We start from the raw sequence: 57,671 nt of genomic DNA, 5'->3' as shown, positions 1-57,671 counted from the left end.
TCTTGTGGCTACCAGGAATGCAACCAAATCCCCCGTCACCAGGATGAACATCGTTTAGTTCGTAGGCGACAACAGTCAAGCCGTTGTACATCCTACCATTCTGGAATAGATAATATTGGCAAGGATCGAAGGGAGTTCCACCACCATGCAAATTAGCCCCAATCGGACCTAAACCTTGACGAATGATGTGAACGTAGTCATGATCTAGGCGAAATTGTTCTCCTAGTAAATCAAACAGATAGGGAGTAATTTGGGGATTGTCGATTAGATCTCGGAAAGCGTGACCCCAGGGTAGCAGTTCATTGAAGCGCAAAAATGGTGCTTCTGGTTCCTCTTGCTGCTGAATCTGCTGATCCAATAGTGCTTGAATGGCTGTAATCTGGTCTTGGTTGAGCGCATTCTCTATAATCAAGAATCCTTGTAAGTCAAAAAGGTAACGTTCCAACTCGGTCATGATAATTGTGGCTTGCTGAAAATTTGCAATTTGCAACCATTGATTTATAAGGCTTTAGAACCTACTCTCCGGGCACAATAATAATTGTAGGGTGCGTGACGCAGCGATAAATATTGTACGTAGTCACAAGACTTGTGGCGTCACGCACCATTCTTTAAATGTGACACTAATGATTTTAAACCTAGATATTTTTAGTTTTTGGGCAAAATCTACGCAATCTTGCCTGGGTTGTTGATGTAATTATATAGTTTATAACGGACAATCACGCTTTTTGGCGTTGTTCGATGATCTTCCGGGGCGTAAGGCTTTGCGCCCCGAACGACAATCTTCCTCACAACGCCTTGAACCACTTACTCACAACTGAGTTCACAACCGTGTTAATGGTTTGTTTAATTTGATGCTTGCGATTCCATTTCTGGAAAGCGATTTCGTAGTCTTCACCTTGAGTTTGAAAGGTATTCCAAATATCCAGCCCAATTCCCAAGCCGGAAAATAGTAAAATATAAAGCGACCAACCAAGACCGCCACCACCAATTAAATCGACCAGTACCAAAAAAGTATTCATAATGGCATAATTGCCAAAACGCTTCTTAAATTTGCTTCGGCGGTAGATATCAAAAGCTTTTCGCTGTTGCACTTCACTCTGTTGTGCTAGCCAGTCATTTTCAGCAAGTTTTAAAGATTCTGAGGAGATTTGTAACTCAGAGGCAATTTCTAACAGTTGTTGATAAGAAAATTCTCTGTCTGCGTTGTCACTTTGACGAGCGATCGCCATCTGGAGAATTTTCTGTACATCATCTTGGCTATAAGAACGGATGTTTTGAGGTTCAGATGCCGACATAATTTTTCTCTTATATATATATTACTGTTAATCACAACTTGTCAACCGCTCAACGATCAATCTTACCCAGCCACACCCTTACGCTTCCATTAACTCTACCCTAACAAATCTTGATACTGCTTTGTCGCCCCACCTCCCCCTCCCCCCCCATCCGGGTTGTTAAGACTCTCAAAACATCTAGCGATGACCTAGAACCCACAAAGGATAATAACCAAAGACAAAACAGTCAATAGGACATAACCCGATGCTGGAAGATAATGGATCGATTCGCACCCTATCAGTTGATATTGGCGGTAGTGGTGTCAAAGCTATGGTATTGGATATCACAGGCCATCCCGTAACGGAAAGGGCGCGTTTAGATACACCCCAACCCGCTACACCGGAGGTCGTAATTAATGCCATTGTAGTTTTAGCAGCCGCTCAAGGTGAGTTTCATCGTGTTTCGGTAGGTTTTCCTGGTGTGGTGCGTTGTGGAGTCACAGAAACAGCAGCCAACTTACATCGAGATTGGATTGGATTCGACTTAGAAACAACATTGTCAAAGCATTTGCAGAAGCCTGTACGGGTAATTAATGATGCAGACATGCAAGGTTTTGGGGCAGTTGCGGGTAAAGGTGTGGAATTGGTGATTACCTTGGGTACAGGGTTTGGTTCGGCTTTATTTGTCGATGGTAAACTAGTGCCGAATATGGAAATGGGTCATCATCAGTTTCGCAAAGGAGAGACTTACGAAGAACAACTGGGACGGGCGACTTTAGAAGAAATTGGTGATAAAAAATGGAATAAGCGGTTAAAAAAGGCGATCGTATCTTTACAAGATTTGTTCAATTACGATTACCTTTATATCGGTGGTGGTGAAGCCGTCAGGGTAAATCTCCTGCTACCGTTAAACGTCAAACTCATTCCTAATATCACTGGTTTATTGGGTGGTATTGCTTTGTGGCGAAATTAGCACTAAGCCAAGAATCTAGGCAAGAAATCTCACTGGAAGCTATAGTAATCACTTGCTTGTTCGGCCAATCTACCACAACTTACCTATTTACGTCTTATATCCAAAGGTAGAGAATAATGGTTAACAATTCAGGAAACCGAAGAGGGGTTTATTCCCAAAAGGTTTCCACTCCAAAATTACTTGCCTATTTATCTGGGAGCAACCGAGGTCAGATGTTACAACCTTGCAATCAAGTCAAAGAATGGGAAAAACGACGTAATGAAGCAAGCAGCTATTATAAGCAGGGAAAATTTCAAGAATATCTCAATTTTGCCAGCCAAAATTTACAGTTAGCTAGAGAAATTCCAGATCGAGCCAGAGAAGGTTATACATTGAACGATATCGGTTTAGCTCACCTTGGTTGCTCCCAACCTCTAAAAGCATTAGAATGTTTTCATCAAGCGCTTTTAGTTGCTCAAGAATTGGGTAAATCCCAAGCAGAAGCAGCTGCACTCAGCAATCTCGGTTCTACCTACAGTCGCCTAGGAAAATTTTCCCAAGCGTTGCTGTATTTTAACAAAGCACTGCAAATCTTCAGGAAATTGCAAGACACTCAAGGCGAGGTTTCTACACTCAATGATGTCGCACTGATTTATACTAGGTTAGGAGAACCAAAACGAGCGCTGTTGCTACAACACCAAATTTTGGACATGCGGCGATTACTAGGAGATTTATCTGGTGAAGCAACAACCCTAAATGGCATTGGTTTTGCCTATAGCACCTTAGGTAAATATCACAAAGCCCTAGAATTTCTGCAAGCAGCACTACCAATTCAAAGGGCTTTCAAGAATTTAGTTGGCGAAGCAACCACCTTAAACAACATCGCCTCAGTCAAAACGGACTTAGGACAACCAAAACAAGCGCTATTGCTTTACTCTCAAGTTCTGTTGACACGTCGCGCATTAAACGATCACGCCGGCGAAGCAACTACCCTGAACAATATTGGTTTCACCTACAGTACCCTGGGTAATCATCGACAAGCACTGAACTCTTACAAACAAGCAGTGGCGATTTATCGAAAACTGGGCGATTGTGTGGAAGAAATTTCCACTTTGTTAAATATGGGGTGTCTTTACGCTACAACGAAACGCAAAAAAATGGCGTTATCCTGCTACCAACAAGCCCAAGAATTAGCTCAACAAATCGAATGTCAGCCCCTTCTGGAAAAGGTACAGCATTTTATCAATTCTCTGTAGTTTGTCCATAGTTCGTAGTAGCGCTTCAGCGCTTAATGATTTAGTTAATTGCTCTAAAGCGCTACTACAAACGCGATTTCATATTTCTATAATCCCAAACTCAGAATACCGAGAATTTTACCAATCTGGTTCAAAAAATATTCGTTCAAATCAACTTCTATAGTTTGCTCTTCCAAGCGCATAAATTTCCAACTACTTCCAGTGGTGACAGCGCCCAATATTTGAGGAAATTCGTTTCCTTTTTGCTTGTTAAAAATTTGGGCTGCTATCATTTCTGCCATACACTGTCCCAAACCAGCCTCAATATTCTCGTTTTTCGCCTCCACTATGGCGATAACTGGCGACATTATGGTTAACTGTTCTGGCGAACGACTGATCAGATAGTCACAAAAGCCATTGAGACCTTTTTCTACGTCAACAGTAAAATCTTTGCCAGAAAATAAGCTCACTTTGTCAGGATGTAGTCGCTTCAATTCCAGCAAAATTGGTGTAATAATCATCTCAGAACGGGATTTTTCAGAGTTAATCGCTAAGGCTATTGGTGTATTGAATCGGAGGGTTTCTGCTAGTAAATTGCTATAAATAATCTCGGGTATATCGGCAAATGTACCTACTGTTTCTCTAATGGTGATGCCAAAGCTAACTCTAACTCCCTCAATATCAAACTGACTGTAAGACATTTCCCAATCCCCTTATTGACAAGAGTTTTACTTAAATTTTAGTGCAATAGTCAGGTTTCAAAATAGGAACCAGAAGCGACTGGGGAATAGAGATTTTGATGCTCTAGTTGTGGGCGCGATCGCCTCTGGGGTGATAGTCTGAGCGTAGGCTTCTTTGCATTCCTGACTTTCAACATATCTAAATACCTCTTGGGGTAGAAATTCCACAGAGTCACGTTCCCATTCGGCGCTGACATCGGGGAAAAATACCTCGATGAATTCTCTTAAGACGTTGGTGAGTAGTTCTTTGAATAGGCGATCGCGTAGCGTATTCCTGGTCAATCATTGAGTGATTATACCAGATTGGACGACAAAATGAGCAACAGATATGGAAATGCAAGCGGTTGATAACTTAAATGAGTTGACTTTGTATAGTTGATTGTGATATATTGAATTGTACCAAAATAGGTACGCTCTCTATATAATATCAAATCTAATGATTGTATACGGTATCTAAAAAGCTACAGAAATGTACTTTTATTTATCAGTGTGCATTTTAACTAGATTTGATTTAAATGACAGATAAACGAGTTCCTGCAGACTTCTATAAAAACGAAAATGGTACTGAGCCAGTCCGTGATTGGTTGAAGGATTTAGAGCGAGAGGATCGATATCTAATTGGTGCTGATATCAAAACAGTAGAGTTTGGCTGGCCTATTGGAATGCCGACTTGTCGCCCTATGGGTGGTGGGTTATTTGAAGTTCGTACAAGTCTACCACAAGGTAGAATAGCCCGTGTTCTTTTCTGCATTTATGAAGGCAGAATGGTTTTGCTCCACGGATTTATCAAAAAAACTCAGAAAACTCCAAAAAAAGAGTTGAACTTAGCCTTGGATCGAAAACAAATTTTGGAGAGTAAAGGATGAGCAACAATCCATATATCGGCTCTTCTCTCGATGCCCTTCTAGAAGAAGACGGTATACTTGATGAAGTTAACTTAATTGCTATTAAGAGAGTTATCGCTTGGCAGATTAAACAGGCTATGGACCAAAAGAATCTCACCAAGAAGGCTATGGCAGAAGAAATGAAGACAAGCAGATCATCTCTCGATAGGCTTCTAGATCCGGATAATGTATCCGTAACATTAGATACGATAGATCGAGCTGCTAGAGCGGTTGGTAAGCGAATCCATTTTGAATTATTGGACGCGAGTTAATTTGGGCAATACCATAGAGTGACACTCCTAAACCCTAGGAAAATTGTAGGTTGGGTTGAGGCTCACCGCAAACCCAACAAACCCGCCTGATCATATAGTCACAAAAGCCATTGAGACCTTTTTCTACGTCAACAGTAAAATCTTTGCCAGAAAATAAGCTCACTTTCTCAGGATATAGTCGCTTCAATTCCAGCAAAATTGGTGTAATAATCATCTCAGAACGGGATTTTTCAGAGTTAATTGCTAAGGCTATTGGTGTATTGAATCGGAGGGTTTCTCCTAGGAAATCGCTATAAATAATCTCGGGTATATCGGCAAATGTACCTACTGTTTCTCTAATGGTGATGCCAAAGCTAACTCTAACTCCCTCAATATCAAACTGACTGTAAGACATTTCCCAATCCCCTCATTGGCAAGAGTTTTACATAAATTTTAGTGCAATAGTCAGGTTTCAAAATAGAGACCAGAAGCGACTGGGGAATAGAGAAATTCCACAGACTCCTGTTCCCAGTCGGCGCTGACAAAGATATTTAAAATTCAAATACTTAATATTAAATGTAATTAGTACTACTTTCGATTGGTAGTGACATCACTATAATAAAAAATGTATTAAAAATAAAAAACTTTTCAATTTACTGAAATAAAAATGTCTGAGCCTGCTGCAAAGCAAATTTTCATAGGTGTTACAGTTGCTGTTTTGAGTGCTGTAATTCTCGCAGCGATAGGTCTAAATCATAAAGATTCAAGACAACCAACTCCAGTACCAACTCCAGTACCAACTCCAAAACCAACTCCAGAACCAACTCCAGAACCAACTCCAGAACCAACTCCAGAACCAACTCCAGAACCAACTCCAGAACCATCTAAGGTTACAGGGATTTATGGCGGATCTTTATTCAACAAAACCGTTGGACAAAATGGCAATATGCGTCTTGTGCTTAACCAGGACACATCAAATAAAATTACTGGAACTGTCAATATAACTGGAATTCTTACTGGTTCTGGTCCCCTAGAAGGTAATGTAGATGGCGACAGGATAGGTTTTACATCTCTTGAGCCATCAACTGGAATACTAATCACTTGGGCAGGAATTATTCAAGGTTCTGAAATTAGAGGAAATTACACTGTTTCAGTACCTGCGCCTCTAAAGGCACGAGGCTTGATAGATCAAGAGGGAATTTGGGCAGTTTCAAAATAGATATCACAATTAGTAAATTTATATAAAGAATAAAAATCTATGAACAAACGCTCAGATGCCATTTGGGCAATCGTCCAGCATAGTGGTGGTGGTGGCTTTGCAACAGCAGTTCCAACTCCTGGTGGTGAAATTCACAAGCATATTGCTCTGTCAGCTAATGAGCTGGCTATGTGTATTAGGATAGCTACAATTTATTCGAGTAAAACATATTCCAAAGATGAAATACTAACTATGCTTACTGATGGTGGAATTACTCTTGCTGGAGGTAGTGCGCTTGCGTATGGTGCTACTAAAGTAGGGCATGGATTAATTAACGAATTTCTGAATATAGGTGGACCACCAGCTTGGGCAGTTAAAGGACTATTAGCAGGATCATTGACGGCAAGTGTTGGTTTCGCGTTTATGAGTTACTGTGAACTGAGATGGGGTAGTGAATAGAGTGGAAATTTCCACAAGGCTTGTTAAGAGGATGTTTAAAAATCAGCGATCGCACTGCGGCAATACCATAGACTAGAATTGAAATAACCTTAATACCAAACTTTTACAGAAGCCAAGATTATGACTGCCCAGCAAGTCGGCTACCCAGATCAGCCTCAACCATTATCGCTACTAAAACCTCTTACTTCACAGCAAGTTGAGCAAATTATTCAACTACTGGATGAATGGATGGCAGATGAGTCCGGGTATGACGAAACAACCTGGGCTGAACTCACAGCATCCCTTGATCAAGGTTGACGATAAAAGTTGGATTAATCAAAGCCTGAAACGACCTATTTTTGTAAATGCATACCATGCTTAATTTGTACAGTGCGTAAGTCCTAGAAAATATCATTTCTTCAAAAACCGCTGACGCATCCGCACCACAAAATTATTCACTTCAGGTATCCTCAGCCACGAAGCAATCACGCCAAACACAGCAATCCCCACCAACCCAGCAACAGACAACTCCACCAGCAAAATCAATAAACCATGCTTACCTAACACCTGCTGACAACCAACCAAAGTTGCATAACTGGCTACCCCAGCCACCACGCTACCACCAGTTAAACCGATAATTGGTAAACTCCACTCCCGCCAAGGTATACCGTTAATTTTGCGATCTAATAACCATAACAGCATTATTATTGAACTACAATTTACACCCACCGTTGCTAACACCAAACCGGGGGCGCCAAAAGGTTGGACGAAAAACCAATCTAATACCGCGTTAAGGATAATATTAAATGTACTGATGCGAAATGGTGTTTGTCCGTCCCCTAAAGCATAAAATACCCGCACCAAAACATCACGTCCTAAATAGGCAAACATCCCAATTCCATAAGCAATTAATAGGGATGAAACTAACTCTGTAGCTTCTTTTTTGAAAGCACCACGCTCATAAATTACCTGGACAATGGGGACAGATAACACCACCATCAGCGCCCCTAAAGGTAGCATGGTAAAGGCAGTAAGTAATAATCCCTGACGAATGCGGATTTTTAATTCTTGCCAATTGTCGGGTTCAGCAAGTTTGGCAAACATTGGTAATAGGGGCAATAAAATAATATTGGAAATAATCCCTAAAGGAGTTTGCACAAGTAAATTAGCATAATTAAAACCAGCAGCAGCACCAGGGATGGGACTGGCAAAATACAGGTCTGTGGCAACGTTAATTGGCATCATTCCCGATGAAATGGTCGCCGGAGTCATGATTTTAATTACTTCTTGAACGCCGGGAGATTTAAAATCAAACCGCAGACGTAAAGAACCTAATCCTAATCGCCACTGGACAATTTGTTGCACTAACCACTGCAAAATTGCCCCGGCTAAAGTGCCCCAAGCTAACATCATCCCGCCGATGTAAGCAAATTCGGGTTTAATAATGTCTTGACCGTGTTGCAGTGTCAAAATACCAACGGCTGCAACAACGGTAATACTAGATAATAAGGGACTAATCGAAAGTAACCAATATTGATTAGCGGCGTTAAGGGTACCAAAGCCAATGCCAATTAACCCGGAAAATAAAGCCATTGGGGCCATGATGCGGATTTGTTGGATAGCGATCGCTCTGGTTGTATCTTGTAACCCATGACCCACTATATCGACAATCACATCCGCAAAGACAATTTGCGCCGCTGTCACCACCAACAGCACACCAGCCACCAGGGTTGTCACCGTTTCCACCAGGGGTGCGGCTTCTTCTTGCTTGCGTTTGGCTAAAACGCTGACAATGGCACTGTGTAACGGTCCATTGACACCGCCTAGTAAGATTAATAAAAATCCAGGGATAATATAGGCGTAACTATAGGCAGTAGCAGCAGCGCCAACACCAAAAGCGGCAGCAATGGCTTGCTGCCGTATTAAACCAAATACTTTACTAATTAAGGTAGCAGCGGCAACAATGCCAGCAATACCAGCGAAGGAACGGGAGGGTTTTTGGTCTTTGTTTGTCACGAATAATACCCGACGACTCTTGCACAGTGCATATCTGAGAACATTTAACCTGAAATCTGGCAATCTGTCAGGTGAATTTCTGATCAATTATTCATTAGTCATTTGACTAATAAGTAATAACTGTTTATTTACACCCCAAACTATCTCGCGTAGCAACACCTGTCACAGGATTAATACCATCGGCTCTTTTGCACAATAATGAAACTTGATAGCGGTCAATCAAAGCATCGCTAAAGTCAGCGCCAGTGATATCAGCATCATAAAAGCGGCTGCGGATCAAAGTCGCTTCTGTAAAAATCGCATTTTTCAGATTGGCACCATCGAAAGTTACCCGATCAACCAAAGCACCCGTGAGGTTTGCACCTTCTAAATTCGCTTTTAATAAAACACCTTTGGTGAAAATTGCGTTAGTCAAATTCGCTGCTTGAAAATTTGCCAAGCGCATTTCTGCTGCTACGAAAGTTGCACCAGCCAAATTTTCGTGGGAAAAATCGCGGTTTTCTAAATTGATATTGTTGTAGTTAATCACCTTACCCAGGGCAAAAGCTGGTTTAGGATTAAAAATTATCCATAAACCAGCCAAAATCAAAATCAAAATTAAACCCAAAACACGGATAAAAAACTTTTTCATAACTTAGTCCTTTGTCATTAGTCCGTTGTCATTAGTCCTTTGTCATTTAACTAATGACTAATGACTAATGACTAATGACTATTTCCAATCCTTACCAATTCTGATGGTCAGGTCAGATTCCAAATCGCCAGTTGCGGAAACCTCGATTTGACCCAAGCCTAAGACTTTTTGCAAGTCAATTCCTGGGTTGCGGTTGCCTTTTTGGACGATGATCTGAGTTTGGCGTTGGGTATCAGGCCAATCCGACACCGCGTAAACGTTGGTGAAGCCTTTCTGTTTGAGATATTGGATAACTTTTTCAGTTAATTGAGGTTGATTGGAAGCATTTTGAATAGCGATTTTGAGATTAGAAACTGGTCGGACATCTGCCTTAAGACCAGGTACATTCACCCCAACATAATCATTCAATAGGCTTTGTTGTCCGGTCATATTCAGCCAATAGCTATTGGGGTCTTGGCTAAAACGGCTGAAGACACCAGGCAAAATGGACATTTGGAAATTATCCCGCTCTAGGTTGACGGAAAAATTCACCAAGGCCATCATTTCTTCTATTTTGAGGTTGGTATCAAAGTATTTCCGCATAATGCGAATTAATTGAGGCAACCGGGGTAAGACAGTGGGACTATTGAGGCGTTGGAGTAACGCTGTCATTAGGACTTGCTGTCGCTGCACCCTTGGCAAATCACCGAGACCTGCTTCACGGTAACGCGCAAATTGTTCTGCTTGTTCGCCGTTGAGAGTTTGCCAACCACTGACTAAGTTCGACATCCGACCGGAGTTGTCTTTATATTCGATTGATTTAGGAACAAAAACTTCAACTCCACCCAATTGATCTACCAATTCGCGTAAGCCACTGGTAGAGATGCGGATATAGCGGTCAATTGGCGCATTATTTAAAGTCCGGCTGACTACTCGTGCTGCTAAGACAGGACCACCTTCAGCATTGGCATCAGAGACTTTAGTTAATCCTTTTTCTGGGATAGCAATCATTGTATCCCGAGGAATCGAAAGTACCCTCATGGTTTTGTCATTGGGGTCGAGCCTGGTCATAAGCATGGTGTCGCTTTTACCGGCAAAACTTTCTGGTGAGCCATCAACAGTACCCCTAACTGGTTCAATCCCCATAATTAAAATATTCATGGGTTTTGATAGTTGGTATTGGGAGATTTTACCCCATACCTCTCCTGGGAGGGGCATTTTTTGCTGATCTTTACCAGCGATTCCTAAATCTTCATCTGTTTGATCCAGATTACTCCATAGGGGAGTCCAGAGCGCCAAAATCGATACTAGTAGTCCGGATAAAATTACCCCTAAAACCACTGTTAGTATCCACAATAGCCATCGAGGCATGGTCAAGCCCAACCTTTCGTAAAGCTGGTTAGGGATTTCACCTACAGATTCGACGACACCACGGGAAACATTTGCTTGCTGTTTTGGACTAACTTCGGTATCCGCAACTGGTACTTGTTGAGGTGTTACCTGATTTTCAGTCCGTTGAAATTGTTGTACTCTCACCTCATCTAAATCTAAATCTAAATCTAAACCTGGTACTTGCTGCGGCGTTAACTGATTATCCGACCATTGAATTTGTTTAATCACAATTATCTCCCCACTCAACCACTCCCTAAGAGTATGTTAATCCAAGCTACAAATATTGCCAGTGTCAAGGTCACTGTACACTTGTAATGTTCGTCAGTATTGGTGTATGACAAAATGACTAGTTCATTGTTCCCCGTAATCCTTGCTGGTGGTAAAGGTGAGCGTTTTTGGCCTTTGAGTCGCTCTGGACGACCCAAGCAATTTTTAAGCCTTGATGGTAGCTCTAAAAGCTTGCTACAAGCAACCGCAGATCGATTGTTAGAACTTGCCGGTGGTTGGGATTCTTTATTTGTCATCACATCTCAACAGATAGCTCAAGGAGTGCAACAACAATTGCCACAATTGCCGTCACAAAATTTATTAATCGAGTCAGAGGGAAGGGACACTGCTGCAGCCGTTGCTTGGACAAGTTTAGAAATTCAAAAGCGTTACGGTGAAGATGCAATTATTGGCTTTTTTCCCGCTGATCACTGGATTGCTGACCAAAAAGTCTTTGCTCACACATTAAGTGCTGCGACCCAGTTAGCGGCAAACACAGAAGCGATTGTCACATTGGGGATCAAGCCTAGTTTCCCATCAACAGGTTATGGCTATATCGAACAAGGTGAAAAAATTGGCAGCTTCAATGAGTTGCCAGCTTATCACGTCAACCGCTTTACTGAAAAGCCAGACCGGGAAACGGCAGAAACTTTTTTATCTACGGGACGGTTTAGCTGGAATAGTGGCATGTTCGTTTTTCGGGCGGGGGTAGTTCTGAAAGAACTGTATACCCACGCGCCAGAGATTATCGAACCTTTAGCAGAGCATGGTCCTGATATTTATCCCCAATTACCTAAAAAAAGTATAGACTATGCGCTGATGGAAAAGACTAATTTAGCATATGTCTTACCAGTGGCATTTGGTTGGGATGATTTAGGAGATTGGAATGCGATCGAGCGGTTACTGAAAACACCAGAGAATCCTAATGTAGAACTCGCTACCCACGTGGGACTAGATACCCAAGGGGCGATCGTTTATGCCTCCAATCCTGAAGATGTAATTGTTACCATAGGTTTAGAGGATGTGGTGATTGTGCGCGATCGCAATGTCACCCTAGTTGTGAATAAAGACCGTACCCAGGAAATTAAGCAAATACTCAAAATTCTCAAAGATGATCCCCGATTTATTGACTTACTGTAAAAGTTAAAACCCTTGACAGAGGCTTAACACCCACTTTTTAAATTATAACTTGACTGTCAGTCTGTGCGGGAATGGGAATGGGGCATTGGGCATGGGGCATTGGGCATTGGGCATGGGGCATTAAGAAATATATTTGTCTACTTTACCGACCTTCCCCCCACTCCCCCAGTCCCCAGCGATGCACTGAGCTTGTCGAAGTGTCCCCAGTCCCCAGTCCCCAGCGATGCACTGAGCTTGTCGAAGTGTCCCCAGTCCCCAGTCCCCAGCGATGCACTGAGCTTGTCGAAGTGTCCCCATTCACCATTCACCATTCACCATTCCCCACTCTCCAGTCCCTAACCACAATGTTCCTCACCCAAACGGTTCCCCGTCAACGAGAAATTATCGAGGTAGTCCTTCGCAATGGCTGGGACTATATGCGAAGGCTACTCACTGGTGGCAAAACTGATGAACCCCAATTACCGACCCCTGCGGTGTTAAAAAATATTTTGGTAGATTTGGGGCCAGTTTATGTTAAACTGGGGCAGCTACTTTCCACACGTCCCGATTTATTGAACGCGAGCTACATTGAGGAACTCTCAACGCTGCAAGATGAAGTCCCCCCAGTTGCTTGGTCAGAAATTGAAGTAGTCATCCGCAAACAAATCAAAGGGACTCTAGAACAAACCTTCACCACAATTAATCCCGTACCGGTAGCAGCGGGGTCAATTGCTCAAACCCATCGAGCTACATTAGTAGACGGTCAGGAAGTCGCTCTCAAGGTACAACGTCCGGGAATTGATATCACAATTGCCCAGGATATTGCTTTAATTCAAGGGATTGCTGATTTAGTGGCGCGTACTGAATTTGGGCAAACCTACGAAATCAAATCCATCGCCGCAGAATTTACTAAAGCCTTAGAAGCAGAATTAGATTTTACACTGGAAGCTAGTTTTGCCGACCAGTTGCGGCGTAACTTATCCCACAGTCGCTGGTTTGATCCAGCACAAATAGTGGTAGCCGAAGTTTACTGGAACTTGACCACAGAAAAATTACTGGTGATGGAGTGGCTGGACGGGGTGCCCATTCTGTCGGCAAATTTGAGCAGTGGTGAGAATAGTAAAGATCCTGTTGCAGAACGCAAAGCAATCACTACACTGCTATTTCGGGCGTTTTTTCAACAACTATACATAGATGGGTTTTTTCATGCTGATCCCCATCCAGGGAATTTATTTTATCTTCATGATGGCCGGGTTGCCCTGTTAGACTGTGGCATGGTGGGAAGACTTGATCCGCGCACACAGCAGATATTAACAGAAATGTTGTTGGCGATTGTTGATTTAGATGCGGGGAGATGCGCTCAGTTAACTTTGCAACTAGCAGATTCTGCTCAACCAGTAATTTTGGCTAAGTTGGAAAGTGATTATGACCGAATGCTGCGGAAGTATTACAATGCTAGCTTGAATGACATCAATTTCAGTCAAATTATTTATGAATTTTTGCAAATTGCCCGGAACAATAAAATTCGCTTGCCGAGTAACATGGGCTTATATGCTAAAACCTTGGCAAACTTAGAAGGGGTAGCGCGGACATTTAACCCAGAAGTCAATCTTTTTGATGAAATCAAACCATTAATTACCGACTTGTTTCGGCGTCAGTTATTAGGAGATAATCCAGTGCGATCGCTCTTAAGAACAGCGCTAGATATCAAAAATCTCTCGTTACAATCTCCCCGCCAAATTGAACTATTATTAAACCGCGTGACCTCAGAAACCTTACAATGGAATTTATCACTGCGGGGTTTAGATGGTATGCGGCGCACTATGGACGATGCTGCCAATCGACTATCTTTTAGCATTTTGGTCGGTTCATTAATTATGGGTGCAGCAATTATTTCTACCAAAGCCCAGACTTCTCAGCTATCTTTTTTAAGCAGTGTCCTATTTGCAGTAGCAAGTTTATTGGGCTTATGGTTAATTATTAGTATTTTGCGGTCTGGGCGTTTACGGTAAATAGGTAATTATTTGTCATTTGTCATTTGTCATTTGTCATTTGTCATTTGTCATTTGTCATTTGTCATTTGTCATTTGTCATTTGTCATTTGTCATTTGTCATTTGTCATTTGTCATTTGTCATTTGTTATTTGTTATTTGTTAAAATCTGGGGTACATTTGCGTAAAATATATATAGGGCTAATATTTGATTTTTGAAATAGATGTAGGGTGGGCAATGCCTAGCCTACTATGAGTTTAAAATGAAGTATATGATTAAAAAAATCATCAAACTGCTGCTGAAAATCAGTTCTTCAATATTATGAACCGTAGATAGATATGATGTATCTGTGTAGCCTGCTGCAATTCGCTCCGCGTCTAGCTCTGTGTTTATCTGTGGTTTAAATTGAAAATTCTATGTCAATTATAGTCGCCAAAAACCTAAGTAAATTTTACCCAATTGCAATCAAAGAACCGGGAATTAAAGGGACAATCACCCACTTTTTTCGCCGCAAATATCGTTCAATTAAAGCAGTTGAGAATGTTTCTTTTGAAATTAGCCCTGGTGAAATCGTAGGATTTTTGGGACCGAATGGTGCTGGAAAAACTACCACACTCAAAATGCTGACCGGGTTGATTCATCCTTCTAGCGGTGAAGTGAGAGTGGCTGGACAAGTACCGTTTAATCGCCAAGAGGAATTTTTGCAAAAAATCACCTTGGTAATGGGACAAAAACAGCAGCTAATCTGGGACTTACCAGCACTAGATTCGTTGAAAATTAACGCCGCTGTCTACAACATCTCACAAAAAGATTTCCAGCGGCGCGTGGGAGAATTAACCCAGATGCTGGCGCTAGAAGGAAAACTCACCCAACCAGTGCGGAAACTGTCTTTGGGGGAGCGGATGAAGGCGGAACTTTTAGCAGCGCTTTTGCATCGTCCCCAAGTATTATTTTTGGATGAACCAACCCTAGGGCTGGATGTTAATGCTCAGGCTGGGGTACGGGATTTTTTGCGCGATTACAATCAGCGTTATCAGGCGACAGTGTTATTAACTAGCCATTACATGGCTGATATTACAGCCTTGTGTCAACGGGTACTGTTAATTCACCAGGGAAAGCTCATGTATGACGGTAGCTTAGATGGACTACTGGAACGCTTCGCCCCTTATCGAGAAATTCATGTGGAATTAGCCCAACCTATACCCACAGAACAACTCACGTCCTACGGTGATGTAGAAGTAGAAGGGCGGACAGTGCGTTTTTTGGTGCCGCAAGAAGCGCTTACCCGTACAGTATCGCAAATTTTGGCAAATTTGGAGGTAATTGATTTAACAGTGACCGAACCGCCCGTAGAAGAGGTGATTGGAAGAGTTTTTCAGGCGGGAGTCGTGTAGAGAGTATGATACAAATACGTTGGTAGGGGCACGGCAACGTTGGTAGGGGCACGGCAATGCCGTGCCCCTACTGGCTTCTATATGTATCAGAGTTTTGGTGAAATGGTATTAGGAGTGTGTAGGGGCGGGTTTAACGAGTAAATCTGTGGATAGACCACGCTTTTGGGGTGCAAGGCCTTGGGGCGCAAGGCCTTGCGCCCCTACGAAGATCTGTGGTTCAAATGAAAAACGCTGTATCAAGGAGAACTGCTTTGGGAAACTGCGGGACTGCGAATAATTATGTTACCTTTATCACCTTCTTGAATGGCGATGACCGCTGGGCGATCGCTCGGTGTGGAATTTGCAGGTAACGCCGCAAACAAATAAATCCAGCCGCCACGTTCGAGAAGTAAGCGCCAAATTCTCGGCTGTTTGGGGTTACTTGTATCAGTATCTTCCCTGCCGCGCAGGTCTTCAAATAAACCTCTGTCTCCAATTATTTTGTAGCCTTTTAACGAGGGATTGGTGAATACATCGTCAAGTTTGCGCCCCACTGCAAACTTCTCTTCTGGCGAAATTAAAGCTATCACCGGTAAAGTGGAATTTTGCCCAGCATCTCGGCGAGCATCGATAATTCCTTGGGAGTTTGCTAACCAAAATATGACAATTAATACCCAGGAGACAATGACGATCTCATTGATTAAGGAACGGAGAAATTCTACAAGGCGCAGTTGGGAAGAACTATATGTAGCCAGAGAATGTAGCAATTTAGCTATTCTCGATTGCTTGCGTTGCGTCGCTGGGATGATGCGATGGGATAGCAAATGGTTGAGAGTAACAACTACTATTTCGCTGATGATTCTAATTAACCATAATGTGATATTTATAGCAGTGGCAGCCAACAAAAAGGCGATCGCAGTTTTGCAAATTGCCCACCCATCCCCAAAAAATATTTGCAGGGGAACCATGAAAAAGGACTCTGTGGGTAAGTCGAGGTGAGAAATTTCTAGTTGAAAAAAGTAGAAGTATGACCAGCGATAAATCCAGCCGCCAAAGAAAAGCGCGGCACCTAATAAACCAACTACACTGGTAAATTTGCCTAAGATATTAGGGTCTGCGGAAGGATTGGGGTTTGGGTTCATTGCATTTTAGAGTTTGGAGTTGGGATTTTGGATTAACCGCAGAAGTAGGGGCGCAAGGCCTTGCGCCCCTACGAAGATCTGTGGTTCAAAGAAGTGACAATTGCCATATTAATTAAATTAATCAAATCATTTGCGTTATTTTACGGAAATTTGGGAGATACTGTTGAAGTTAAAATAACATGAATAAAATAAAACACTGTTCCAACTATGAAAGCCTTGTTCAAGTTAATAGTTGTGGGACTGTTGACAACAGCAGCCGGACTGGTAGGAAACAACTTATCTGCAATTGGCAAAGAAATCAAGACGGGAAATTTTTTGTTAGCACAGACACCAGTCAAAACACAGACAGTCCCAGTGGCTTTGCCAGAATTAGCTGATATATTTCTCAAGGGGGGAGAGTCAAGCAGTGGGCGGGTAATTGGTATTGATGTCAAAGGGCAAAAATTATCAATTCAGCGTCAAGGTAGCTCTACTACCTACATCATCCGCTTGAGTAAAATTGAAAAGGTAGTATTCAGAAATGTGGCTAAAGCTTATAGAACTGACGGGCGTCAGATTATTCGCGGCGATCGCCAGCGTCTTACAGTTAAACCGGATAATTGGAACGGTATTCCCTTGGATACTTTTAATATCATAAATCCACAACAGGGTCAAGCACAAGTGAAGCTTGGTCCACCTGTTGTTACCTCAGCGAAACTGTCAGGTATTTTGTCAGTGGCGAAAGACCGGCAATATGTGGTGGAGCAAATCCAGTTTAATCCGCAGAAAAAAACAATGACGATTCAGGCTACACCTTATTAATTAACAATGCAATTGAATTGCGAGTCGATGCAATTGAATTGTGAGTCGATGCAATTGAATTGTGAGTCGATGCAATTGAATTGCGAGTCGATGCAATTGAATTGCGAGTCGATGCAATTGAATTGCGAGTCGATGCAATTGAATTGCGAGTCGATGCAATTGAATTGCGAGTCGATGCAATTGAATTGCGAGTCATAACAAAAATTATACGTAGGGTGGGCACTGCCCACCACATCCGGGTTTTGCTTGGCATTGCCTAGTCTACAGCTATGTGCGGAGGCGGAGCCTCCGAGTTGGCATTCCCAGTCTGAGACTGGGAACGAGGGATAATGAGGCACAGGAGGCACTGGGAACGAGGCAACCGCCTCTGATTCCACGATACTGTAATTATCAGTTATACCGTTTCACTTTAAGTATGATACAAATACGTTGGTAAGGGCACGGCATTGCCGTGCCCCTACTGGCTTCTATATGTATCAGAGTTTTGGTGAAATCCTATTAGCCTCAGATTTATCTAGCTTGTTGATTCAACCAAGTTGCTAAATCTGCCACAACAGAAAAATCTAATAACGATTCTCCTAGATTCTCTAATTGTTCAATAGATAATCCTTGAACTCGCTCGATTAATGATGCATCAATCTCACTAAGACGACGATGGAGTAGACGTATAACTAAACGTTGTTCTCCTTCCTGTTTAGCTCTTTCACGGTCTTGCTGATAAAGTGGTTCTAATCGCATAATTAACTCCCTATCATCTAGGCTCGAATGATATACACTTACGGGGCACGGCATCCAAAATTTTTTCTTCTAATGACAATTTTATTCGTGCCGTGCCCCTACGACAATTTTCTGAACTGTATACTGTAATTATCAGTTAGCCTCAGATTTATCTAGCTTGTTGATTCAACCAAGTTGCTAAATCTGCCACAACAGAAAAATCTAATAACGATTCTCCTAGATTCTCTAATTGTTCAATAGATAATCCTTGAACTCGCTCGATTAATGATGCATCAATCTCACTAAGACGACGATGGAGTAGACGTATAACTAAACGTTGTTCTCCTTCCTGTTTAGCTCTTTCACGGTCTTGCTGATAAAGTGGTTCTAATCGCATAATTAACTCCCTATCATCTAGGCTCGAATGATATACACTTACGGGGCACGGCATCCAAAATTTTTTCTTCTAATGACAATTTTATTCGTGCCGTGCCCCTACGACAATTTTCTGAACTGTATACTGTAATTATCAGTTAGCCTCAGATTTATCTAGCTTGTTGATTCAACCAAGTTTCTAAATCTGCCACAACAGAAAAATCTAATAACGCCTCTCCTAGATTCTCTAATTGTTCAATAGATAATCCTTGAACTCGCTCGATTAATGATGCATCAATCTCACTAAGACGACGATGGAGTAGACGTATAACTAAACGTTGTTCTCCTTCCTGTTGTCCTTCTTGCTTACCTTCTTGTCTACCTTCTTGTCTACCTTCTTGTCTACCTTCTTGTTTGCCTTCCTGTTTAGCTCTTTCACGGTCTTGCTGATAAAGTGGTTCTAATCGCATAATTAACTCCCTATCATCTTCTTCTAAATCTTGATTGACTCTTAAATTCTGGCGCAGGTTGTAAACTAATTCTAGCGTCGCTTTCTGAAATGGATGATTTGTTGGTAACGCTTTTAACTCATTAATTGCCTGTTCTTGTACCCTACCTCTACCCAGGATTCTCAACCACAGTGTGTCTGGGGTTGGCGGTAGCTGATGGATGGCTACAATCGCTGCACGTAAATAGTCTGCCATGAAATGTACTCCAGGCTTTTGTTCATCAACAAAAGCGCGAAATCCTGACAGCAGTGTCGCGGATGCTGTTGGGGTGAGAATCCATAATTTGGGAATGGATGATTCTTGAATGGGGGTTTTATTTCGATTCGCCTCCCGTTGTAATGCACCTCTAAGTTCTAATAATTTTAAAAGACAGTTGCAGATTTCATCAGGCGATGCTGCATTGCGGAATGGCTCAAAGATAGCAGGACTGGTTGCTAGTTTTCCTAATAAGCCTAATGTTTCTAAATTGGTGGTTTGTTGTGTGGCTGGAGAAAAGAAAACATCAATTTCTCGCACTTCTCCAGCTACACGATTTGGTGCTTGAACCTGTCCATATGGTTTGAGCAATTCCTCTAAATAATCTTTGGCAAATTGGTCATGAATAAAGCGGGTCATTCAATTTTATCGATAGCAATTAATAATATTTTATCAAACATAATTGCGAGTCGATGCAATTGAATTGCGAGTCATAACAAGAACGAGGGATAATGAGGCATAGCAAATTAATATTTAGCACATAGCACTTTTATGCAGAAAATTCTTACTAGTATATTGACTTTGGGTATTTACCTAACTCCCCTAACAGTGACACTCATCCCTCCACCCAGTTGGGGACAAACTCAAAACCCCCAAGCACAAGCAGCCCAAAAATTGCTAGACCAGGCGATACAAAAGCCAGGAAGTGAAGGTTATATCGGTAATCAAGCAACTCTTACAAGATTCAAAACTGAAGCGTTGCGCTTTGGCTTGCTGCACTTAGCTACTCATGGTTGTTTTCAAAATGAAGACTGTAAGAAATTGAATTTGAAAAAGAATACTTTGTTATTTGCTGATACCCAATTTAATATTGCTGATGCGGCACTTTTGGGTTTACAAGGCACAAATTTGCTGACTCTCAGCGCCTGTCAAACTGCGAAAGAAATTTATAATAAAGGTGTGGGAATTGCAGGTGTTGCTTATATATTTGAACGTGCTGGCGCTAAAGCAATTATGGCGAGTTTGTGGTCTGTTGATGATACAGCAACTCAAAGGCTGATGACTGATTTTTATCAAAATCTCCAGCAGGGTATGAGCAAAGGGGAAGCATTACGCCAAGCTAAACTCAAGCAAATTGAGCGTCATCCTTTTTATTGGTCGCCATTTGTCATAATTGGCGATGCGGAGTGAATTTTGTTTGTATTGAAGTATTGTAGTATTGTAGGGTGCGTTAGAACGGAGTTCGTAACGCACCAAACCCTTGATAATGGTGCGTTACGCTATCGCTAATACCATTTCACCAAAACTCTGATACATATAGAAGCCAGCAATGCCGTGCCCCTACCAACGTATTTGTATCATACTTACAGCTATTTTCAGGTAAATAGACCACATTTGCCGTAGGGGCACAGCACTGCTGTGCCCTGAGAGTGTGGTTCAACTACGTGAAAACTGCTGTAAAGCTCAAAAAACTTGATACAGCACTTTCCTGAATCATGAAGTACAGTAGCAGCAGTTAGCAAACCAATTTCGCAGATGCATAGGATTGATTAGATTTAAAGCAATTGCAATCAATACATCTACCATTTGAGTAGTTTTTGGAGAAAATGTTTTGATAAAAGCTTTAAGCTGTGACCACCAATGTTCAATGGGATTAAAATCTGGTGAATAAGAAGATAGATTGATGACACTGGCACCAACAGATTCAATTATGGGCGTAATTTCATCGATCTTATGGGCAAATAGGTTATCCATTATGACAACTGCACCTTTCCATAATTGAGGCACTAACAACTTTTCTATAAACACGCGAAAAGCATTACTATCCATTGAACCATCTAGTGTCATCACAGCCAATACTTTATCCATACTGATTGCGCCGATAATAGTGACTTTTTTACCTCGATAAAATGGTTTTACATCATATACTCTACTTCCTTTTTCACTACGAGCTTTTGGACGCATTAACCCAAGCAGTAAGCCTGCTTCATCCAAAAAAACCAGATTTTTCGGCTCTATATCTCTGACTTTCTCTCTGTATTCACACCTGAGCAATTGAACTCTATCGGTAGCTGCCTGACTGCTGCGAACCGTTTTTTTTACGAGTTAGATTTAATTTTTGCAATTCTCTACACATCATGCTGGAACTCACTAGTTGCCCCTCAGTTAAGAGCCAATATTCACAATATTCAGAGAGAGTTGCATCTGGATACTTTTTTACCAATGCAACAAGTTGAGCCGCAGAATCTGCTAATACCGCTTTTTTTCTTGTCCCTTGCTTACCAGGATTAACATGTCCTTTCTCTTTATACTGTCTCAACATTTTTTGTACAAAAGCTTTACCAACACCAAAGTTTACAGCTAACTTTCTAACTGAAATATTTCCTAACTGATAAGCATTGACTATTTTTTCTCTCAGATCGACGGAATATGGTTTCATAATAATAATTTATCTATCTTACATATTGTACTTCACATTGCTGGAAAGTGCTGTAATGGTGCGTTACGCTATCGCTAACGCACCCTACGACTACTATTGAAAACCTTTCCCACCCTTCTTCTGTCCCTTCGGTTTAGATTTATTAACGTCGGCTACAGCTTCTTGAAATAAATTATGCAGATGTATCGGGACACTGGCAATTTCTGGTAAATCTGGCTGTATTGGTTTGTGGTATTCTTGCAATAGTGCATCTAAGTCATTTGCCAGGCGAAACTCTGGACGCTGCAGAAATATTTGCAATAGGTTTTCTAAGGTTGTCGGATACTGTTGCGCTAATCGCTGCCAAATAAAGGCGTTAATACTTTGGTCTTCGAGATAGTAACTAATTAGTTTTTCCGACCCTGCTACACTTTGCCAGTCTTCTGCTGATAATATTGATTTTATCTTAGTATATGTTGGTAAAAACATCTGTCCCCAATGGGGATGAGAAATAACCGTTACCTGTTCGGCTTTTTTGAGTTCCGCAGGTAAATCCACTTTTGGTGTTACCATTTTGCTGTTAAATATCTCAGCAACAACTTTGGCGTCAGCACCTGCTTCTTTTGCGGCTGCAGTGATTTCCTCTTGTTCAATACCCGCTGCGGCTGCTACTTCAGCTAAGGATTTGGAAGTATCAATTCCGAGTGTTGCTAAACGTTGTTGCGTCAATAGTTCTTGAAATTCTGCTATCTTTTTATTCAGTTGGTATCCTGGTAGTGTGATTTCATCGCTGCCAAAAAAGTCAACAAATTGGTGATGATATTCCGCTACAGATTGCCAAGCTTGTTCTAGCAAATCTGGTGCATCGCTGTAAAGATGATGTTTATAGTTTTCTTTGAAATTACCAATAGCCACCGCTAGTTTTGGTTTACCCAATTTACCCATGATTGTGTATTGTCCAGACAACATCCAGTAGCTATCGGTAAAGGGAGAGATGCGGGTGAGTAAGATTTCTCCAACTTTTAACCGAGATATTTCCTGTAATGTTTGGGAATTGTTTGGTTTGACGATGTAGTGTTTGGCTGTCAGCCAATTCATTAACTCCACACCATCTGGTAAAATTTTAGTAATCGCAAATAGTCCAGTAAAAGTACGTTGCCAGTTGCTGATCAAGTGGCGATCGCTCGGTTGTAAATCTGCATGACTGGCGATAAATAATTCTAGTGGTGACTTTTCGCCTACTTTACCTTCAACAATAAAGCAGTCAACGATAAAATCCTGCTGTCTATTATCGCCGCTACTACGTCGCATTTGTTGTGCTGCATAGGTTTCCAGCGCTTGTGCTAGTTCACCTTCAGCATCAAGCACAAAATCGATTAAGGCTTGTTTGAGTGTGTGCGATCGCTCTAGTATTGTATCCACAAGTCTATCCCTTTTATTCGTCAGTTGTCAGTTGTCATTTGTCATTGGTAAGGGTTTTTGGTATATTTATGTTTCGCTATCCAGGATTAATACGTAGAGTAGGCAGTGCCCAAGCTACTACAAATACTGAGAATTTTTCCCAAATCAAAGGGGATTGCCATAGTTTTGTTCATCATTTCCGCCTACAGATTTAGGATAAACCTGCCAAGATAATTAAAGCATCTAGCAATAGCTAGAGTTAAATCTAGTAATCTGTCAAGATAAAAATGATGGACTGTAGTGCGGGCATCTTGCCCGCGTGAGCGAGACGCTCACACTCTGTCAAGATAAAAATGATGGACTGTAGTGCGGGCATCTTGCCCGCGTGAGCGAGACGCTCACACTCTGTCAAGATAAAAATGATGGACTGTAGTGCGGGCATCTTGCCCGCGTGAGCGAGACGCTCACACTCTGTCAAGATAAAAATGATGGACTGTAGTGCGGGCATCTTGCCCGCGTGAGCGAGACGCTCACACTACCAAAAATCCCTCAAAACAAAATTGACAGACTACTAGTTCAACCTAAAAAACTAAAATGCTTGTAGTAGCGCTTCAGCGCATAAGCGGAATATCCCCAGATGGGCTATCAGATTACCGAATTTATTTACATGCATAACTATAAAGTTATATATGTAAATATTTATTTGCATCTGCTGGGATGTTAATGCCAATCTTCTGGCGTCGTAAACTACTAACCACTAACTGAACTTTATCATGGTATAAATATCAGGTCAGGTTGACTATTTATGTATTTTTACGTAATTTTGACAAATCCTAAGTCAAGATTTGGCTGATGGATTAAATCTATTGTCCACAAGCTAGCATTGCCAAATAGCAGCTTGATGGCTGAAAACTTACGGCGTCTAGCCTAGACAGATCTCACACACAGTTAAAAAGAAATTCTACTTAGGTAAGTTAAGTCAGTATTTTATGGTAGATTCAATTTTGTAGATTCTGCAAAGATATCGGTTTTTACGGTCGCATAAAAATTTTATAAATTTTTAAAGATTTAAAATCAGTGAAACTTTTGCCGCATTTTGTGCTTGTTAATGTTAATAGTTGGACATGGTGATTTACTTAAGTAGCTAATACTAGTAAATCACAGGAAGATTTTTATATTCCTATGGAATATTCAGTATATCTACTGTTTTAAAAGAAATATATAAAAGCAGAAAGTAGGTATCAGAAGTTAAATATCTAGTGAACATAGTCTAGGTAAATTATTAAGAGGAGATTAAAATTGGCAAAACATTTTAAATTTCAAGATAAAACTATCAAGCAATGGGGAATAACCCCTAACCAAAAATACTGCAATTCAGTATTAGTAACTAAGAACAGCAAGTCTTAACAGAGTTATATCCTTGAAGTTGATATAGGGCAAAAAGCAAAGCAATGAATATATCCATTCTGGTCTTTGGGAGCAATCAATTTCTCTCAACACTTCCAGATCAGATCCGTTATGCAACCGCTTTTAACGTAGAGATTATCACCAACGTTGATCAGGCAAAATTGGGTATTAAAAATACGCCACCCGATATAATAATTGTGCAGGCTAGCCTCGATGGCAGTATGGAATTGTGCCAATGGTTGAAAGATCAGGCCAATCTATCGTGGATATATTGCATTCTTTTAGAAGATCGTTCTCAGCAACTGACTGAGAGACGTAAACAGGGGTGGGATTGGGATTTGGAGATGACTTCCACTGCATTAAAGCAAGGGGCTGATGCGTATATTTGGCAGTTTCCTGAGATACAAACAGACTCGACTTTGGCAGAGATGACGCCCAACCATCGCCTCATCTTAGCGCAATTGACAGTTGGTTTGCGGAAAGCGCAAAAATACCATGATCTGATGAGAAGAAATGATTTGTTATCAACTCTCGCGTTGGCTGATTCATTAACAGAAATGAATAATCGTCGTGCTTTGGAATGGGACTTACCTAGACAAATTCAAAAAGCCCGTGATCAGCTATGTCCCTTAAGTTTGATTATTTTAGATATCGATCATTTTAAGAAAGTGAATGATACTTACGGACATTTAGTTGGCGATCGCCTCTTGCAATTGCTTTGTATGCGAGTGAAGCACAATTTGCGTTATCAAGATACAGCCTTTCGCTATGGAGGTGAGGAATTTGTCATCATTCTAGGTAATACAACTAGTGAGGAAGCCCTGATTGTAGCCCGTCGTCTGAATCGTGTAGTCAGCGATGAACCATTTGTTATCAACAACCAACATACTATTAATGTCACAATTAGTCTAGGCACTTCCTGTCTGCGAACACATGATGATCCAAATGGATACAGTTTGCTAAATCGAGCCGATCAATGCTTATTGGAAGCTAAAGGAACTGGACGTAATCAGGTTGTTAGTTCAGACCACTTACCAAACCTCTTACATCTCAAAGCTGCATCTTCTTGAAATTGGGGATTGGGAATTGGGAATTGGGGATTGGGGACTGGGGATTGCACTTCTGGTGCGGACGCTACGCGAACGGCTCCGCTCTGTTACCAGGGATTGGGGATTGGGGATTGCACTTCTGGTGCGGACGCTACGCGAACGGCTCCGCTCTGTTACCAGGGATTGGGGATTGGGGATTGGATTAATTTACTCATTACTCATTACTCATTACTCATTACTCCTTACTCCTTACTATTGGGGATTAGGGATTGGGAGTCTAAACTTCAAACTGCTAACTCCCAATTGCATTCTGACAATCTGTCACCGAGGCGCGTTGTTGCATAGCTTTAACTAAAGCTTCATAACTAGACCGATTTTCTTCCAGTAGGGTTTTGGCTTGGAGGGTATGAAAGCGCTGTTTCTGCTGACAAATTGATTCAGAAAAGCCCAAATTTGTCAATACCCCTAATAGCTTACTTTGATCATCAGTACCACCTTCAGTATTTTGAAAGATGAGATTTTCTGCAGCAATACCCGCCATCCAAATAGTGCAATAGCGATCCAGCATTTGGGTGCTAATTTTACCCGTCTGTAATTGATCTGCTAATTCTTGATCATTTAAGGTAACGCCACCTTGTCCTGGTTGACCCTGCTTCCAGGCTTCCCAGGCGCTGAGGGTGTAGCTAGTGACGGGAATACCCAACAGATAAGCTACGAGGAAATGACCTGCTTCGTGGTGAACGATGCGATCGCGATGTTCTTTGGAAAAACCAGCAATCCAATCTAAAAATATAGTTCCACCCTGACCTTGCAAGCGGAAACTGTCGAAGGTCGCAATTCCTAAGATGGTGAAGGTAGCCAGTGCTGGTACTGTGGGCGACAGGTGGATTAACGGACCTAGTAGGGTGGACAGGGTAATGAGAAATATGGAGATTGCAGTTAAATTTAGGGCAGTCTGGCTCATTGAGAGTTTTCTGAGTGCAGCTTAATCTTTCTTCATTATGACTTAAGGTAGTTCCAATTTGTAGGGTGCGTCAGAAAACCAGACAACTACTCCCGAACCGCTGGAAGATTACCGTTCGTGGAGCGTCCCGTAGGGAAATAATTTTTAGCTCACGCAAAGGCGCAAAGGCGCAAAGGCGCATTTATTTTCATTCTGACGCACCCTACGCCTGCAAAACTTATGCGATGAACCACTACATTACTCAAACACCACAGTCCTATTCCCATAAACCAGGACGCGATTTTGTAAGTGCGATCGCACGGCTCTGGCTAAGACAACACGCTCCAAATCTTTACCTTTTCTAATCAAATCCTCGACTTCATCGCGGTGACTCACCCGCACTACATCTTGTTCAATAATTGGACCTGCATCTAAATTTGCAGTCGCATAATGAGCCGTGGCGCCAATAATTTTCACTCCACGTTCAAAGGCTCTGTGATAGGGATTTGCGCCGACAAAAGCCGGTAAAAATGAATGATGGATATTAATAATTTGCGGAAATTGAGTAATAAAATCCGCAGTGACAATTTGCATATATTTTGCCAATACAACCAAATCAATCTTGTATTGTCGGAGTAATTCTAGTTGCTTGACTTCCTGTTCTGGTTTATTATCTTTAGATATAGGAATATAGTGATAGTCAATACCAAATTGCTCTGCCACTCCCTTTAAATCAGGATGGTTGCTGATAATTAGGGGAATCTCAGCCACAAATTCTTTAGCGCGTTGACGCCAAATCAAATCAAATAGACAATGGTCTTGCCGACTTACCCAAATAGCAAGACGTGGTACAGTATTAGAAAAGTGTAATTCCCACTTAGCAGCTAAAGGTTCGGCAATGGCATTAAAGGCTGGTGCAATCAAATCTCGCGGCAAATTAAAGCCATTTAACTGCCATTCAATCCGGGTGAGAAATAACCCAGCAGCGAAGTCTGTATGCTGATCGGCATGAATAATATTACCACCATTAGCATAGATAAAATTAGCAATCTTTGCCACTAGCCCCCGTTGGTCGGGACAAGAAATGAGCAATGTTGCTGTGGGATTTGCCATAGAAATATCCAAAGATTGTGGAATTGCTTATTTGCTTTTTTTGGGAGTTGGTTGCACAGGACTGGGCGTAGATTTATTCTGACTATTATCTACAGGTTGTTTCCATTCTGATATCTCCCGATTGACGGCATTTTCAAAATCTGTAGATACTAATAGGATATCTATTTTACCATCAGGTTTAATATTTGGGTCAGCTTTAACATATAAAAAACGACGGTTAAAATCAGGCTTACCCAAAATCAACTGATGACTTTGCTGATTCTTCAGACTGATATTTATGGTAGCCTGGGGTTGATCCAAGCCAAATTCTGCTTGCTGATTGGCTGGCGTGGAAATAGTGCGATCGCTTTTTCCCTTAACCAACAAATCCATCAAATAAGAAACAATAGCATCATTTGCAGGCTCTGATATTGGCGATTTTAGCAACCACTTAGGATTATCCGACTGACGATTACGTTCTAGACTCAGATTAATCTTTTGGGTTCTAATTGTCAAAGATTGCACATCATCTGCAGCAAAAGAGAAAATTTGCTGTTTTTTATCCTTAGCTTCTTCTCGCTGAGTCGCACCTTGAATTTCATAAAAATAAACAAAACCACCCAAACCCAGCGCTAGCAATATCAATATTAAAGTAGTACGCGGAAGTTTCATTTTTTTTTCATTTGTTATTTGTCATTTGTTATTTGTCATTGGTCATTTGTCATTGGTCATTTGTCATTGGTCATTGGTCATTTGTCATTTGTCATTTGTCATTAATAAAGAATGAGGAAGCATAACTCCTAACTCCTCACTCCTCACTTTATCTCCTTTGCCACCAGATAACAGCAGCGGCTAGGAACCCAATTAGGGGTAAAAATAGTAAAGATGACCATCCTAAAAGACTGGCTTGCATCGGTGTCAGGTTGATGCGGCGGTTTTTTGCTTCTTTGGGGCGAATTGAAAGGGGTTGCTGATCCTGTTGACTTAGCCAACTGACTGAGTTGAGGAATACATCTCCATTGAGTTGTTGTTGAAACAAGCCATCGGTGGCAAAATTTGAATTACCTAATACGACTAACCTTGATTCACTGGAAGTCGGATTAGCTTGAGTTGTCGGGGATGGTGATGCTGTAGCAGTGGGGCTAGCTTGACTTGTCGGGGATGGTGATGCTGTGGTCGGGGATGGTGATGCTGTAGCAGTGGGGCTAGCTTGACTTGTCGGGGATGGTGATGCTGTAGCAGTGGGGCTAGCTTGACTTGTCGGGGATGGTGATGCTGTAGCAGTGGGGCTAGCTTGACTTGTCGGGGATGGTGATGCTGTAGGAGTGGGGCTAGCTTGACTTGTCGGGGATGGTGATGCTGTGGGAGTGGGGCTAGAATTGACTGCTGATGTAGCTTCTCGTTTTCTTTCTAAAGCAACGCCTAAAGTCAAAGGGCCTTTGAGGTCTTTGTCCGCATTAAATTCTAATTTTTCGCTTTCCAGGTCGCTTTCAGCCCAGCTGTTGGGATAGGCTTTGGTTTGCAGTAGGGGAGTAGCTTTCACACCAGGGACTACCGTAATTTGCACAGGTCGGGCTAACCGATAAAAAGAAATCCCGTTACCGAAATCTTTGGTAATCGGATGTTTTCCGTATTCTGTCACCAAGGGAACGGCTGGACCTAGACCGACATCAGAGGAAATATCAACAGCTAAACGATTATCTAAACGCACACCCCATTCTTGTAGCAAGCCGTCGAGTTTGGGGTTAGTATTTGGATCAATCATCAGCAGCAAGTTACCGCCACGATTGAGATATTCTTGTAAGGCTTTGATTTCTTGGTCAAATAATTCTCGTTTTGGACCTGCTACGATCACCACGGACGCATCATCAGGAACTTTTGATTTTTCAGCTAAATTCAACGCTGATGTGGTGAAATTTTTGTCAGTTAATCCCTGAACTGCTTGAGACATTCCATCTTCAGGGGCTGAAAGTTGGTGTTCGCCGTGACCTTGAAGGAAGTAAACTTTAACTGTTTTACCACTAGTAATTTGTTGTAGGCGATTTGTTAATCTAATTTCTGACAATCGCTCATTTTCATTGACTACTTGGACTAACTGCTTTTTATCTTGGGATTCCAAGTAAATTTCGCCATAATCTTTGACGCCAAATTTCTCTGCTAGTGTTGGTCTAGCTTGGGGGTCAATGTACTCAAACTTAAACTTGGAACCTTGGCGGTGGTAATTTTCTAACAATTCCCGGTCTTGGGGATTTTGAGTGACATCAAACACCCACACCTTTACTGGCTGTGACAAGCTACGCACCAATTCCCGCGATTGAGGCGCAAGAGTAAACAACTGCGTCTCTGTTAAGTCTGCCCGGAAATGGTAGCGACTTCCCAAAAAGTTAATCAACCCCAAAATTGCTAATACTGCTAAAGTTGCTAATAGGGCATTAGTACCAACTTGGGTAGAACGATTTCGCCACCATTTAGTTTGCTGACTTTGCCATATTACCCACAACCCGCTGATCACAATTCCCGGAATCAAGAATGCTAATGGGATTGGCGCCCATTGACCAGCAACTAACCCAGAAGTTAAGCCAGCAACAAATAGGAATGGACCTAGTAAAAACAGATATTTCCAAGGTTGTTTTTTAGGGATGCTCTTCATGTTATTTGTCATTTGTCATTGGTCATTTGTCGTTGGTCATTTGTCATTGGTCATTTGTCATAACTAACAACTGACAACTGACAACTGACAACTGACAACTAACTACTGTCTTTGAAAGCGCAGTGTGTCAATTGATTGGGATGTGAGAAAGATGCCTAAAAAAATGTAACTGGCAAATAAAAGCAAGGCGTTGGTATCAAAAATGCCTTGAATTAGGGTGTTGAAATGTTTGAGTAAGGAGATATAACCCAAGGCTTCTCCTATCGGTCCGGGGATAGTTTTGGCAATGAAATCAATGAATAATAGCAATAAAATGACTCCGAAGCTGAGGACAGCCGAGAGGATGGTGCTGTCTGTTAAAGAGGAAATAAACATTCCTATAGATAAAATTGCGGCTGCTAGTAAGATTAATCCTAAATGACCCAGTAAGAGGATTGTGGGTGACATTGGTGGATTGGAACTACTAATGACGATCGCCTCAAATCCTAGTAATGGTACAACCAGTGTTGTAAAAAAAGTTATCACCCCTAATAGTTTACCTACAGCTACCGCCCAGTTAGTGACGGGGGATGTCGCTAAGAGTTCCAATGTACCGCGTTTGCGTTCTTCAGCATACAGTCCCATCGACAGAATGGGGAGGATGAATAACAATAGCCACCCCATTCTGTCCAAAAATGCTCGGATAAATTCGTAGGGAACATCTATTGGTGGTACTGCTACTCCCATTTGCTGTCCTTGTAAATCTAAGGCCGCGATGGTGTCCAAAATGCCTTCTGGTGCTAGCAAAATCATCACTAAGAACAACCCAGCCAAAAACCAAAACACGCCAGCGATCGCATAAGCTAAAGGCGAGACAAAATAACTCTGTAATTCTCGGCGATAAATGGCAATAATATTACTGAGTACTATATCCATCTACGCTGCTTCTCCTTCTTGGGCTACGGAGTCTTCTTGAGACTCGATATTTTTTTCTTCTGTAGTCAATTGCAAAAACACATCTTCCAGGGTGGCGTTGACACGTCGCATTTCATGTAAACCAAATCCAGAACGCACCAATGCTGTGACAATATCCTTTCCCGGTTCTGTTCCCGGTTGGGATATCACCCGCAGGTAAGCGCGGTTGTCTCGCACGGGGAGATGATAATGCATTCCCACTGCAGGAATTGATTCTACCAGACTCACACCCGCTAAATTTTGTAGTACCTGTTTTGCTAAGGAAGCTTCTCCCTCAATTTCCAACTCATAACCAGCGCCACCTGTCAACTGTGTCATGAGATTTTCTGGTGTATTCGTAGCGACGACTTTACCGCGATTGATGATGGCGACGCGGCTGCAGGTCATGCTCACTTCTGGTAAAATGTGGGTAGAAAGAATAACGGTGTGGGTTCCCGCAAGGCTTTTGATTAAATTTCGGACTTCGATGATTTGACGGGGGTCAAGTCCGACGGTGGGTTCATCTAAAATAATTGCTGGTGGGTCATGAACGATCGCCTGAGCAATTCCCACCCGTTGACGATATCCTTTAGACAGCTTGCGGATAATCACCTGAGATTTTTCTTCTAAATTGCAACGTTCTATCGCTGCTTTCACCTTCAAAGTGCGATCGCCTGCTGAGATTCCCTTAATTCGGGCGACAAAATGCAAAAATCCCTCCACCGTCATCTCAGGATACAACGGCGGCGTTTCCGGTAAATAGCCAATTCGCTGGCGCACAGCCAAAGAGTTTTCATGGACATCAAACCCTGCGATCTTCGCAGTCCCATTAGTTGCGGGTAAATAACCAGCCAAAATCCGCATGGTTGTAGTTTTACCAGCGCCATTGGGTCCCAAAAACCCTAAAATCTCCCCTGGTTCGACGCTAAAAGTCACATCAGTAATCGCTGGGGTAGAACCGTATGTTTTACTCAGATGCTCAACTTCAATCATCCGTCTTCTGGCGATAAGGTACCAAACAATCTTAGATCACCCTGTTTTGAATGCAAGCATCAACCGTTAACAAATATTAAACCAATCTAGATAAACCTGTAAATAGCTTTGATCGTAACAGGCTTTACGGTATTTAAACGACTAAATAACCTATTAATAAATTAAATTTGCATAGCCAAAAATTAGGAAGTTGTTTTGAATAAAAATTTCATGGCTTTTGTAGCTAGTTTAATTTTCAGTTTTGGCGCAGTCATTCTGATTAAAGCTTTAGTTAAAGCATTTAATGTTCCTGCTTTTACTACTTTAAGTATAGCTATTGTGAGTAGTTATATTTTGATGATGTTGAGTATGATACACAATTTGATATCCAATTATAATAATAATAAATGAACTAAGTCTGTTGGGGCAAATAAAACTTAATGGCTTTCGCGTAGCGTCTGGGACAGGAGAGGGTCGTTATTTGTCATTTGTCATTGGTATATTAGATTCTTTTCACATAATCTTCTCATTTTGACACTCCCCACGGATAAATCCGGGGGATTCCAGCGTCACTGACGTTCCTTGCTTTTTGGAGATTTTTTTAATTGGAAGTCCCTAAAGTGGAGTGTGTAGTTTTAGAAAAAGTTACATACAGGTATTGACAATTTTTTCTATTCCACCAAAATAAATCTGTTGAGGATTAACACTGTGATGGGAAAAATCCTCCCAAAAAGGGCAAGATACAGCCCTGATTTCATCCGTGTAATTCATCGTGATCAGCTAATTCTGTAACAAATGAGTCAATTATCAGATTTGCCGGAATCGTCTACCATTTCCCGTCGCACACTACTCAAGTGGTTCGGCATTGGCGGTATTACTGGCGTAACAGGATACTCTCGGTTCAGTAAACCACAGCCAACGGTCTTCCTGCAAGATACCCTAAGCTTACCACGGATGCTGAATCAAAATAAAAGTGTTGCTGTAATTGGAGGTGGATTAGCGGGTTTAGCTTGTGCTTATGAATTGAGTCAGCGGGGGTTTGTCGTGACACTTTTAGAAAAGTCACCGCAACTCGGTGGTAAAATTGCCAGTTGGCAAATTGAAGCTGCTGGTGAAACCTTCATGATGGAGCATGGTTTTCATGGTTTTTTCCCTCAGTACTATAATTTAAATGGCTTAGTTACAGAATTGGGGATAACAGATAATTTTCGCTCATTGCACTCCTATGCTGTTGTTTACCGTAACGCCAAATATCAACCAGAGGTATTTCGTCCTAGTAGTTCGTCATTTCCTTGGAATATTATAGATTTGGCGATCGCTTCTCCCAACCGTTGGCAATGGGGAATTAATCTGGTTAAATTAAAACATTTGCAAGTATTCCAGGCGATTACTGGTTTTGAGAGAGAAAAAAATTATCGGCGGTTCGATAGTATTTCTGTAGCTGATTGGGTAGCAGAAGAATTTCCTCGGGGTTTATACGACTTGTATTTTCTGCCCTTTGCCAAATCAAGCTTGAATGCACCAGATATGATGAGTGTGGGAGAACTTATGCAGTTCTTCCATTTTTATTTTTTTGGTAATCCCGAAGGACTAGCTTTTAATGGCACTATAGACGATATGGGAACCAGTTTAATCCAACCAATCGCTAGAGCAATTCAACGCCAGGGTGGCAAAATTATCACTGGGATAAATGTGAGTGAAATTCCGACATTCCAAGGTAAGATTAATTCGCTCAAATATGTGATTGGGAGTAATAATAACAATGTACCTTTTTGGGTGAAGCGTAACTCAGTTGTTGCTGATGGACAGATAGAATATTTTGGCGCAGCTGATGAAGTATTTGCTGTACCAAGTGGGAGTAAAGAAGCAATTTCTTTAACCTGTACTCATCAAGGTTGTACAGTCCAAAAGGCAGATGATGGTAAATTTCATTGTCCTTGTCATGGAGCGGTTTTTGCGGCTGATGGTAAAGTTTTAAAAGGTCCAGCACAACGAGATTTATCCAAGTATCAAGTAGTGCAGCGTCAAGATGAAGAATTGCAGCTAGTAGCGGTAAATCAAGAATTGTCATCACCAGAAACAATCACAGCCGATTATTATGTTTTCGCAACCGATGTACCAGGAGTGCAACAACTATTTAAACGAGTGACAGGGAATGTAAATCTAAAAGTGCGATCGCAAGTAGAAAAGTTGAGCATCGCCGATCCATTTGCTGTATGTCGTTTCTGGTTTGACCGGGATTTTCCTTGGGAACAAAGTAATTTTACATCTTTGTCTGGTTACGAACTAACTGATAGCATCACCCTGTATCACCGCATTCAAGAACAATTCATTGATTGGGCGAAACGTACTGGTGGTAGTGTGGTAGAATTACACGCTTACTGTTACAAAGAAAAACAATTTCCCACCCAAGAAACTTTGTTAACTACATTTGAACAGGAATTATATGAAATCGTCCCGGAGTTAAAACAAGCAAAAGTGTTGCATCGAGAATTGGTGAATCAACATAACTTTTCGGGATACCCACCCAATAGTTATGCAGAGCGTCCAGAAACTAGCACCAATATTCCTAACTTAATTTTTGCCGGCGATTGGGTCAAAATGCCCTTTCCTTGTGGATTAATGGAACGAGCCGTTAGTAGTGGCTTGTTAGCTGCTAATGAAATCATACAACGCGAGGGTTTACAGAGGCGATCGCTCTTATCCGTGAATCCAGAGGGCTTGTTACAGATTTAAACCCTAACCCCTAAGCACCTGCGTTTAGGGGTTTTGTTTATTTACTGGAGTTTGGACTAATCCGGTTTCGACCAGCAATTAACAATCTAAGATTTAACTAAATTTAAGCCAATTACCCCCATAATTATTAAGGCAATGGATATGAATTTGGTCAAATTGATAGATTCCTGAAACCAGATAATACCAATGATCGCAATCAGAGTAGTTCCCAATCCAGCCCAGACAGAATAGGCTACACTGACTTCAATTCTTTTGAGACAAAGTGTCAAACAAGTAAAACAAAGCCCATAGAATACAAACATTAAAATTGAAGGGACTATTTTAGTAAAACCTTGCGACAATTTCATGCAAGTTATACCTGAAACCTCAAAGAGTATTGCTGCATAAAGGTAAAGCCAACTGATTGACATATAAATTCTAAATTGTTGGTTATGCTGTAGAGACGGCTTAATTACCAATTACGAATTACGAATTGGTAATTATTGTTCACGATTTTGCGTCATTTCAGGGCTTGACAAATTGAGGTAGTTTTGAGAATCTAAAATGTATAGTTAAAATCAAGGCGTCGTATAACGTTTTTCAGCCTTGGGAATCATATTTAGATGAAAGTCGCAAAACTTACTGTTAGACCATATCAGCCAGATGACGAACAACAGCTAGGGTTGTCATTGGTCAATTGTAACTACTTTTGACCGCTTCTAAAAACCTACGCATATCTAGGCATAAATCCGAAAATATGGGCAAGTCCAACTCCACGGTATAAGTTCGCTCAACTAGAAGCGCCTTTCGGCTTGGTTCCATTGCTCCGTAACTCAGGTTCCTTGACCACTAGTCCCCAGTTAGAGATACTGTAAAAAGAGTGGCGACTCTTGATATCAGTACGAGACTTAAGAGTTTTATTCAGTTGATTCCACTGACTCCATACGTGCTTTCCATCCTTCACGGAGAGATAGGCGGTTATGGAGTCATGCATTTTTTCTTTTAAACGCATACCACGTCGGGCAATCGCCATAGCTGCTGCTTCATCACTGGCTAATCCGTATTGGCGTGCGTATTTGACCAATGCTATGACGCTGGTATAAGCAGGATTTACCTTTATTAGGTAAATTCCTCGGTTACTCAAAATGCTCTCTAGTAGTTTATAGAATCGACTATATGCCCAACCAGAAAGCATCCGGGCATATTTCTTTCCACGTTCTCTGAGTTGTTCTTTTTTAGCTGAAAAGTCTAATTCTTCACAGACAACGGGACAAGCGAATGTGTCTGCCAAAGTTGCTAATTGCAAGCAAGCATCGACAATTTGAGCATCTTGTTTACCTGACGGCAATCCCATCTGGAGTGAAATTTGACCATGAGCTTTGAGGTTGCCATCTCCATCAACATATGCCCAACCGATTGAGCCAGGATTCATATCAATTCCAATACAACCATAAGCAGAATGGCGAGAGACACGCTTTACTTGTGCTGGAGTAAATTGTACTGCTGCATTCCATTTGCCATCCTTGCGGTAAAAATGCCAGGTCTTGGAACCATCTTTAGGCAACCTATTAATGTTGCGATCAAAGTTGCCTAGCTTGGTTTGAACGTACTTGCCAAACCGACTTTCCAGGCAAGCTGGTACACGAAATTTAAGCATATCACCATCCCATTGGCATACCTGATTGCCAAATGATTCATCTTTAGAACCAACTACAAATGCTTGGTTTTTAGGAATAACTGTATGAATTGGTGCAGTCTTTAAATGTTCAATTTGTTTTTGTAAATAATGAACCAGACGCTTTTTCTGGTGGAGCGCAAAATGTAAACTTTGCCAATTAGTTTGATGTGAATAAATGTCAATGCTCATGGGAAACTTACAGCCAGTTTTCGATTGTTCCCAATTGTTCTTCTTGTAAAATTTTAACGAATCAGCTAACTTTTTCTCTGATTTGGTAATCCAAAAATTGATAGACTTCAGCGTACCTTCTAATGTTTTAATGTGGCGTTTACGATGTTCCTTAGATGCGTCAAATGCACCTTGAGCATGGCTGATTACACCATTGGCATGACGTTTTGATATGCCGTAAGTTGTTTGTAAATAAGTATTCCAACTGGATTTATTGAAGTTCTTGTTTGTCAAAATTTGATTAGCTGTCTCACACGCTGCTTTATGGAATACCGGACTATAAGCAGTCAAGAACATCTCAAACTCAGTGAGTCCTAAACTATTCAATTCTTCTGCTGGTGTCGGTAATCCTTTAACATACGTGAGAGTTGCCATATCATTTCACCTCATCAATTACATTCGATATTCCATCAATCAACTTTTTGTTTTTATGACTTCTAGAGCCATAAAGACGCGCACTAAACACGGTTACTAACTCAATCATGTCTTGGACTAATTCCTGTTCAAAACTCAATTCTTCTGTAGACTTGTTGATAATCACAACTTCGGTTTCCATATCCTCGCAGATTGCAAAGACTAACTCCGCACCGAATCGTAACAATCTGTCTTTGTGAGTTAATACTAACCTGCCTACATCGCCCTTGAGTATTCGAGTCAGTAACTTTTTCAATCCTTTCTTGTTGTAGTTCAAACCACTTCCCAAATCTTGAATGGTTTCAAACTGCCAACCATTAGAACCACTGAAAGCTTCTAGGACTTGGATTTGTCTTGTTAAATCATTCTTCTGGTCATGACTTGAAACTCTTGCGTAATTAATTGTTATACGGTCATCTAATTGTTTCAAGTCTCGTGGTGTAATTCGTTTGATGTCTGCTAGATAGAAGCGTCTATGTCCACTGGGAGCGCGTTCATATCGAATTTTTTCTTGGTCAGCCCACCGCCTAATTGTGTCTACTGAAACTCCTAATTCTTTGGCAGCATCTCCAATGCTGATGGTCACTGATTGAATGTCCTCCATATCGTTGTTTCTGATATAGTATACATTCTATTATATGGGTATTCCCGAAGATTTGCCAAGATATACCCAGATATTTTTATTCAGATACGACCCCTTGACCCTTGACCCTTGGCTATCGTCGTAAACTGCGGGGGTCGAGAGCATCTCTTAAGCCATCACCGAGTAAATTGAAAGCTAGGACTGTGAGGATAATTAGCACCGCTGGCGGACAAATTAGCCAAGGTTGTAGCACTATAATAGAAGCATTGCTGGCCAGAGAAAGCATATTGCCCCAGGAGGGATCTGGTTGTTGAATTCCCAAGCCGATGAGACTTAGCACTGCTTCTGAGCCAATAAAGCTGGGAATCGACAAAGTAGCGGTAATAATGACATAAGTAGCTGTTTGCGGCAAAATATGACGGATAATGATGTAAATTGGTTTACCACCCATTGCCCGTGCGGCTTGGACAAATTCTCGCTCTTTAATAGATAGCACTTGTCCGCGAATTACCCGTGCTAAACCCGCCCAACTGATTACCGAAGTAATGACGACAATGAGCAAAAAGCGTTGGGTACTGGTTAACCCTGCAGGCAAAACTGCACCCAAGGAAACCAAAAGATAAATACTGGGGAAAGTCATTAGCACTTCTGCCACGCGCATAATTATGCTATCAGTCAAACCGCCGAAATAGCCAGAAATGCCACCCATCAGCAGACCGAGTGGGTAGGTAATGATCACGCCAAAAATGCCGATAAACATGCTGATGCGACCCCCATGCACCAAGCGGCTGAATTGGTCGCGACCTTGGTCATCAGTACCCAAGATGTTGAATTTTGCCTCGCCGGTTGTGCCAAACAAATGCCAATTTAAGGGGATACCGGGGAAGATGGTAACTTCGTCCCACTTTGGCGGTAGGGGTAAACTTAGCTCCAAAAGTCGGTATTCGGGGCCAGATACAAACAGACGTAGAGGCGAGGGCTTTTTTAAGTCTACAATAAGTTGGCGATCGCCTGTCTCTAAATTTGTGTCTCCCTGGGTCGTCGGATAAACATGCGGACCGATAAACTTCCCTTCTGGTGAATCCCAGTAGATTTGAGTTGGTGGTAGCAGTGAACCATTGGGCTGTGACGCATAAGGGTCATAAGGGGCGACGAAATCAGCAGCAATTACCGCCAAATAGAAAACTAACAGCAAAATAGCCCCAAATCGCGCCAAAGGATTTTTCTTGAGTCGTTGCCACCAATTCATAATAGTTAGAAGTTAGGAGTGAGAAGTAAGGAGTAAGGAGTTTGAGGCAGTTGTGGCAATTTTAGCAACTAATCCAAGAGATTGGCGATCAGCGGTGAACTGAACTTCCCCCCAAGGAAAAAAACTGACTGGGTACTGGATGTAAAATTGTGAGCATTGCTGCAATCATACATCAATGCATAGCAACTCCAAAGAAAGCAATCTGCTAATTCCATCTACCGAACTACCTCTATATGGCAAAAGAATCCTTGTGACAGCACCGAGAAACTATGCTGGTAGGTTGTCTGAGCAAATAATTAAAAAAGGCGGTCTACCGCTGCTGATGCCAACTATTGAAACCTGTTTGTTGTCAAACTATACTGAGTTAGATAATGCCCTCACCCAGATAGATGAATTTGACTGGATTGCCTTCACCAGCAGAAACGGTATCACAGCATTTTTTCACCGCTTGAATGTATTGGGTATTCCCACATCTGCCTTACAAAATTGTCAACTGTGCGCCATAGGAAAAGATTCCGAACTTTTATTATCTTTTTGTGGCAGAGTTGATTTGATTCCCGGAGAATCTAGCCCAGTCGGAATTGTCGCTGAACTGGCTAAATTTACCGATATTTATGCTAAAAAAATACTTATACCGACTCCCCAAGTTATAAATATACCGGAGCCTAATGTTGTACCAAATTTTATGGCTGATTTGCAAAAATTGGGTATGCAAGTAACTCGCGTACCCACTTATGCTACTCAGGGTTTAGACAAAAATATCTACACGGTGGAATTAAACTTGATTCGTCAAGGCATGATAGATGTAATTGCCTTTAGTAGCACCGCAGAAGTAGAAAGCTTTTTGACAATGGTCAACTCGCCAAGAGATTATGAGCATTCTATCATTGCTTGTTTTGGCCCTTATACCGCTGCCAATGCCCAGAAATTGGGTGTCAATGTTTCTATCTTATCAAATGACTATAGTTCATTTGCGGGATTTGCAGAGGCGATCGCCAGTAGGATGCGAAAATAGAATAACCACAGACCAAGGTAAGGGCGCAAAGCCTTGCGCCCCTACGCGGATCTATTTACAGGAAGGTGCTGTAATCGCTTATTAATCGTTTGACGTGAGATTAATTTTCACAACTTTGTGCTTTTCGGCTTCAGCTTTAGGCAGTGTTAGATTCAAGATACCATCTTTATATTCTGCACTGACTTTGGTATTATCAATCCGAGCAGGTAAAGGAATTACACGCTGGAATTTACCATAGTGAAATTCGCTCTTAAACACACCTTTTTCTTCAGTTGTAGTTTCCGATTTCCGCTCACCACTGATGGATACAGACTTTTCGGTAACTTGTACATCTAGGTCTTTAGCTTCAATTCCTGGGAGTTCTAGTTTCAGATGAACAGCATCTGATGTTTCGTGTAATTCAGCCGCAGGAACTTTGCTTAAGCCTCCTTCAACAAAGACAGATGGTAATATATCTCCGTCAAGTAGGCGATTAAGTTGATTTTGTAAGGTGCCGAAGTCTTGCCATGTGTTCAAACGTAATAGTGCCATATTTTTACCTCGTATAATGAGTTTTTTCAACTAATCAATGCAGGATTAAATCCTTGCGTTGTTCTTATAGTATTGGGAAATTAAAGTGGCGTAAAGTCGGTTTTTATCACTTCATTAATGATGATTACCGAACCTAAATATCCATTCGATATTAGTACGGTAAACTGTAATGTTTTTGGTTCGGTCAACTCGACAACAATAGTCTTGAAAATATATAATAATATATAGCCATCGTCAGAAGTTGTTTTAAAAGTTCAGCCAGGTGTAATTTTTCATTCTTCGTTGCGCTTCGCCAACGCGAACGTAGAGAAGCGTTATCCAAGAGTAGAATCTAGACTTTTGAGTTAATTGTCTCTGTGTCCTCTGCGCCTCTGCGGTTAGTTACAGCACCTTCCTGTAAATAGACCAGGTGGTAGGGGCGCAAGGTCTTGCGCCCCTACGAGGATGTGTATTTAAACATTAATACTATCCAAAAATTCAAGTAATACCTTACACCCTAATAAATTGAGGATTTACAACAATCTTCGTTTAATTTCCTGTGCCAAATCAGCCAAAACCACTTCTACTTGCTCACCTGATTTTAAATCTTTGAGCGATGACTTTTGGGCTGCAGCTTCCTCAGAACCAATAATTACACAAAATTGAATTCCTTGTTTATCAGCCAACTGGAACTGTTTACCTAATGGACGTTTATCAAAATTAGTTATAACATTAATTCCCGCCTTCCGCAGATTTTGTGACACATTTAAATAAACCGGCATCAAATCATCTTGTATATTCACCACCATTACCTGTGCAGGTGTGGCGGCTAAGGTATTGAGAATACCAGCTTTTAACAACCGACTAATTAAGCGAGTTAAGCCGATAGAAATTCCTACCCCCGGCAATTTTTCGCCTAAAAATGTCCCGACTAATTCCTCATATCTACCACCAGAGCAAATACTGCCTAAAGCTTCATGTCCTAATAAAGTTGTTTCGTAAACAGTACCCGTATAATAATCTAGACCACGAGCAATTGATAAATCAATACAAAAACGATTGTCAGCAACTCCCAGATTACGAACGCCTATAATTACCGTTTCCAATTCGCTGACGCCGAGGGTAAATTGCTCAGAATCTGGCAAATTTTCGGCAAGGTGTTTGAGTTTATCTAATACCTCGTCAACCGAACCATCAATTTTAATAAAATCAATAATTTTTTGAGTATGTTCTGCTATAATATCTTCTTTTTCTAAATGCTCTTTAACTTTAGCTTCTCCTACTTTCTCTAAAGTATCAATAATCCCAATACAGGTTTTAATTTTAGTTTCAGCAATGCCCACTGACTTAAAGAAACCTGTGAGAACTTTACGATTATTGATGCGAATTAAGAAATCCCCAATATTCACCGCCTCAAATATCTCAGTGATAATTGCCGGCATCTGAGCATCATAAAGCAAGCTGAGGTGAGTCCGAGCGACTACATCGATATCGCACTGACGAAATTGGCGAAAACGTCCATCTTTTGCTCGTTCACCACGAAACACCATATCCATTTGATAACGGGCAAAGGGAAAGGTTAATTCATTTAAATGACGGGCAATATACGCGGCTAGGGGAACTGTTTGGTCAAATTTTAACGCTCTGGCTTCTGAACCTGTTTCCCCGGCTTTATCCCTCTCTGCTTGGCGATTTGGGGGCAAAATCGGGTCAATACCATAAATAATATTGTCGCCTTGATTGCCTTTAGCTTGTAATACTTCTAACCGTTCAACGGCGGGAGTTTCGATAGGTGTAAATCCATAACTTTCAAAAACTCTACGGATGGTGTCGAGTAAATATAATTCTAGGCGTTTTTCACTGGGGAGAAATTCGGGAAACCCGCTAGGAGTAGAAAAATTTATTTTGTCACCTTTTGCCATGTTTTTATCCCATAAATTGTAGAATTTATATTTTATATTAGAATTGAAGCTTTGAGAGATTGCCTCGTTCCCAGTCAAAGTGGGCTTCCACCTCCACGAAAAACGGCAGAGCCGCTCTGAATGCATTTCCAGGTTCCACCTGGAAACGAGATTTTACAAGGCTTTCAATACTGCTCGGTTAAGCCCAAAAACCTTAAAGAGCGTAGGTTGGGTTGAGGAACGTAGCTTGCTAGCCGTAGGCTAACCCAACATTTGGGGGGCTTTGTTGGGTTACCCTGCGGGTTCTCCGAAGGAGTACGCAGAGCCTCAACCCAACCTACGATTTTCCTTAACCGAGCAGTATTGACAAGGCTTTTAGTTTAAGTTCACACCAATGAGTATTGCCGTGCGCTTACCAACTGCGTTAACTAACGTAATCGTTCTTCTTTGATGAGAGTGCGTTGGTAAATTTCATGGTTCTTAAACCAGTGCCAAGTGCGGGCGCGATGATTATTGTCAGGACTAATTATGATCATTTCATATAAATTAATGTCTGGGACTGTTTTATAAGCAAACCACAAAATCACGGTGGAATTGTCTACTTCCCAGGCTTTGCCTTTAATGCGTTCGGTATCAAACCAGAGTGCCTTATCACAATATTGTCCAGGAAATTGATGTTCTTCTTGTTTACCATCAGCCCACTTATAGCGATTGATTTGGTAATAGGAATAAGTTTCATTTTCTGGAAACTGACAGGTTAAATGCGACTCATAATTATCAATAATTTTACCTGCGGTATCAACTACAATATATGTCCCTACCCAATCTCCTTCGTGACGGGCTAATACAGGCATTTCTTCTCGGATGGTAGACATAAGACAACTCCTGGGGATAATGTTTTAGTCTTGGGAATATTGATTGTTCACTTGATATAGCATAATACCCAAAAACCAGATTTGACAATTAATCAAACCACCAAGGGTCACTGGTAGAGTTGGTTTTAATCAATAAGGCTTTTTTTCGCAGGAACCGTTTCAATGATGACGGACCCATGCGCGACCCACCAAGACCGGAGAATTTGAAGGAATTTTTCTCTCCTTCATGCATCATAGCGGTGAGACCGGCGTCATTAATACTGATGGCACCTGCATCTATTTGCTGGGCTACTTCTATTGCTAATTCTTCTGATTCAGCAAATACAGCCGCACTCAGCCCATAACTTGAATCATTTGCTAAATTAATCGCTTCTTCAATTGTAGAAAAAGGCATCACCGGCATAATAGGAGCAAAAGTTTCTTCGGTCATCACTTTCATTGAATGGTTGACCTTGGTCAAAACCGTGGGACGACACCACCAACCCCCTCCTAATTCTTCAACCTGGCCGCCACAGTGAATGACTGCACCTTGTTCTACTGCATCTAGGAGATGGTCGCTAATAATTGCAGCCTGTCTCTCGGCAATAATTGGCCCAATTTCTCCACTTTCAACTGTGGGATGAGCTAATTTTAACTGTTTGGCTTTGGCTGTCAGTAATTCCACAAATTTATCAAATATAGATTCAGCAACATAAATTCTTTCAATTGAATAACATGACTGTCCAGTGTTGACGACTGAACCCCATAAAATTGCTGATGTTGCTAATTCTAAATTGGCTGATTCTAAAACAATCGCCGGGTCTTTACCTCCTAATTCTAAAAAAGCCGGGATAAAGTTTTGCGCTGCTGCTACTGCAACTTTTTGTCCTGTCGCTACACTGCCTGTAAAGCATATCAAATCTACATTTTCAATTAAAGCAGATCCGGTTTCCCCTGCTCCCTCAACAAAATTTAATACATCACGCAAATTAGGAACTGTATTCAGTGCTGTTATGAGTGGTGCTACAAACCGGGGAGCAATTTCACTGGGTTTGACAATCACCGCACAACCCGCCAGCAACGCTGGAATGGTATCAATCGTAGATAGTAATAGGGGAAAATTCCACGGGCTAATCACCCCAACGAGGGGATAAGGAACGGTTGTTTGTAGCAGTGAGATAAAGGGAATACTAGTGTTTCGGGGAGATTCTTGCAGTAAATCTGGTGCTAACTTACACCAACGGTCAATGGTGGAGAGGAAGGAGTCAATTTCCGCTAAGGAGACTGACAATCTGCCAGTATCATTGACCAAAGCCTCTTTCAGTTGTTCGCGTCCAGACAATATGGCTTCTTTCCACAATTGTAATGCTTCTATTCTCCTTTCTATGCCAATCTGTTGCCAGCGTACTTGCGATCTGCGTAAGCGGTTACATTGCTGTGCCAACAACTTCGCTGGTGGCGGTATAATTACATAGTCATATTTTCCCGTCCTGGGGTTGCGAACTTCTATTGATTTATTCATAGGGCATAGGGCATGGGGCATTGGGCATGGGGCATTGGGCATGGGGTATGGGGCATTGGGTATTGGGCATGAGGTATTAATTATTCTCCCACTTCCCCACTCTCGCCATTTCCCCACTCTCCCTATCTCTCCATCCCTATTAAATCACGCCCAACTCTGCTAGGCGTGCAATCGTTGCTTGCTGGGTTTGGATGAAGTGTTTACGGTCTATTTCTCCTTCCAGCATAGTGTTTGGTGGATAAAATTGCGACTGGCTGTAACTTTGGGCATATAATTCAAATCGCTGGCGTGACAGTAAATTATTTAACCCTGGTCGGCGGCGATCGCGTCTTAAGGCTGCCAGGTCTATCTCTGCAAATGCTGCCATGCTTTCGCCTGCACCTGTTTTTGCTAGAACGATTTCGCGATGGTCAATGATTTTAGAACCACCATCTACAGAACCGGCGGGGATGGGGATATTTACAATGCCTGCAGTATTGGTTCTTGGGTACTTAGCGTGCTAAAATGTTAAGATATTTTTTAATAATGTTTAATAAAATAAATTATGAAACGAATAATGACTCAACTCCTAAATTTGCCTGAAGTATTAGTAGAATCAAGCCTACAAGAGGGTCAAGTCCTAATTCTATCAGTAGGTAAAAAAGCGAAAAGTGCATCGTGCCCACACTGTGGTCAAAACTCAAGACATTTACATCAAAATCAAAAATGTTTAGTGAAAGATTTACCGATGGGGGATTTTGAAGTAATACTGAATGTCAATAGACGAAGATTCAAGTGTAAAAAATGCCGAAAAACATTTAATGAAAAGCTAGATTTTCTAGGAGCAAGAAAGAGGTATACATACCGATATGCGGAATATATTATCAAACAAGTGATTAATAGTAATGTAAGTAATGTGGCAAGAAATAATGGACTAACTAATGAAGAAGTCATATCAATGCTTGAAGATGTAGCTAAAAATGTGATGCCAATAGATGTCAAAGATTTAAGAAGATTAGGAATAGATGAAATTAGTTTGGTCAAAGGACAAGGAAAATTTATTGTCGTGCTAGTAGATATAGATTCAGGTAAATTGATAGGTTTAGTAAAAGAAAGAAAACAAATTGAAATCAAAAAAACCATGAGAATGTGGGGAGAAAAAGTTTTGTCACAAATAGAAGAAGTAAGTATTGATATGACAGGCAATTATAAATCTTTAATTGAGAAGATTTGTCCAAACGCCCTTGTAACGGTAGATAGGTTCCATGTTACTAAATTAGTACATGAAGAATTAAATCGAGCTAGGATAGCAGAAAATAAAATAGCATCTGAGTTAAATGCCCCGGAAAGAAAAAAAGTATTTGAAAGTTTAAAAGGAAATAAATTTACAATTCTAAAAGCCGAGAATAAGCTCACCGAAAAGCAAAAAGATAAATTAAATAGAATTAAACAAGCTTCTCCTTTAATAGCTAGAATGCATTCATTAAAAGAAGATTTTCACAATTTATTTGAAGACAATAAAAATGTGGTAACGGGAACGCTAGAATTAATCAATTGGTTAAAAAAAGCTGAACCATATTATCAAAGAAGTGTGCAGACAATTAAACGGTGGTTTGGAGAAATAGTCGGATATTTTGAACGAAGGACTACCAGTGGAGTAGTAGAAGGAATAAATAATAAACTGAAGTTAATAAAGCGAAGTGGATTTGGATTTAGAAACTTTCGTAATTTTGAGATTAGAGCTTTACTTTCTTGGCATTATCCTATCAATTTAGCACGCTAAGTACGCAAGAGCCGAACATGTTTGCCGGAATTGTGGATATACCCAACAAAGGGATATAACATCAGCAGAAGTGATGTTGCTTTGGCATTCAAAGAATCTACAGGGGTTAGGAACTAACCTCTGTGACGTAGATGATTTTAGCTCTACTTCAGACACCAGTAAGCGCAAGCAAACTGGAAGTCTCAAGCAACTAAGTCAGAGGAAACGTCAAAAATCTCAACTTACTGATGGGGATGTAGAAACCCCATCTTCAACGAAGTAAGATGGGGTAGTTCATTCATCCTCAACAGGGAGTGGTGACTTAAATGTGCGGAATCGTTGGATATATCGGAACTCAAGCAGCGACAGAAATTTTACTGGCTGGGCTGGAAAAACTGGAGTATCGGGGGTACGATTCTGCGGGAATCGCTACCGTTTGGGAAGGTGATGTTCATTGTGTGCGGGCTAAGGGCAAATTGCATAACCTGCGTTCTAAACTGGAACTTATAGAAACCCCCGCCCGAATTGGTATAGGTCACACTCGCTGGGCGACTCACGGTAAACCAGAAGAACACAACGCCCATCCTCATATGGATACGGCGCTGCGAATTGCAGTGGTGCAAAATGGTATTATCGAAAACTATCGGGAGTTGCGAGAGGAACTCAAACAAAAAGGACATGAGTTTCGTTCCGAGACAGATACAGAGGTTATCCCCCATCTAATCGCCGAATTTCTCAAAAATCCCCCATTTCCCCATCTGGCTACCTCACCCTCTCCTTTTTTAGAGACAGTGCGCCAAGCCGTTAACAAACTACAGGGGGCGTTTGCGATCGCAGCTATTTCTGCAGACTACCCAGATGAACTGATTGTAGTCCGACAACAAGCGCCCCTGGTAATTGGTTTTGGTCAAGGAGAGTTTTTCTGCGCCTCCGACACACCGGCGATAGTAGCTTACACCCGTGCTGTGCTACCCTTGGAGAATGGCGAAATTGCCCGGCTCACACCTTTAGGCGTTGAGGTTTACAATTTTGCCGGCGACAGGTTGAAAAAACAACCCCGATTGCTGAATTTGAATCCCACGATGGTGGAAAAACAGGGATTCAAACACTTCATGCTCAAAGAAATTTACGAGCAACCAGGAGTAGTCAGAGCTAGTTTAGCAGCTTACTTTAGCAATGATGGTAATTCAACTGCATCTGAGCAGTCGCCAATTAATCTGGGCTTACCTGATGAATTTTACGCAGATTTAGCCCAAATTCAAATTGTCGCCTGTGGTACCAGTTGGCACGCTGCTTTGGTAGGCAAATATTTAATTGAACAATTAGCAGGAATTTCTACGCAAGTCCACTATGCTTCTGAGTATCGCTATGCACCGTCACCATTGACAGCGAATACGTTGACTATTGGTGTCACCCAATCGGGTGAAACGGCTGATACCCTTGCAGCTTTGACGATGGAGAAAGAACGGCGTCAAGGCAAAGAAGCCCAGTATCAAGCGCGACTATTAGGGATTACCAACCGCCCAGAAAGCAGCCTTGGTCATCTAGTACCGCATATCATTAGTACCTTAGCAGGAATTGAAATTGGCGTAGCGGCGACGAAAACCTTTGTCGCCCAACTGATGGCATTTTACGCTTTAGCGTTAGATTTAGCAGCCCGTCGTCAGACAATTTCCCCAGATAAATTAGCCGAAATTATTGCAGGGTTGCGACAGATTCCCAAGGAAATTGAAGAAACTTTGGCGAGTCAAGAAAGTTTAACCGAACACCTAGCCCATGACTTTGCAGAAACCAAAGATTTCATCTTTTTGGGAAGAGGAATTAACTTCCCCATTGCTTTAGAAGGTGCTTTGAAATTGAAAGAAATCAGCTACATTCATGCTGAAGGGTATCCCGCCGGCGAAATGAAACACGGACCCATCGCCCTATTGGATGCTAAAGTACCAGTAGTGGCGATCGCAGTTCCTGGTAGTGTTTATGAAAAAGTGATTTCTAACTCCCAAGAAGCCAAAGCCAGAGATTCCCGTTTAATTGGCGTGACTCCTGTCACCGATGGCGAAGCTGCGGAGATATTTAACGATTTGCTCCCTGTATCAACAGTAGATGAATTGCTGTCCCCTATCCTCACTGTTATACCTCTGCAATTATTGGCTTATCACATTGCAGCCCGTCGTGGTTTGGATGTCGATCAGCCAAGAAACCTAGCTAAGAGTGTAACAGTAGAATAGTTTTGTAGGCGTTGCTGAATCAGATGTGGAGGGATAATAAAGTTATACAATAAATAATAAAGTTGTATAACAAAAAAATTTGTATAATTTCTCCTGTAGGTCGATGTGTCAGCATCTACAGGAGAATTTTTGTGGCTAAAAGCAAATTTGAGGGTTATACCAATTTGAAAAAAGAATGGGACAGATAGGCTATTGACCAAGTTCTTTGAGATTGTTCATCACTTGTTGGTATAGGTCTTTGTTTTCTTGGTTTTGAAAGATATCTGCGGCTCGTTGTAGGTCTTGGATGGCTCCCGCTTTGTCTCCAGAGGCCGCGCGGGCGTTTCCTCGGTTATTGTAGGCGGGGCCAAAGTTGGGATTGAGGCGAATGGCTTGATTATAATCCGCGATCGCCCCTTGTTGATCTCCTTTGGCGGCGCGAGTATTTCCCCGGTTATTGTAGGCGATAGCATATTTGGGGTCGATGCGGATGGCTTGTTCGTAATCATTGAGGGCGCCGTTTTTGTCTCCAGTGGAAGCGCGAGCATTCCCCCGATTATTGTAAGCTTCGGCATAGTTAGGGGCTTGGATAATTGCTTGATTGTAATCTTCGATAGCCTCTTTGTTGTCTCCATTGGAGGCGCGGGCGTTTCCTCGGCTATTGTAGGCTTCGGCATCGTTGGGATTAATGCCGAGTGCTGCGTTATAATCGGCGATCGCTGCCTGTTTGTTTCCTAAATCAAAGTAGGCTAATCCCCGGTTTTTGTACGCTGCAGCATATTTTGGATCTAGGCTGATTGCTTTAGTATAGGAAGCGATCGCCGCTTGTGAGTCGCCTTGGGCTTGCTGTTTTTGTCCCTGAATATACAAATTCCCAGCTTTCGATGTTTTTGCTGAACGACGGCTAGGAGGACTGACTCCGATTTCTGTTACCAATACTTCAGTATTTTTACTACAAGAAAGACTTGTAATCGCAGTTAATCCGGTAAGCACTGCAATCACAAATGCTCTGACAAATCCTATCCATTTTGGCTCAAATAATCCCATGCTCATAAGTTGTTCTCAACCGTTATTATACCTGGATTCACTTAGTACGAAATTTAGGAATGTTTCAACTCACAATTGATTCTAATTTTTCGTAGAGGTGCAACTTCAATTGAGATGCTTCCCTCACATTATCTAGGTTTAATTAACGGTCATTTTTACAATAAAGTGTGAAGTGATAAGACGCATACTGGAGAATTTGCCGTTAGCTGTAATGAAGTATAAAATGTTCGGATTAGCCAATTGATTGATTTATTCTCCCACTTTCCATACGTAGTATTCTAGACCGCAAGCGTCTATTTTTTACGGTTTTATTATACGTTTTAAATTTTCTCTAATTACCATTTTAGCTCTTTTTGTTCAAATCTTCATCTATATTAAGTTTTCTCCGGCGACCCTCTCAACAAGCAGGGTGGTTTTATATAGGGACTGGGGACTTTGGGCGACAGGCGCCGGGTATTGGTGAATCAAAGCCATTCCCCATTCCCCGAGATTGTCGTACCACTACGTGGATCTTGCTAGGCGTAGCCTCTGTCTACGACACGCTACGCGTAAAGCCTGCGGCATAGCTTCGCTTACGCGTAGCGTCCCGTAGGGAACGTAGAGAAGTGTGGCTGGAGTTTTTTATGTGTTCTGGTCTACACGGGGAATGACCGTTACTACTCATTACTCATTACTCATTACTCATTACTCATTACTCATTACTCATTACTCATTACTCATTACTCATTACTCATTACTCATTACTCATTACTCATTACTCATTACTCATTACTCATTACTCATTACTCATTACTCATTACTCATTACTCATTACTCATTACTCATTACTCATTACTCATAACTCATTACTCATAACTCATTACTCATTACTCATTACTCATTCCTCTTCTACTTCAGCTTCTTGGGATTTGGAAGTCAGTCGCCAAGAAGTAGTGGCGTCGATATCTACAGATAATTGTTCCAGGTTTTTGCCTAAATCTTTTTGAAGTTTCTGAGTCAGTGTGACAGACAAATCTAAATCAATACCTGTAGTTTCTACTAGTCTTGCCAATTCAGCAAACTGCACTTTTACGGTTTTGCGCTCGGAACTATTAAGCTGAAAATAAGAAGTTTCAGATACATCCTGAGCCTGCATAGCTTTTTTCACCCGTTCTTGCAGATGCTCTAATTCTGAATTTAATAGCTTCCATTGCTGTTCAATTTGACTGTATCTTCTACCGAGGGCTGTTAAATCTTCCGTTGCGGGATCGGTGTTAATTTTCGATTGCAATTCTAGCAATTGTAAATGGACTTGAGCCAGATATATACAGTCAAGATAAGCATATTCTATCTGTTCTTCACTCAAAGGCCGCTGTCCCCAATCGCTGGTTTGTTCTTGTTTATCAATATTATTAAATTTACAAAGTTCTGTAGCTAAAGTCTTGAGTTGATAATTAGGTAATGGTAAGAGATAGTAGGGAATCTTTTTAGATATTTCTAAAGTGCAAGTGATATTTTTAGCTTCCTTGCCACCCAAGTATTTTAGGTCATAACTAGCGTTATGAAATACCTTCTCAATGTCAGGATTTAGCATAATTTGGTCAATAAACTCAGCTACCAAATTTGGCTGATCCAATACATCCAGAAGGCTAACGCGATCACCACTCAAATCGGTGGGATTATCTAATACCTGAATCAGTGATAGTCTGGGATGACGACTTTTATAGTCAGCTACTTCTGTATCTATCCACAAAGTTTGGGCTTTTGTATATTCAGCAACAATTCTCCGAATTTCTCTGGCGGAAGTAAGGTATGGCATAGGAAGTATCAAGGATACAAATGCAGTTTACAGCACTCTGGATTCTTCTCATTTTGATTGAAATGTGATTACTTGGGAGTGCCTTGGCTTTTTCTTTGTGATAGCACCTGCAATTTTAACAGGACTTATGCAAATAAGTCCTGTAATGATACAAATACCGTTGTGGGGATGAGGCTTATAAGCGATTAGTATCTTTTGTAACCAATTGCCAACCTTCAGCTTCGCCAATTACCTTCATTGAATCTAGTTGGAGATTTTTATAAACAGATACATGAAGTAGAAAGTAGGGTTGTCCATTGTAATGCCAATAATATTGCAGTTCACTCACCGAAGCTGGAGTAATAGTGCGATCGCTATAAAAATCCAAGGATGGACGCCTGTAGAGACAAGATGTATAAATCTTTTGAACGGCTGGATTTACCCGTAAAATCATCGTAGCGACTGGTTTAACTGGATAGGCGTCGGATAATTCCCAAACCCAGTAGTGGGATTTCATCAACAGCAGTAGTGAAATATAACTTCCCCAAAACAAAATCTTGAGAAATTGTGCATCGCCGCGCTCTGCCAAAATAGATGCTAAAGTCATAGTTAGAGCAACTACGGCGAAAATCATCTGTAATTCGGATTTCGGTTCTGTACCCCAGGTAACAATCATGCTACCAGCAGAACCTACCACAGCCAGGATTGCCAAACCAGCCACCCAAGGCCGGGGATAAGATGACAGGAAAGGCCAGTTTTCTGTTTCTGTTAACTGGGCACCCAATGCTAAAGCTAAACTAGGGTAAATCGGCAATAAGTACCACGAAAGTTTGGTACCCATCAAGGAAATTATCAGCAGATAAACACCAGTCCACACCAGTATGAGTTTTGCCCAGCTAAGGTTACGATTTTCCCAGGTGAAACGCAGACTTAGAGGTAAAAACAGTAACCAAGGCCATGTGTACATGATGATTTCTTGGAGATTGTACCAAGGTGGTCTGGAATTAGCCGCAAAAGCTGTCCGGTAGAAAGATTGATTTAAAATTCCCACCTGGATGAAAGTGTGACCATAGTGCAGCAATTGGGCACCATACCAGGCGATAGCAGGCGCAATTCCAATGAGGATTGCTGTCCACAGATAGTAACTAGTGAGTAGTCGTGGTGTATCCCAAAATAGAAATACAATGGCGATCGCACTCAGCAAGCTGCCGAAAATGCCTTGGGTTAGGCAAATCAAACCCAAACCAATGCCCACACCCAAACAGTAACGTAAATCTCGGCGCGATCGCAATACACACAACATCATCACCATCAAAAAACTTACCACGGCCCCATCCAATATCGCCAATCGCCCATGACGCACTACCGGTAGTAGTGTGAGGTAAATTAGGGCGCTATAAGTAGCAGCGGAACGTTGGCGAAATATTTCTCGCCCAATACTATACAGTAATGGTACTGAAATTGCTGTGAGGATTGCTCCTGGTAAGCGTGTTGTCCATTCATTGACACCTCCTAAGGAATAAGCCCAAGCAATTAGCCAGTGCATCAAAGGCGGTTTGTAATGATATGGTTCACCTCCCAGTTTTGGATACAGCCAACCCATTGAATCCGCTGGCGCACGCCAAATTTCACGGGCTACTTGCGCTACAGTACCCTCATCCCAATCTCGCAGCGCTGATCCCCCAAGATTTACGCTAAACAGCAACACTGCAGCCACAAGCAGCACTATCAGCCATACCCCATCAATCCATTTCTGGGCCGCACGATGCTGTTTTCCTAGATGACCCCAAACAAAGCTTCTTTCTTGCATATTCTGTGATGATCATTTTGCTTGCTGGTTTGATTGCATAGAGACTAAACCCAATCTCTAATGTTGTCACCCAGTAACAACATGTTTAGTTAGCAATTGGTAGATTCAAAATTAACTCAATTTTTTCTAATTAGTAATTTATTTGAGAAATTACCCTGATGTTTTTACCAGAATTTATCAATAATATCCCTGCTTAATAAGATACAAATAATACATATATATCCTCATTTTTTGTCTCTTATATGCTCTGGCAGTGAATCTCTCTTTTATCTTTAATGTCACAATATATTTAACCTCTGTTTATAGATTTTTTAGTTTGTTACCATCAGAAATTCAGTGGATAATTTAAGGCAGAAAGAACTAACCGCATTAGACGTAGATGGTTGTAGAAGTTTTTACCGTCAAGGTGGATAACCCTATAATCATCATCCTTTGAGACAATTAATTGCCATCTTTTTGGCTAGTGAGGTATCACTATACTACTTTTAGCAGTAACAAAAATAGTGGGGTTTCATACATTATGTCTGCAACTTTTATTACTACTCTCTGTCGGAAATTATAAATATTAATTCTGGTGCAAAAGTTAACCAAGTACCAAGATAAAATTACATAATTAACGATTATTTAATACCTACTTTTACTCTTTTATATTATTTTTTACCTTTGGGATCTCTGCGCCTCTGCGCTTTAGCGGAACAAATCCAAAATCCAAAATCAAAAATCCTTGAGCAAGGTACCCTTGTGTTCGGGGTTAATCCAAAATTGGTTGACCTTGGTTAAAAAATAAAAATAACTTGCAAGTCCCACTGCTTATCCTGGCGAATAATCTCAATTTGGCGTATAAATTCGCGAAAATAAAATCGCCTCTCCGCTTCCGACAAGTCTAACCAAAATTGCGGAATCGAAACAGCTTGGGCTACAGAACGCAAGTTTACTGGTGGGAGAGTCGCTAGTTTGGCTTGAAGGGCAGAAATTTCTGTGCGGAGTTTGTATGCTCTTAACTTGGCTGTTTCCTGATCTAAAACGCCAGTTTCTACTAAAGCGGGTAACTGAGTTAATATATCTTGCTGACGGGCGATCGCCTCCCCTAAACTATTTTTGATCGCATCCAACTGGGGAAAATTCAGCCCCGCTACTGCCAAGGGTAAATCACGACAAACTGTGGTAATTGTCTGTTGTAAAACCTCTTCGTAGGCTATGGCGCGACATTTCTGGCTCTGGTGACAGCTAATAGGACGTAAATAAAGATACTCTTTGTTTTGCCGATGTTGGGTAACACGGCTAACAGTCATATGTGACTGACATTGACCACAAACAACCAATCCCGCTAGCGAACGCGGCGCACTAGCAGTCCGAGATGGTAAACGACTATTACGGCGTAACAGTCGGTCAATTTGGGCTGCTTCTTCCTGGGAAATTATGGGAGTGTGGGTATTGGATATAATTTCCCCATTATTATAAGCAATATTACCCCGATAAACTGGATTAGTCAACCAACGTCGTCCCGTGGTGACAGAAATTTTCTTACCATATTTTTTTGCCAAATAACGCACAGCGCCCCGCAGGGAACCATAAAGCAAGAAATTTTCAAAAAAATCTTTCACTACTGGGGATGTACTGCGGTCTATTATATATTTTTCTTTACCTCTGCGGTAGCCATAGGGCGGTTTACCGGGTGGGGGGGCGATATCCAGACGCTTGCGGGCGTGTCCTTGGCGGATGCGGCGACTACGCTGCTGACGTTGGATTTCTTGGAGCAATTTCAGCAACTCGGCGCGGAGATTGCCATTTTCTGAAGTGTATGGTTGTTCAGTAGCAATTATCACCACACCTATCGCTTCTAATTCATTCAGGCGATCGCTCACTTCCTTGACAGTATCACCCAATTCTTCCAAGCGGCGGATGAGCAGATAAACTACTGGTTCAGATTTGCAATCAGTGAATAATTGTTGTAACTGCGATCGCTGTCCCAAATCATGATAGACGCCATCGACCTCCCATCCCCAATTATTGGGATCAACAGAAGATTCTAGTAAAGGATCACTGTAAGCGTAGGCGAAGATTTTCATTTGTCACCCTGGGGGATCTTGCTATGTAGGGGAAGATCGTAACTTTAAGGTTTGGGCGTATGTACAGTGATGCCTACGGCGGTTCGCGGAGCGACCATCGCGCTCTGCAGAAAAACAAAAGAGGCCACTTCCAGTTTATGCCCAAACTTCCTTGGCGCTTGCTATATAACCAAAGAATCTTCACTAATTCTTATTAAATATATTCATTTAAGTATATATAATCATTGGTATTGATTAAATAATTTTCTTCTTAATACGAGGTGAAAATCAGGGTAATGTTAATGGGTTTATATCGAAAATTATCCATAATATAGATAGTAATGTTTCCAATTACACAACATTATATCTCTGTTTGGCATCCAATAAAAAATTTAATTATCCATACAATTTTCATCAAAGCACCTTGATGTTTACATAGTTCGTATTCTGCTAGTAGATGACCAAAAATAAAGATACTGGCTCTCTCTATTAGATACACATTTGGATTTAGAGGTAATCGCAACAACTCAAAAAGGCAAGAGTGCGATTGAGCAACTAGCAAATTTACAGCCGGATATCGTCCTCATGCTTCGGCTCAAAACGGTTCTTGCGTACTTAGCGTGCTAAATATGTTGAAAAATAAGCTTGAACTCCTTGCTGGGATAAGATGACAGCCATTATTTACTGCCTTTTAGGTCTGATGATTAAAATTTTGGCTATAAGCGCCTGTAAGCCTTGATTTTAAAACAAAGTTATCGACTGTAATTAAAAATTTAGCACGTTAAGTACGCAAGAACCAAGACTCTCTGTATTATTGACCACTGAAGGGACTTATCCCTACCATAAGGGAGGCGTAAGTACATGGTGTGATGTCCTCACCAATCAACTTCCAGAGCTTGATTTTCATCTGTTTGCGATCGCCGCTAATCCTTACCTAGAGCTAAGGTATAAATTACCAGATAATGTCAAGCAACTGATTAAAGTGCCTTTGTGGGGAACAGAAGACCCTGTAGAATACTCTTGGCGGTTCCCATTTTCTCAAGCCTTCAAAAGCAAATTACAAACAACAGAAAGGGTAATTGCTACTAAGTTTATCCCTCTATTTGAGCGGTTTTTAACAGCAGTCTTATTTGCCGAAGAAGATATCGAGCAATTGGGCTACATCATGCTGGCAATTTACAAATACTTTCAGCGTTATGACTATCACAAAACAATGGAGGGGAAACTGATATGGTCAAGTTTCAAACGTTTAACTGCTACTCATTGGCATCCGTTACTCCATTCTACTGCAATCAAACTCATAGAACAGACGGAAGCCATGCGCTTACTTTATCGGTTTCTTATTCCGATTCATATCCCTGTTCCTAAAACCGATATCACCCATTCCTCAGCCGCTGCTTTTTGTGGCTTACCCTGTATCATTGCCAAGTTAGAGCGAGGTACTCCTTATCTTCTGACTGAGCATGGTATCAATATTCGAGAGCAATATTTAAATTTAAATCGCAGTATCTCTTCCCTATTTGTGCGTCAATTCTTGTATCGATTAATGGGGACAATAGTAAAACTCAACTATCACTATGCCGATCAAATTTCTCCAGTTTGTGAATATAATGCTCGTTGGGAACGTTGGTGGGGTATCCCTGACCACAAAATCAAGGTGATTTACAACGGGGCTGATCCAAACATCTATCATCCCACCCCTCCTGTACCTAAAGAACGTCCTCAAGTCATGAACATGGGCTTGATTTTTCCTCTTAAAGGTCAGCTAGATTTAATAGCCGCAGCTGCTATCGTGCGTGACCGAGTTATCCACGCCGAGCAAGCCCCTAAATTCTATTTATGGGGGCTAGGGCGTGTTTTCAAACTATAACCATAACAAAATGGAGGCGATCGTAATCATAGCTGTATAATTGGCTGCAAGTTTTTCATATCGGGTGGCGATACGGCGAAATTGTTTGAGTCTGTTGATAGCGCGTTCGACAACGTTGCGTTGACGGTAGATTTCACGGTTAAAAGGGCCACGTCG

General features: G+C 41.5%; 56 protein-coding genes and 3 pseudogenes (2 of these 59 only partly in view). 23 read left to right on the top strand and 36 right to left on the bottom strand.

Annotated features, from left to right (window positions below; all coding sequences use genetic code 11):
- On the bottom strand, positions 1–490 hold the 5' portion of the coding sequence (locus HEQ19_09810) for a phytanoyl-CoA dioxygenase family protein (GenBank protein WYM03333.2). It extends 275 nt beyond the left edge of the window; the window shows 490 of its 765 coding nt (coding positions 1–490); it begins with the start codon at positions 488–490; its stop codon lies off the left edge, out of view.
- Between the two features lie 295 nt (positions 491–785).
- Positions 786–1,295 carry a 2TM domain-containing protein gene (locus HEQ19_09805; protein WYL99771.1) on the bottom strand — a complete coding sequence of 170 codons (510 nt, stop codon included), beginning with the start codon at positions 1,293–1,295 and terminating at the stop codon, positions 786–788.
- Positions 1,296–1,539: 244 nt separating this feature from the next.
- Here HEQ19_09805 and HEQ19_09800 point away from each other — a divergent pair, with 244 nt between their 5' ends.
- On the top strand, positions 1,540–2,247 hold the full coding sequence (locus HEQ19_09800; GenBank protein WYL99770.1) for an ROK family protein: 708 nt from the start codon (positions 1,540–1,542) through the stop codon (positions 2,245–2,247).
- 212 nt (positions 2,248–2,459) lie between these two features.
- The gene (locus HEQ19_09795; protein WYL99769.1) at positions 2,460–3,482 is read left to right on the top strand and encodes a tetratricopeptide repeat protein; all 1,023 of its coding nucleotides are present in this window, start codon (positions 2,460–2,462) and stop codon (positions 3,480–3,482) included.
- Positions 3,483–3,568: 86 nt separating this feature from the next.
- On the opposite strand, the gene HEQ19_09790 is transcribed toward HEQ19_09795, so the two are convergent.
- Both HEQ19_09790 and HEQ19_30820 read right to left on the bottom strand, forming a co-directional pair.
- Positions 3,569–4,162: a hypothetical protein gene (locus HEQ19_09790; protein WYL99768.1), complete on the bottom strand. Its 594-nt coding sequence runs from the start codon at positions 4,160–4,162 to the stop codon at positions 3,569–3,571.
- A 57-nt stretch (positions 4,163–4,219) separates the two neighbouring features.
- On the bottom strand, positions 4,220–4,483 hold the full coding sequence (locus HEQ19_30820) for a hypothetical protein (protein WZI67161.1): 264 nt from the start codon (positions 4,481–4,483) through the stop codon (positions 4,220–4,222).
- Positions 4,484–4,716: 233 nt separating this feature from the next.
- Between HEQ19_30820 and HEQ19_09780 the strand changes: the two genes are divergently transcribed.
- Positions 4,717–5,067 (top strand): type II toxin-antitoxin system RelE/ParE family toxin, encoded by a 351-nt coding sequence (locus HEQ19_09780; protein WYL99767.1) that lies wholly within the window; start codon positions 4,717–4,719, stop codon positions 5,065–5,067.
- Positions 5,064–5,357 carry a helix-turn-helix domain-containing protein gene (locus HEQ19_09775; protein WYL99766.1) on the top strand — a complete coding sequence of 98 codons (294 nt, stop codon included), beginning with the start codon at positions 5,064–5,066 and terminating at the stop codon, positions 5,355–5,357. The genes HEQ19_09780 and HEQ19_09775 overlap by 4 nt, the downstream gene beginning before the upstream one ends.
- 34 nt (positions 5,358–5,391) lie before the next feature.
- Here the strand turns inward: HEQ19_09775 and HEQ19_09770 are convergent, their stop codons facing one another.
- A complete protein-coding gene (locus HEQ19_09770) occupies positions 5,392–5,751 on the bottom strand; it encodes a hypothetical protein (GenBank protein WZI67160.1) in 360 nt (119 codons plus the stop codon).
- Between the two features lie 252 nt (positions 5,752–6,003).
- Between HEQ19_09770 and HEQ19_30815 the strand changes: the two genes are divergently transcribed.
- The 3 genes from HEQ19_30815 (at position 6,004) to HEQ19_09755 (ending at position 7,290) form a co-directional block, all read left to right on the top strand.
- Positions 6,004–6,555: a hypothetical protein gene (locus HEQ19_30815; GenBank protein WZI67159.1), complete on the top strand. Its 552-nt coding sequence runs from the start codon at positions 6,004–6,006 to the stop codon at positions 6,553–6,555.
- Positions 6,556–6,594: 39 nt separating this feature from the next.
- A complete protein-coding gene (locus HEQ19_09760) occupies positions 6,595–6,993 on the top strand; it encodes a hypothetical protein (GenBank protein WYL99765.1) in 399 nt (132 codons plus the stop codon).
- Between the two features lie 120 nt (positions 6,994–7,113).
- Positions 7,114–7,290 carry a hypothetical protein gene (locus tag HEQ19_09755; GenBank protein ID WYL99764.1) on the top strand — a complete coding sequence of 59 codons (177 nt, stop codon included), beginning with the start codon at positions 7,114–7,116 and terminating at the stop codon, positions 7,288–7,290.
- 93 nt (positions 7,291–7,383) lie between these two features.
- On the opposite strand, the gene murJ is transcribed toward HEQ19_09755, so the two are convergent.
- From murJ to HEQ19_09740, 3 genes are all read right to left on the bottom strand, one after another.
- The gene (murJ, locus tag HEQ19_09750) at positions 7,384–8,988 is read right to left on the bottom strand and encodes a murein biosynthesis integral membrane protein MurJ (GenBank protein ID WYL99763.1); all 1,605 of its coding nucleotides are present in this window, start codon (positions 8,986–8,988) and stop codon (positions 7,384–7,386) included.
- 124 nt (positions 8,989–9,112) lie between these two features.
- Positions 9,113–9,619 carry a pentapeptide repeat-containing protein gene (locus tag HEQ19_09745; GenBank protein ID WYL99762.1) on the bottom strand — a complete coding sequence of 169 codons (507 nt, stop codon included), beginning with the start codon at positions 9,617–9,619 and terminating at the stop codon, positions 9,113–9,115.
- A 78-nt stretch (positions 9,620–9,697) separates the two neighbouring features.
- Positions 9,698–11,218 carry an LCP family protein gene (locus HEQ19_09740; GenBank protein WYL99761.1) on the bottom strand — a complete coding sequence of 507 codons (1,521 nt, stop codon included), beginning with the start codon at positions 11,216–11,218 and terminating at the stop codon, positions 9,698–9,700.
- 114 nt (positions 11,219–11,332) lie between these two features.
- Between HEQ19_09740 and HEQ19_09735 the strand changes: the two genes are divergently transcribed.
- Positions 11,333–12,397, top strand: coding sequence for a mannose-1-phosphate guanylyltransferase (locus tag HEQ19_09735; protein ID WYL99760.1), 1,065 nt, complete (start codon positions 11,333–11,335; stop codon positions 12,395–12,397).
- 120 nt (positions 12,398–12,517) lie between these two features.
- On the opposite strand, the gene HEQ19_09730 is transcribed toward HEQ19_09735, so the two are convergent.
- Positions 12,518–12,694: a hypothetical protein gene (locus HEQ19_09730; GenBank protein ID WYL99759.1), complete on the bottom strand. Its 177-nt coding sequence runs from the start codon at positions 12,692–12,694 to the stop codon at positions 12,518–12,520.
- A gap of 47 nt (positions 12,695–12,741) precedes the next feature.
- Between HEQ19_09730 and HEQ19_09725 the strand changes: the two genes are divergently transcribed.
- The 3 genes from HEQ19_09725 to HEQ19_09715 all read left to right on the top strand — a co-directional run bounded on the left by HEQ19_09725 (position 12,742) and on the right by HEQ19_09715 (position 15,762).
- Positions 12,742–14,388, top strand: coding sequence for an AarF/ABC1/UbiB kinase family protein (locus tag HEQ19_09725; protein ID WYM03332.1), 1,647 nt, complete (start codon positions 12,742–12,744; stop codon positions 14,386–14,388).
- A 12-nt stretch (positions 14,389–14,400) separates the two neighbouring features.
- Positions 14,401–14,586: a hypothetical protein gene (locus tag HEQ19_09720; protein WYL98103.1), complete on the top strand. Its 186-nt coding sequence runs from the start codon at positions 14,401–14,403 to the stop codon at positions 14,584–14,586.
- A gap of 198 nt (positions 14,587–14,784) precedes the next feature.
- Positions 14,785–15,762, top strand: a complete 978-nt coding sequence (locus HEQ19_09715) for an ATP-binding cassette domain-containing protein (protein WYL99758.1) — start codon at positions 14,785–14,787, stop codon at positions 15,760–15,762.
- Between the two features lie 236 nt (positions 15,763–15,998).
- Here the strand turns inward: HEQ19_09715 and HEQ19_09710 are convergent, their stop codons facing one another.
- Positions 15,999–16,883: a hypothetical protein gene (locus HEQ19_09710; GenBank protein WYL99757.1), complete on the bottom strand. Its 885-nt coding sequence runs from the start codon at positions 16,881–16,883 to the stop codon at positions 15,999–16,001.
- A 207-nt stretch (positions 16,884–17,090) separates the two neighbouring features.
- On the opposite strand from HEQ19_09710, the gene HEQ19_09705 reads away from it, so the two are divergent.
- Both HEQ19_09705 and HEQ19_09700 read left to right on the top strand, forming a co-directional pair.
- Positions 17,091–17,684: a hypothetical protein gene (locus HEQ19_09705; GenBank protein WYL99756.1), complete on the top strand. Its 594-nt coding sequence runs from the start codon at positions 17,091–17,093 to the stop codon at positions 17,682–17,684.
- A gap of 80 nt (positions 17,685–17,764) precedes the next feature.
- The gene (locus HEQ19_09700; GenBank protein WYL99755.1) at positions 17,765–17,944 is read left to right on the top strand and encodes a hypothetical protein; all 180 of its coding nucleotides are present in this window, start codon (positions 17,765–17,767) and stop codon (positions 17,942–17,944) included.
- A gap of 250 nt (positions 17,945–18,194) precedes the next feature.
- On the opposite strand, the pseudogene HEQ19_09695 reads toward HEQ19_09700, so the two are convergent.
- The 3 genes and pseudogenes from HEQ19_09695 to HEQ19_09685 form a co-directional block, all read right to left on the bottom strand.
- A pseudogene (locus HEQ19_09695) lies at positions 18,195–18,440 on the bottom strand (DUF4351 domain-containing protein).
- Positions 18,441–18,570: 130 nt separating this feature from the next.
- A pseudogene (locus HEQ19_09690) lies at positions 18,571–18,816 on the bottom strand (DUF4351 domain-containing protein).
- Positions 18,817–18,946: 130 nt separating this feature from the next.
- Positions 18,947–19,900 (bottom strand): DUF4351 domain-containing protein, encoded by a 954-nt coding sequence (locus HEQ19_09685; GenBank protein WYL99754.1) that lies wholly within the window; start codon positions 19,898–19,900, stop codon positions 18,947–18,949.
- Positions 19,901–20,032: 132 nt separating this feature from the next.
- Between HEQ19_09685 and HEQ19_09680 the strand changes: the two genes are divergently transcribed.
- Positions 20,033–20,671 (top strand): CHAT domain-containing protein, encoded by a 639-nt coding sequence (locus tag HEQ19_09680; protein WYL99753.1) that lies wholly within the window; start codon positions 20,033–20,035, stop codon positions 20,669–20,671.
- 303 nt (positions 20,672–20,974) lie between these two features.
- Here the strand turns inward: HEQ19_09680 and HEQ19_09675 are convergent, their stop codons facing one another.
- The 3 genes from HEQ19_09675 to HEQ19_09665 all read right to left on the bottom strand — a co-directional run bounded on the left by HEQ19_09675 (position 20,975) and on the right by HEQ19_09665 (position 23,321).
- A complete protein-coding gene (locus HEQ19_09675; protein ID WYL99752.1) occupies positions 20,975–21,535 on the bottom strand; it encodes an IS630 family transposase in 561 nt (186 codons plus the stop codon).
- A gap of 7 nt (positions 21,536–21,542) precedes the next feature.
- Complete coding sequence (locus tag HEQ19_09670; protein WYL99751.1) at positions 21,543–21,920, bottom strand: transposase; 378 nt, start codon at positions 21,918–21,920, stop codon at positions 21,543–21,545.
- A 93-nt stretch (positions 21,921–22,013) separates the two neighbouring features.
- Positions 22,014–23,321 (bottom strand): hypothetical protein, encoded by a 1,308-nt coding sequence (locus tag HEQ19_09665; protein ID WYL99750.1) that lies wholly within the window; start codon positions 23,319–23,321, stop codon positions 22,014–22,016.
- 1,430 nt (positions 23,322–24,751) lie between these two features.
- Between HEQ19_09665 and HEQ19_09660 the strand changes: the two genes are divergently transcribed.
- Positions 24,752–25,777: a diguanylate cyclase gene (locus HEQ19_09660; GenBank protein WYL99749.1), complete on the top strand. Its 1,026-nt coding sequence runs from the start codon at positions 24,752–24,754 to the stop codon at positions 25,775–25,777.
- The gene (locus HEQ19_09655; GenBank protein WYL98102.1) at positions 25,722–26,111 is read left to right on the top strand and encodes a hypothetical protein; all 390 of its coding nucleotides are present in this window, start codon (positions 25,722–25,724) and stop codon (positions 26,109–26,111) included. Before HEQ19_09660 ends, HEQ19_09655 begins: the two co-directional genes overlap by 56 nt.
- Here HEQ19_09655 and HEQ19_09650 read toward each other — a convergent pair.
- The 6 genes from HEQ19_09650 to HEQ19_09625 all read right to left on the bottom strand — a co-directional run bounded on the left by HEQ19_09650 (position 26,049) and on the right by HEQ19_09625 (position 32,367).
- Complete coding sequence (locus HEQ19_09650; protein ID WYL99748.1) at positions 26,049–26,720, bottom strand: ATP-dependent Zn protease; 672 nt, start codon at positions 26,718–26,720, stop codon at positions 26,049–26,051. The genes HEQ19_09655 and HEQ19_09650 overlap by 63 nt on opposite strands.
- Before the next feature lie 237 nt (positions 26,721–26,957).
- Positions 26,958–27,812 (bottom strand): formyltetrahydrofolate deformylase, encoded by an 855-nt coding sequence (gene purU / locus HEQ19_09645; protein ID WYL99747.1) that lies wholly within the window; start codon positions 27,810–27,812, stop codon positions 26,958–26,960.
- A 27-nt stretch (positions 27,813–27,839) separates the two neighbouring features.
- Positions 27,840–28,463, bottom strand: coding sequence for a DUF4340 domain-containing protein (locus HEQ19_09640; GenBank protein WYL99746.1), 624 nt, complete (start codon positions 28,461–28,463; stop codon positions 27,840–27,842).
- Positions 28,464–28,611: 148 nt separating this feature from the next.
- On the bottom strand, positions 28,612–30,441 hold the full coding sequence (locus tag HEQ19_09635; GenBank protein ID WYM03331.1) for a Gldg family protein: 1,830 nt from the start codon (positions 30,439–30,441) through the stop codon (positions 28,612–28,614).
- Between the two features lie 102 nt (positions 30,442–30,543).
- Entirely contained in the window at positions 30,544–31,356 is an 813-nt protein-coding gene (locus HEQ19_09630) for an ABC transporter permease (protein WYL99745.1), read from the bottom strand.
- Positions 31,357–32,367, bottom strand: a complete 1,011-nt coding sequence (locus HEQ19_09625) for an ABC transporter ATP-binding protein (protein WYL99744.1) — start codon at positions 32,365–32,367, stop codon at positions 31,357–31,359.
- Between the two features lie 774 nt (positions 32,368–33,141).
- Between HEQ19_09625 and HEQ19_09620 the strand changes: the two genes are divergently transcribed.
- A complete protein-coding gene (locus HEQ19_09620) occupies positions 33,142–35,082 on the top strand; it encodes an FAD-dependent oxidoreductase (protein ID WYL99743.1) in 1,941 nt (646 codons plus the stop codon).
- An 86-nt stretch (positions 35,083–35,168) separates the two neighbouring features.
- Here HEQ19_09620 and HEQ19_09615 read toward each other — a convergent pair whose 3' ends face one another.
- The 4 genes from HEQ19_09615 to HEQ19_09600 form a co-directional block, all read right to left on the bottom strand.
- Positions 35,169–35,492 carry a multidrug efflux SMR transporter gene (locus tag HEQ19_09615; protein ID WYL99742.1) on the bottom strand — a complete coding sequence of 108 codons (324 nt, stop codon included), beginning with the start codon at positions 35,490–35,492 and terminating at the stop codon, positions 35,169–35,171.
- 359 nt (positions 35,493–35,851) lie between these two features.
- Positions 35,852–37,342: a hypothetical protein gene (locus HEQ19_09610; protein ID WYL99741.1), complete on the bottom strand. Its 1,491-nt coding sequence runs from the start codon at positions 37,340–37,342 to the stop codon at positions 35,852–35,854.
- 1 nt (position 37,343) lies between these two features.
- Positions 37,344–37,985 carry an IS607 family transposase gene (locus HEQ19_09605; protein ID WYL99740.1) on the bottom strand — a complete coding sequence of 214 codons (642 nt, stop codon included), beginning with the start codon at positions 37,983–37,985 and terminating at the stop codon, positions 37,344–37,346.
- Positions 37,986–38,097: 112 nt separating this feature from the next.
- The gene (locus tag HEQ19_09600) at positions 38,098–39,213 is read right to left on the bottom strand and encodes an ABC transporter permease (GenBank protein WYL99739.1); all 1,116 of its coding nucleotides are present in this window, start codon (positions 39,211–39,213) and stop codon (positions 38,098–38,100) included.
- Between the two features lie 175 nt (positions 39,214–39,388).
- Here HEQ19_09600 and HEQ19_09595 point away from each other — a divergent pair, with 175 nt between their 5' ends.
- On the top strand, positions 39,389–40,228 hold the full coding sequence (locus tag HEQ19_09595) for a uroporphyrinogen-III synthase (GenBank protein WYL99738.1): 840 nt from the start codon (positions 39,389–39,391) through the stop codon (positions 40,226–40,228).
- 81 nt (positions 40,229–40,309) lie between these two features.
- On the opposite strand, the gene HEQ19_09590 is transcribed toward HEQ19_09595, so the two are convergent.
- From HEQ19_09590 to HEQ19_09570, 5 genes and pseudogenes are all read right to left on the bottom strand, one after another.
- Positions 40,310–40,759: an Hsp20/alpha crystallin family protein gene (locus HEQ19_09590; GenBank protein WYL99737.1), complete on the bottom strand. Its 450-nt coding sequence runs from the start codon at positions 40,757–40,759 to the stop codon at positions 40,310–40,312.
- 512 nt (positions 40,760–41,271) lie between these two features.
- A complete protein-coding gene (gene hisS, locus HEQ19_09585) occupies positions 41,272–42,660 on the bottom strand; it encodes a histidine--tRNA ligase (protein WYL99736.1) in 1,389 nt (462 codons plus the stop codon).
- Positions 42,661–43,067: 407 nt separating this feature from the next.
- Positions 43,068–43,514: a DUF3598 family protein gene (locus HEQ19_09580; GenBank protein WYL99735.1), complete on the bottom strand. Its 447-nt coding sequence runs from the start codon at positions 43,512–43,514 to the stop codon at positions 43,068–43,070.
- 88 nt (positions 43,515–43,602) lie between these two features.
- Entirely contained in the window at positions 43,603–45,015 is a 1,413-nt protein-coding gene (locus HEQ19_09575) for an aldehyde dehydrogenase family protein (GenBank protein ID WYL99734.1), read from the bottom strand.
- A 139-nt stretch (positions 45,016–45,154) separates the two neighbouring features.
- Positions 45,155–45,493 (bottom strand): annotated as a pseudogene (locus HEQ19_09570) (nitrilase).
- 78 nt (positions 45,494–45,571) lie between these two features.
- Between HEQ19_09570 and HEQ19_09565 the strand changes: the two are divergent.
- The 3 genes from HEQ19_09565 to glmS all read left to right on the top strand — a co-directional run bounded on the left by HEQ19_09565 (position 45,572) and on the right by glmS (position 48,984).
- Positions 45,572–46,777, top strand: coding sequence for an ISL3 family transposase (locus HEQ19_09565; GenBank protein ID WYL99733.1), 1,206 nt, complete (start codon positions 45,572–45,574; stop codon positions 46,775–46,777).
- A gap of 73 nt (positions 46,778–46,850) precedes the next feature.
- On the top strand, positions 46,851–47,039 hold the full coding sequence (locus HEQ19_09560; protein WZI67158.1) for a hypothetical protein: 189 nt from the start codon (positions 46,851–46,853) through the stop codon (positions 47,037–47,039).
- 43 nt (positions 47,040–47,082) lie between these two features.
- On the top strand, positions 47,083–48,984 hold the full coding sequence (gene glmS / locus HEQ19_09555) for a glutamine--fructose-6-phosphate transaminase (isomerizing) (protein WYL99732.1): 1,902 nt from the start codon (positions 47,083–47,085) through the stop codon (positions 48,982–48,984).
- Positions 48,985–49,173: 189 nt separating this feature from the next.
- Here glmS and HEQ19_09550 read toward each other — a convergent pair whose 3' ends face one another.
- Complete coding sequence (locus HEQ19_09550; GenBank protein WYL99731.1) at positions 49,174–50,016, bottom strand: tetratricopeptide repeat protein; 843 nt, start codon at positions 50,014–50,016, stop codon at positions 49,174–49,176.
- A gap of 619 nt (positions 50,017–50,635) precedes the next feature.
- Here HEQ19_09550 and HEQ19_09545 point away from each other — a divergent pair.
- Positions 50,636–50,851: a hypothetical protein gene (locus tag HEQ19_09545; protein ID WYL99730.1), complete on the top strand. Its 216-nt coding sequence runs from the start codon at positions 50,636–50,638 to the stop codon at positions 50,849–50,851.
- 36 nt (positions 50,852–50,887) lie between these two features.
- On the opposite strand, the gene HEQ19_09540 is transcribed toward HEQ19_09545, so the two are convergent.
- From HEQ19_09540 to HEQ19_09530, 3 genes are all read right to left on the bottom strand, one after another.
- Complete coding sequence (locus tag HEQ19_09540; protein ID WYL99729.1) at positions 50,888–51,808, bottom strand: ribonuclease D; 921 nt, start codon at positions 51,806–51,808, stop codon at positions 50,888–50,890.
- 175 nt (positions 51,809–51,983) lie between these two features.
- Complete coding sequence (locus HEQ19_09535) at positions 51,984–53,597, bottom strand: glycosyltransferase family 39 protein (GenBank protein ID WYL99728.1); 1,614 nt, start codon at positions 53,595–53,597, stop codon at positions 51,984–51,986.
- 776 nt (positions 53,598–54,373) lie between these two features.
- Positions 54,374–55,666, bottom strand: a complete 1,293-nt coding sequence (locus tag HEQ19_09530; GenBank protein WYL99727.1) for a recombinase family protein — start codon at positions 55,664–55,666, stop codon at positions 54,374–54,376.
- 793 nt (positions 55,667–56,459) lie between these two features.
- Here HEQ19_09530 and HEQ19_09525 point away from each other — a divergent pair.
- Positions 56,460–57,515, top strand: a complete 1,056-nt coding sequence (locus tag HEQ19_09525) for a DUF3492 domain-containing protein (protein WYL99726.1) — start codon at positions 56,460–56,462, stop codon at positions 57,513–57,515.
- Here HEQ19_09525 and HEQ19_09520 read toward each other — a convergent pair.
- Positions 57,510–57,671, bottom strand: the final stretch of a protein-coding gene (locus HEQ19_09520) for an IS5 family transposase (protein WYL99725.1). It continues 279 nt past the right edge of the window; 162 of the gene's 441 nt are visible here — the last part of the coding sequence; its start codon lies beyond the right edge, outside the window; its stop codon occupies positions 57,510–57,512. The two genes, HEQ19_09525 and HEQ19_09520, sit on opposite strands and share 6 nt — an antisense overlap.

This window comes from Gloeotrichia echinulata CP02, from assembly GCA_038087035.1.
Lineage (GTDB): Bacteria > Cyanobacteriota > Cyanobacteriia > Cyanobacteriales > Nostocaceae > Gloeotrichia > Gloeotrichia echinulata.
This window is presented reverse-complemented; position numbering and strand designations above follow the sequence as displayed.

What these genes read in the sequence shown, in the direction of transcription:
- HEQ19_09805 (WYL99771.1), bottom strand. Translation starts at nt 1,295, where the DNA reads ATGTCGGCATCTGAACCTCAAAACATCCGTTCTTATAGCCAAGATGAT.
- HEQ19_09800 (WYL99770.1), top strand. Translation starts at nt 1,540, where the DNA reads ATGCTGGAAGATAATGGATCGATTCGCACCCTATCAGTTGATATTGGC.
- HEQ19_09795 (WYL99769.1), top strand. Translation starts at nt 2,460, where the DNA reads ATGTTACAACCTTGCAATCAAGTCAAAGAATGGGAAAAACGACGTAAT.
- HEQ19_09790 (WYL99768.1), bottom strand. Translation starts at nt 4,162, where the DNA reads ATGTCTTACAGTCAGTTTGATATTGAGGGAGTTAGAGTTAGCTTTGGC.
- HEQ19_09780 (WYL99767.1), top strand. Translation starts at nt 4,717, where the DNA reads ATGACAGATAAACGAGTTCCTGCAGACTTCTATAAAAACGAAAATGGT.
- HEQ19_09775 (WYL99766.1), top strand. Translation starts at nt 5,064, where the DNA reads ATGAGCAACAATCCATATATCGGCTCTTCTCTCGATGCCCTTCTAGAA.
- HEQ19_09770 (WZI67160.1), bottom strand. Translation starts at nt 5,751, where the DNA reads ATGTCTTACAGTCAGTTTGATATTGAGGGAGTTAGAGTTAGCTTTGGC.
- HEQ19_30815 (WZI67159.1), top strand. Translation starts at nt 6,004, where the DNA reads ATGTCTGAGCCTGCTGCAAAGCAAATTTTCATAGGTGTTACAGTTGCT.
- HEQ19_09760 (WYL99765.1), top strand. Translation starts at nt 6,595, where the DNA reads ATGAACAAACGCTCAGATGCCATTTGGGCAATCGTCCAGCATAGTGGT.
- HEQ19_09755 (WYL99764.1), top strand. Translation starts at nt 7,114, where the DNA reads ATGACTGCCCAGCAAGTCGGCTACCCAGATCAGCCTCAACCATTATCG.
- HEQ19_09745 (WYL99762.1), bottom strand. Translation starts at nt 9,619, where the DNA reads ATGAAAAAGTTTTTTATCCGTGTTTTGGGTTTAATTTTGATTTTGATT.
- HEQ19_09735 (WYL99760.1), top strand. Translation starts at nt 11,333, where the DNA reads ATGACTAGTTCATTGTTCCCCGTAATCCTTGCTGGTGGTAAAGGTGAG.
- HEQ19_09730 (WYL99759.1), bottom strand. Translation starts at nt 12,694, where the DNA reads ATGGGGACACTTCGACAAGCTCAGTGCATCGCTGGGGACTGGGGACTG.
- HEQ19_09725 (WYM03332.1), top strand. Translation starts at nt 12,742, where the DNA reads ATGTTCCTCACCCAAACGGTTCCCCGTCAACGAGAAATTATCGAGGTA.
- HEQ19_09715 (WYL99758.1), top strand. Translation starts at nt 14,785, where the DNA reads ATGTCAATTATAGTCGCCAAAAACCTAAGTAAATTTTACCCAATTGCA.
- HEQ19_09710 (WYL99757.1), bottom strand. Translation starts at nt 16,883, where the DNA reads ATGAACCCAAACCCCAATCCTTCCGCAGACCCTAATATCTTAGGCAAA.
- HEQ19_09705 (WYL99756.1), top strand. Translation starts at nt 17,091, where the DNA reads ATGAAAGCCTTGTTCAAGTTAATAGTTGTGGGACTGTTGACAACAGCA.
- HEQ19_09685 (WYL99754.1), bottom strand. Translation starts at nt 19,900, where the DNA reads ATGACCCGCTTTATTCATGACCAATTTGCCAAAGATTATTTAGAGGAA.
- HEQ19_09680 (WYL99753.1), top strand. Translation starts at nt 20,033, where the DNA reads ATGCAGAAAATTCTTACTAGTATATTGACTTTGGGTATTTACCTAACT.
- HEQ19_09670 (WYL99751.1), bottom strand. Translation starts at nt 21,920, where the DNA reads ATGAAACCATATTCCGTCGATCTGAGAGAAAAAATAGTCAATGCTTAT.
- HEQ19_09660 (WYL99749.1), top strand. Translation starts at nt 24,752, where the DNA reads ATGAATATATCCATTCTGGTCTTTGGGAGCAATCAATTTCTCTCAACA.
- HEQ19_09650 (WYL99748.1), bottom strand. Translation starts at nt 26,720, where the DNA reads ATGAGCCAGACTGCCCTAAATTTAACTGCAATCTCCATATTTCTCATT.
- purU (WYL99747.1), bottom strand. Translation starts at nt 27,812, where the DNA reads ATGGCAAATCCCACAGCAACATTGCTCATTTCTTGTCCCGACCAACGG.
- HEQ19_09640 (WYL99746.1), bottom strand. Translation starts at nt 28,463, where the DNA reads ATGAAACTTCCGCGTACTACTTTAATATTGATATTGCTAGCGCTGGGT.
- HEQ19_09635 (WYM03331.1), bottom strand. Translation starts at nt 30,441, where the DNA reads ATGAAGAGCATCCCTAAAAAACAACCTTGGAAATATCTGTTTTTACTA.
- HEQ19_09630 (WYL99745.1), bottom strand. Translation starts at nt 31,356, where the DNA reads ATGGATATAGTACTCAGTAATATTATTGCCATTTATCGCCGAGAATTA.
- HEQ19_09625 (WYL99744.1), bottom strand. Translation starts at nt 32,367, where the DNA reads ATGATTGAAGTTGAGCATCTGAGTAAAACATACGGTTCTACCCCAGCG.
- HEQ19_09620 (WYL99743.1), top strand. Translation starts at nt 33,142, where the DNA reads ATGAGTCAATTATCAGATTTGCCGGAATCGTCTACCATTTCCCGTCGC.
- HEQ19_09615 (WYL99742.1), bottom strand. Translation starts at nt 35,492, where the DNA reads ATGTCAATCAGTTGGCTTTACCTTTATGCAGCAATACTCTTTGAGGTT.
- HEQ19_09610 (WYL99741.1), bottom strand. Translation starts at nt 37,342, where the DNA reads ATGGCAACTCTCACGTATGTTAAAGGATTACCGACACCAGCAGAAGAA.
- HEQ19_09605 (WYL99740.1), bottom strand. Translation starts at nt 37,985, where the DNA reads ATGGAGGACATTCAATCAGTGACCATCAGCATTGGAGATGCTGCCAAA.
- HEQ19_09600 (WYL99739.1), bottom strand. Translation starts at nt 39,213, where the DNA reads ATGAATTGGTGGCAACGACTCAAGAAAAATCCTTTGGCGCGATTTGGG.
- HEQ19_09595 (WYL99738.1), top strand. Translation starts at nt 39,389, where the DNA reads ATGCATAGCAACTCCAAAGAAAGCAATCTGCTAATTCCATCTACCGAA.
- HEQ19_09590 (WYL99737.1), bottom strand. Translation starts at nt 40,759, where the DNA reads ATGGCACTATTACGTTTGAACACATGGCAAGACTTCGGCACCTTACAA.
- hisS (WYL99736.1), bottom strand. Translation starts at nt 42,660, where the DNA reads ATGGCAAAAGGTGACAAAATAAATTTTTCTACTCCTAGCGGGTTTCCC.
- HEQ19_09580 (WYL99735.1), bottom strand. Translation starts at nt 43,514, where the DNA reads ATGTCTACCATCCGAGAAGAAATGCCTGTATTAGCCCGTCACGAAGGA.
- HEQ19_09575 (WYL99734.1), bottom strand. Translation starts at nt 45,015, where the DNA reads ATGAATAAATCAATAGAAGTTCGCAACCCCAGGACGGGAAAATATGAC.
- HEQ19_09565 (WYL99733.1), top strand. Translation starts at nt 45,572, where the DNA reads ATGACTCAACTCCTAAATTTGCCTGAAGTATTAGTAGAATCAAGCCTA.
- HEQ19_09560 (WZI67158.1), top strand. Translation starts at nt 46,851, where the DNA reads ATGTTGCTTTGGCATTCAAAGAATCTACAGGGGTTAGGAACTAACCTC.
- glmS (WYL99732.1), top strand. Translation starts at nt 47,083, where the DNA reads ATGTGCGGAATCGTTGGATATATCGGAACTCAAGCAGCGACAGAAATT.
- HEQ19_09550 (WYL99731.1), bottom strand. Translation starts at nt 50,016, where the DNA reads ATGAGCATGGGATTATTTGAGCCAAAATGGATAGGATTTGTCAGAGCA.
- HEQ19_09540 (WYL99729.1), bottom strand. Translation starts at nt 51,808, where the DNA reads ATGCCATACCTTACTTCCGCCAGAGAAATTCGGAGAATTGTTGCTGAA.
- HEQ19_09535 (WYL99728.1), bottom strand. Translation starts at nt 53,597, where the DNA reads ATGCAAGAAAGAAGCTTTGTTTGGGGTCATCTAGGAAAACAGCATCGT.
- HEQ19_09530 (WYL99727.1), bottom strand. Translation starts at nt 55,666, where the DNA reads ATGAAAATCTTCGCCTACGCTTACAGTGATCCTTTACTAGAATCTTCT.